Below are 56,179 nucleotides of genomic sequence, written 5' to 3'. Positions count from 1 at the left end.
GCTGATCGGCGCGAACGGTGCGGGCAAATCGTCAATCCTGCGCGCCATTACCGGCCTGAAAAAAGTCCGTAGCGGCGAGATTCATTTCCAGGGCCGCCGCATCGACCAAACGCGGCCTGACGAGCTGGTCAGGATGGGCATCGCTATGGTGCCGGAGGGCCGGCGCGTCTTTTCCTACATGACCGTGCGCGACAATCTGATGATGGGCGCATTCACCCGCACCAACAAGGCCGACATCGCCACGACGCTGGAGATGGTGCTCGGGCGTTTTCCGCGCCTGAAGGAACGCTATTCGCAGACCGCGGGCACGATGAGCGGCGGCGAACAGCAGATGCTGGTGATCGGGCGGGCGCTGATGGCCAAGCCGAAGCTGCTCTTGCTCGACGAACCCTCGCTCGGCGTCGCGCCGAAGCTCGTGCAGGACATCGCCCGCTCGATCGTCGCGATCAACCGCGACGAAAAGGTCAGCGTGCTGCTGGTCGAGCAGAATTCGCGCATGGCGCTGCGCATCTCGCAGCGCGCCTACGCACTGACGACCGGAACGATCGCGCTGGCCGGAGATTCGGCTGAGCTGCTTGCCGACGATCGGGTCAAGAAACTCTATCTCGGCGGCGAAATATGAAGGGGCAAATGGACATACTCGTCGTCAATCCCAACACCACTGCGTCCATGACCGAGAAGATCGGCGAGGCGGCACGCGGCGCGGCTTCGGCCGGCACCAGGATCATCGCGACCAATCCGAAGGATGGGCCGCCGAGCATCGAAGGCTATTTCGACGAGGTCTTCGCCATCCCGGGAATGATCGGCGAGATCCAGAGACATCCGGCGTCGAGCGCCTGCGTCATCGCTTGCTTCGACGACACCGGCCTCGACGCAGTACGCTGCGTTGGCGAGATGCCGGTGATCGGCATCGGCGAAGCGGCGTTTCACATGGCGAGCCTGATTGCCGGCAAGTTCAGCGTGGTGACGACGCTGTCGCGTTCGGTGCCGGCGATCGAGCACAATCTGGTGCGCTACGGCCTCGCCAGCCGCTGCGCCAGGGTACGAGCCAGCGACGTTCCCGTTCTGGAGCTCGAAATGCCCGGCTCCAACGCCCGCCATCGAATTTCGGAGGAGATCGAGCGCGCCATCCGCGACGACCGGGCCGAAGCGATTGTGCTGGGATGCGCCGGCATGGCCGACCTCGCTGCCGCGCTCAGCCGCGAACATAGCCTTCCCGTGATCGACGGCGTCGCCTGCGCAGTAAAACTCTGCGAGAGCCTCGTCGGCCTTGGCCTGTCGACCTCAAAGCGCGGCGGCTACCAGGTTCCACTCGAAAAATCCTTCGCCGGAATCTTTGCGCCCTTTTCGCCCACCGGCCGTGCATCCTGATGCGTGCAAAATTGTTGACATTCCCACACAGGATGTTTGATGTGCGGCCGGAAACGCGGTGTTCGCGCCGCTATGCGATCCGGCCGCCGGGACAATGAGACGATGGACCTGCTTGGGCCAAAGCCACGGGATGGCGACAAGCCGACGATGCGCTGGTTTCCGGTCTATGCCGGCCTGCGCGACGCCATCGTCAGCCACCGCATCGCACCGGGCACAAAACTGCCCGAGGACGAACTCGCCTCGATCTATTCGGTGAGCCGCGCGGTAATACGCGCGGCGCTGCAGGCGCTGTCGCATGACCGCTTGGCTCGGCTCGAGCCGAACCGCGGCGCGTTCGTCGCCCAGCCGACCAAGCAGGAAGCGCGCGAGGTGTTCGAAGCGCGGGCGCTGATCGAGCCAAAAGTCGCGGCGCTTGCCGCCGAAGTGGCAAAGCCGGCCGAGGTCGCGCAACTGCGGCTTCATCTCGAAAAAGAGCACGAGGCCCTGCATGCCGGCCGCGACAGCGACGCTATTATGCTGTCGGCAAAATTCCATATCGGCATCGCCGAAATCGCCGGCCATTCTATCCTGACCGGCTTCGTCAAAGACCTGCTGTCGCGGTCGTCGCTGATCATCGCGCTCTACTGGCGCCGCCGCGACACCACCTGCGAAAGCCACGCCCATCACGCCCTCGTCGATGCCATCGAAAAGCACGACGCACAAAACGCGTCCGACCTGATGCGAAGCCATCTCGTCGAACTACTGTCGGGCCTTGATCTGTCGCTTGGCGAGAAGAAGCCCGAGAGCCTGTCGGACATCTTGCGCTGATCTGCGCTGTCAAACTCTTCGCCAAGCTTCGCATTCGGTGCGCGTGCTCGGCAAGCTGTTCGCCGCCTGTTCCTCTCCCGGTTGGTCGCGCTGCACGACGTTAGCCGGCTCGCCTTCTTCGGCGCAATTGCTCATCTCGCGGAACGGCGGGCATTCCTGCGCCACCTGTCGCCGGTCCGGAAGAAGCGCTGGGTGGTTTACGCCAAGGCGCCATCCGCCGGCCCGGAGGCGGTGCTCGCCTAGCCTCTATAACCAAAGTGGCGGAACTCGGGGGCGGCTATGGGATCGAGTTCCGTGGACCGGCCCAAGTGGGGCCGATTGAGCCGGAAGTTCCCATGAGAAGGTAGCGCAGTGTTCCCGCGCCGCTTCTTCATGCGGCTCCGGAGGGGCGCTCGATATTTCGCAACTGCTTGAAATCGGCGGCCGATGCCCTGGTCACCTGGTGCCCTCATGAAGCAACTCTGACGTTTGATCCTTATCATTGTGCGATGCCAAAGCCGCTGCGTGAGCCAATGCGGGCGACGCTAGCAAGGTGGAACAATCCGACAGCCGGCGAGTTTCTAAGACGAAGGGCGATCTGTTTCGGAGGAAACGGGATGAAACGCGTCCTTGCCCAAAATGCGGTTCGACTGATGCTGAGCGGCGTAGCCGCCTGTCTACTCACGGTCGTCGAGATTCCAAACCCGATTACGCCATTGTTGCTTGTGTCCGAGGCAAGGGCTGCCACCGTTTCGATCAGCACATTCTACCAAGACTTGTCTTCCTATGGTGATTGGGTTTCGTACCACGGTGCGACCGTTTTCGTGCCGGTTCATGTACGTGACGATTGGCGTCCGTATACCCTTGGACACTGGGTCTATACCGAGCAGTATGGCTGGCTCTGGGTATCCGACGAGCCATTCGGTTGGGCGACGTACCATTACGGCCGGTGGGGCTATGCCGACGATATCGGTTGGTACTGGGTTCCGGGGACTCGTTGGGCGCCAGCATGGGTGAGTTGGCGTCGTGAAAGGGAGCACATCATTTGGGCTCCGCTGCCGCCGCGCCGCGATCCGGATCTGATTTCAATCGAGGTGACCTTCGACGCGACGCCGGATTTTTACTGGGTTGTGGTCCCTACCCGCGAATTCCTTGCTGCGGACATTTCTGTCGTCGTTATCCGTGATGAGCCGGAATTTGTGCGCATTGTCGAGGCGGCCGAGCCGGCCGGCGACGTGACGATCCAGAACAACGTGGTGATCAACAAAGTCGTTGATGTTGATGTGATCGAAAAGGAGACGAACCAGAAGGTGACTGCCGTCAAGGTCAGCAAGACCGAAGCACCCGAGCAGTCCGGCAAATTGGAAAACGATACGGTCGCGGTCTTTGAAGGTGAGGTGAAAGCCGACCCCAAGGCCAAACCAGCCAAGCTCAAAGACATCGAGGAGGTGAAGCAGGTTCAGGCTAGCCGGAAATCGAAGCCGACCGAAGGCGCAGCAAAGACCGAACAGGCCCAGCCGGAACAGGCGGCCAAGCCTGAGAAGCCGACAACCCAGGAGCAGCCCGCGGCCGAGCAGCAGGCCGAGCCCGGCAAGGCGGCCAAGCCTGAGAAGCCGAAGGCCAAGAAGCAGCCCGCCGCCGAGCCGCAGCAGGCCGAGCCAGAGCAAGCGGCCAAGCCTGAGAAGCCGAAGGGCAAGAAGCAGCCCGCCGCCGAGCAGCAGCAGGCCGAGCCAGAGCAGGCGGCCAAGCCTGAGAAGCCGAAGGCCAAGAAGCAGCCGGCCGCCGAGCCGCAGCAGGCCGAGCCAGAGCAAGCGGCCAAGCCTGAGAAGCCGAAGGCCAAGAAGCAGCCCGCCGCCGAGCAGCAGCAGGCCGAGCCAGAGCAAGCGGCCAAGCCTGAGAAGCCGAAGGTCAAGAAGCAGCCCGCCGCCGAGCAGCAGCAGGCCCAGCCGGAACAGCCGGCCAAGCCTCAGAAGCCGAAGGCCAAGGAGCAGCCCGCTGCCGAGCAGAAGCAAGCCGAGCCCGAGCAGGCGGCCAAGCCCAAGCCACAGAAGCAAAAAAACAAGGCGTGCGATCCGCAGACTGACGCGAACTGCTAGCTCTGCGCGGCACCGCGATTATTCCATCGCGGTGCCGCTGAATGCGCGAAAAGCCGCGATCCTCGCCACTTTCCTTCGCTGCCGCCTGCTCTCCTCTATATCGGCTGGAAGCGCGGAACGCCCGTCAACGAACACAGGGTAAGCATGCAAGCCGAAGAGGGTGAGACGTCACCTCGCGCCCGAGGCTATTTCGAAAGGCCTGACATTGTCTGTTACCCATCCTAGGTTTGTATCGGCAGAGGTCCTTATCCAGAAACGGCCATGAGCACCCGCGGTGCCGACTTTCTATACAAATGGATTTCCGAACATATGCCGGAAGGGCCAACCGACGACCCGGGCCGGCTTGTGACCGATATGGCCGACCAGGCCCTGCGGGCGGCCGCCATCGAAGGCATCCCAATTCAGGAGATCGATGAAGAGATCGGGAGCGTTTATGAAGCGATCATTCATGCCGTTGAACATCGCGACGGCGGTCTCGCGGATTAAAGATTTTGTGGTTGCCTCAGGCGGTTCGCGGTCGCGACGAGGCTGCAGATATCGACTATTGAGTTTTGAGCAGGTCGCAGCAACGCGCCTGTCTTTCCCCCCGACTCGCCATATCTAAAATTTTCTAAATTAGCTAAGCCTTATGGAACTTTGGTGCGGGCGTTTCATTTTCATCCGCATGCGAGCCTCTGTGATCCAAAGCGTCGGGACGGGAGTGAACGCGTCGCCGCGCTACTCGCTGGTCCTGCCGATATATAATGAAGAACAAGTGCTGCCGCGACTGATCGAACGGATCAGGTCACTGATCAGTCGGCTGGACGGAGAGACCGAGGCGATTTTTGTCGATGACGGTAGCCATGACGGCAGCGTCAAATACCTTCGGCAGGTGGTCACCGCCGAACCTCGCTTCCGGCTTATCGAACTTTCCCGTAATTTCGGACACCAGATTGCGATCACGGCTGGCATGGATGCTGCTGCGGGGGATGCCGTCATCGTCATGGATGCCGACCTGCAAGATCCACCGGAGGTCGTTCTTGATCTCGTGGCAAAGTGGAAGGAAGGTTTCGAGATCGTCTACGCCCGCCGTGTCAAGCGCGAGGGCGAATCCTGGTTCAAGCGGCTTAGCGCCGATCTTTTCTACCGTTTCCTGGAGAAGATGACGCCGGTCAACATCCCGCGCAACGTCGGGGACTTCCGCCTGGTCGGCCGCCATGCGCTGGATGTCTTCAGACACATGCCTGAACACGATCGCTTCGTCAGGGGCATGTTCGGCTGGATGGGATTCAAACAAGCGGGGGTGCCATTCGAACGCCCCCCGAGGACCATCGGCCAGACCAAATACCCTTTCTGGAAGATGATGCACCTTGCCATCCACGCCGTTGTCAGCTTCTCGGAAAAGCCGCTTCACTTTGCGCTTTGGGGCGGATCGGCCATTTCTGCACTTGCGCTGGCCTTTGGCGCTTATGCCGTCTTCGCCTGGATTTTTGAAACCGGCGTCATTGCCGGCTGGACGTCCACCGTTGTGATCGTATCGTTCCTGTGCGGCATCAATCTTTTCATGACCGGCGTGGTCGGCCTCTATGTCGGTAGCATCCACGCCGAAGTGAAACGCCGCCCTCTTTACGTGATCGATCGGCTTACCGGTTTCGACGAGCCGGTGCGTGCCATCGCTGGTGGGAGCCGGAGATCGTTTCGCAAGCCTAAGAACGGAGCCGCTCCCAGTGTCCGAACTCTTCGACAGCTATAGATCCAGTTATGGAGAGACGATCGATGCGTCGATCCGCTTTTCCGGACTCAAGCACGCATTCTTTTTGGTCGCTAAGGCCGACCTGCTGCGACGCCTAGTCGCCGAGCGAGGACTTCGTCGACGGGGAGCCATGCTGCGGGCGCTTGATGTGGGCTGCGGTGTCGGTTCGCTCCATCCTTATCTAGACGGCGCTTTCGAGCGCCTGGATGGCTGCGACGTCTCGCAAGAGTCGATCCAGCGCGCCAGCGAGGACAATCCGGGCGTCGTCTATAGGACATGCACCACGACGGCCCTGCCTTATGACGACTGCGTGTTCGACCTGGCTTTTGCCAGTTGTGTTGTTCATCATGTTTCGCCCGCATCCTGGCTCGATTTTTTTCGCGAGATGCGACGCGTCGTGCGGCAAGGCGGCGTCGCCTGCATCATCGAGCACAATCCCTATAATCCGCTGACGCGCCTGGCGGTGCTCCGATGTCCGTTTGACCAAGACGCGGTCCTGCTCAACGCGGTCAAAGCAGCGGCCCTCTTTCGACAGGCAGGCTTCAGGGAGGTTCGATCGGAGCATTTCCTGCTGCTCCCGTCGGCCGGCAGATTCGCCAGAAAGGTTGAGCGTGCCCTCGCGCCGCTGCCGCTTGGCGCCCAGTATGCGTGTAGTGCCCGTGTCTGAATTTCGGCCTGCCGCTGGCACCGTCCTGAAGCTTCTGGCGCGCTTCGGCCTGGTCGGCGTCGCCGCCACAATCCTGTATGCCGCCTTGGCGGATGTCTTAGTCAAATCGGAACGGTTCGGCTTCAGCCCCGTTCAAGCGTCCCTTGCAGCATACGCAGCCGCAGCCTTGTTTTCCTATCTCGCGCACAGGTCAGTAACCTTCATGTCGCGCGGTTTGCATAGATCAGAGGCTCCGCGTTTTCTCTTGCTGGCGGCGATCGGCTTGGCCATCGCCTATGGCGCGCCGGCGCTCTTGACGGCGAAGCTGGGCCTGCCGCTCATCTTTCCCATCACGATTACCTGCTTGCTTGTGCCCGCGATCAATTTCGTCGTGCTCCACCGATGGGTCTTTGCAGAACACATTCCCGATCAGTCCGGCGATGGTTGACGCGTGATCGGCCAGAAAGATTCGTTCCAAAACAGTTCACCGTTTCACGGAAACGATGAACTGCTCCAAAGCCGCTTGCTGAAGCACGGCTTCCACTTACGATTGGATGATGCCGGGCTCCGTTCAACCGTCGATCGCTTTGCCTTCAAGCCGTTGCTGGCAGCACATGTTGAAGAACCATCCAAATCGCAGGATCGGTCGAGCGCCATGCCCGGGAGGGCCTGGCTGGTGTCACCACGCAGGAAGAGAGGCAATGAAGGCGGCACTTGAAACCTGCGGGTGCTCACATTGACCAGCATCTGGACGATGAGCTGGCCTTGGCGCGCTTCGTACCGGCTCGCCGACATGGACGCCCACAGCGTCACGGACATAGCCATGGATGCAGGTTACGATGCGCCCGATCTGTTCGCCCGCGCCTCTCGGCGACGGTTCGGGCAATCGCCTTCGTCGCTCCGAATATCTCCCAGCTGTGGGTCGTGGCTTATGGCTTTCGGGGCCCCTCGACAACGCAAGCAACGAGCCCATGCAGATAATCTTTGACCACGACGATCCGTGATGTGCCGCCTACGCCGGTGGTGGTGGTCGAGTATCGCGGGGACCGGGTGACGCCCGAAGACACCTTCCGGCGGTTCAGGGCCTGGCCCAAAGCGAATGGCTCGTCGCCGCTGACAAGCTCTACTTTCATGGTCTTCCGTTCCGAAAGGGAGCCGCCGTCCCAGACCGATCAGTCGATCGAGGCGAATGACGCGCTAATGAAAGCTGGCGTGATCCCGCCGGATGCTGCGCGGTGCTGCGCTAAAAAACGATCTCGAGCCCGCCGCGCTCTACCTCTATCGCTTGACTATTGGCCAACTGCGGGGAGGCACGCGACTTCCCGATCTATTGCCAACGCCGGCTCTCCTCCATCCCGGAGGTGCAGGCACATGAGGCGAGCACGGAACTGTTGCTGCCGCTGAACTAGGGCAACTCCAGAAAGTTGTGAAGCGGCTTTCCGTCCGGAATTGCGTCAATACAAAGAGCTAGGGCACTTCGCCGTTTCAGCGGAAAAGTGAAGTGCTCTAGCCGGCGTCCAGCCGGAACGACACCAATTTAATGGCGCGTTTGTAGATCTTGCTGGCGGCGGGGCTTGGCGGAATCCCGTCGCGATAGTCGAAAGTCACTTCGAGTACCTTTGCGCTGGCAAATGCTGCGTGCGGGATCGCGAACGAGATCGTCGTCGGGTCTTGGCTCGACAGTGTTACCTCGTGTACCCGAACTCCGTTCACCGAGATCATTACCCTTTGTATGGTTTGTGGTGGACGAATGACGGCAGACATTTGTAGCGTGGCTGTAAACCCGTCGCGAAGCGAAGGTATTTCCAGCCTCAGCCGAGAGGTCTCGCCGAGCGAATGGGTTCCGTCGGCTACCGGCTCCGACCAACCGCAGACCATCATGCCGGCTGCTTGTTTGGCACCGTCGGACCGGAAAGATACTGTCTGCCCAGGAGTGTAGCTGCCAACCGCATCGCGATTGAGGCACGTCGTCGTGCGATCAATGTAATAGGCCCGATAATCAGCGTTGACATCTGGATTGAGAGCGAGTGCGAGGATGATGATCTCGGACACGGCCAAAACCACCGCCAGCGCGTAGCCGCCAGTCGAGGCAGCACGGCCATAGGATGACAGGCCGTCAGACCAGGGCAAGATAGCCTCCAATCCATGCCACAGTCATGAAATAACATGCGCTCAGGAAAAGAGCCAAAGTCACGAGATAGGTCAGCTTCGATACGGACAGCAGCTCGGCAATCAACATCATCAGCGGCGCAAGCCCAATGACGTATCTGATCATGGAAGCCAGGTTGGTGATCAACGGCAGGATGATGCTGCTCGCACAGAAGAGCGCAGCGCCATATCGCCTGCGAGCCGCCAGAACGACCGATAGGGTCAGCCCTATAATCGCTGCGAGCGCGCTCCATTGCGGCGCCGTGGGCAGCCATCCTTTTGTCGGAACAGCAGAGAGACCGTCCCATAGAAAAAGGAGCGGATCGCCAGCAACCCGTCCAAACGCGCGCTGGACGTGCAAGAACGCAAACCCGTCCCCGACAGTGAGATACAAAAAGAGCATGTAAGCAAACAAGCCGGCGGGCGAGATGAAGATAGCTACGAGCATATCCGGGCGACCAAGCACCCATCGCGGGAAAGACACCGCCGACCCGCCCTGCTGGCGGTGCTGCTCGAACATTTGGATAACGGTTGCAAACACAGCAAGGACCCCGACCACCCTCGTTGCCGACAGCAAAGCGCATGAAACGCCAGCGGCCAGGTAGTTGGAGCGCTTGAGTGCCAAAAAGACGCACGAAGTCAGGAGCACGAAAAGAGGTTCGGTAAGGAACGTGGTGAAGTGGAAGGAGAACGGGCCGCTAAGCAGGAAAGCGCAATACAGTGTATAAGCGCGCATGTTCTTCTCCAGCAGTGGCCATGCCACAAGACAGGCGGCGTAGCTGCAGGCAATCGAGGTGATCGTCGCGATCAGAATCGTGGGAAAAGGGAAAGCAAACCGAAGAGTCGTCACGAGCATGGGATACAATGGAAAGAAGCCCCAGCGTCCGACGTTGCTTTGGCCTGGAATGGGAAAACGCTCGTAGCCGTGTTCGGAAATGTCCACATACCACGCGCAATCCCACCTGCAGAGCGCACGCGCATAAGCTTCGAAGCCTGGTACTGCCGAGACTGAATGGAATGCAGCATACCGAATGACAAGCCCGCTGATCATGAACAGGAGCGGAACCGCTACGGCGATGACACAAAGGCGACGGCCAGCGTTTGCGCGAGCCATGTCTCCAAGCGCCAGTTGTGTCTCCACAGGGGATGGCGCCAGAGTCTGCGATGGCGAGCCCGAGTTCGCCGGCTCGATGGCGCTGCCAGCCATAAAATCGGTCCATCGGAAGCATCAAGATCATCAACCGACTTGAAGCCCCGTCCGCGACTTGATCTTGAGGATCAACGATGCCGCGCCGCTTCGGTTCCTTCTGCAGCAGGAGTTCGTTGGGGTCAGGTCGATCGATCACACCAGCCGAAGCAGGGAGCGATATTGCGCTTCGACGGCACCGGTTCCTCGCAACGGGCGGCCTTCTCCATCGACGGTCTGGCCCGCATCTCCCAGTCGCGCTCGCGACAACGGGTTCTTCTCGCCATAGGCGGGCGCCGATGGCGGCCCCAGCCTCCAGCTCGAGCGCGCGCAGGTTCATCATGTCGTCAGTCATCGATGGTCCTTCGAATCAGGAAGGTGTCAGCAACCTGGCCTTGCCGGCGAATTGTCGATGACCACCGCAAAGCCGCTCGCTCGCTACAGCGCTATCGAGACCGCTCTCGCCAGCGGCTTCGCTGCCGCCAAGCTACACCACCTGCGGGCACGCGAAAAAACGGGAATAGCGTGGTTCAATCCTTGCCGCGGCGCGGGTCTTTGCCGGCCGCCTGGCTGCTTTTCTTCGGCTGTTCGTCGCGTTTGTCCTGATTGCCTGCACGGTTGCCTCCGTGCGCCCCTTGGGAAGATTTTGCGGTCTTGCCGTCTTTGAGATTCGTAGCCATGATTTCCTCCTGGGATCCTGATATTTCCAGAACCCTCTCGCCGCGTGAATGTTCCGCAGCATTTACTATCCACGCGCAACCGAGCGGCCGTGGAACGCAAGCTCGAATTCGGCCCGCAGTTCGTCCTCCCGTCCGAGATAGCGCGGCGAGAAATGCATCTGGTGAGCGAAGTCCACTGCCGCCAGGCGGGCGATCTCGCCCGCCTGCACTGCTGTCAGGTGCTTCTTTGAAGCGGCGAGTGCCCGATCCTCCTGCAAGAATCCACCTTCGATAAAGAGTTGATCGGCGCCGCACGCCAAGCTGCAAAGCCGGGTTATGTTCAAGGAATGGAAGGCCAGGTCAGTGGCATAGGCAATGCGCTGGCCCGGCGCGCAAACGAGCGCTTGGCTTTGCAGCAGTTCTCCCAGAACTACCTTCCTGTCCTTGGTGGGCATGAACTCGGTTGCAGGCCCGGCACCGCTGCGAACGGCCCGTTTGGCTTCGGCCAGCCAGGGACCAACTGGAAGGCGGAGCTCGTCGAGACGCGCCTTGTGAACGTTGACCCTGATTTTCTCCTGGAATGCGAAGGCCAGGCAAGGAATGCCATGATCAAGCGTGACCGCAACGACCTTGAATTCCGGGTCGTCGAGCGGAAGCCGCGCTTCCGACGGCTGCTGGTTTTCGCGAACAAAAGCGTTACGCGCCCTGAAGACGGCCTCGGTAATGAAGCCTCCCTCCGCCCAGTCGGAGGCGGCGATCTCCAAATCATGGGACCGCTCGTCCAGCAGGTTCCAGGTGTAAGCCCGCAACTTGGCCTCGACGGCGTCAGTCAGACCGGGCGGTCCGACGATATGGACGCGTCTGTCCCGGTAAAGCGACAGCCTGAGCAGGCGATCGAAACCGCTGAAGTGATCCATATGCATATGCGTCACGAAGACATGCGAGATCCGCAGGATTTCACGCGGCGAAAGGGTCGAAAGATCTCCGAGATCGAACAGCAAGGCCCTGTTGCCGAAGCGAAAATCCAGTAGCACGCCCGGATCGGAAAAGGGTTCGTTTAGCAAGCGTGGCTGGACGAAGAGCGTCACTGCGAGAAGACCGCCGCCAGCGATGCAGGCTTCATCCGTTCAGCTTCTCTTTGCCCGGCCGGCATATTGGTCGACCGCTCCGGCCATCTGGAGCATGAGTGTCGCCATAGAGATGGAATTCCCGCCATAGGGGTAGAAGTCGGATTTATCGCCTTTGTTCCATTTCTCCCGCAGCTCGGGTTCGGTGATGTCCCAGTCGCGGTAGGTTCTTCGCGCCAGTTCGCGCAGCTCTATGTGCAATTCGGCGGTGGAGGGGCGGCCCCAGTAGTAATAACCGTTGTAGACCTTGAAGACTTCGAGCTCTCGCCCCAGCACGATGGTGTGCGGGACCATCACGTCGTGCGTGGTGTCGGTGTATTCCTTGATGTCCAGGTCCTTCTGCACGAGCCGTTCCTCGTCATACAGAAAGGGCCAAGGCGCCGAGGTCTGCTGGCGGTAATTGTTGGTTGTATGCCAATCGTCCGTGGTGATCGTGACGAGCTGGGTGTAGCCGACGACCAATTGCGGGTGAAACCGCACCAGTTCGAGCACTTGCTGCCGGTCTTTCGGGCAGAAGAATCCACGCGTCAGCATCACGATCATCAGCTGGTCGCCCTGCAGGTCCGACAGCCGCCGTGGCGTCTTGGTGTGGTCGGGTAGAACGTAGTCGGGGAACTTCGCGCCAGCCACAATATCTTGTCTCATTTTCAGTCGCTCCATCAATTCGGTTCCTGTAACTCCCGAACAAAAGACTCCTCCCCATGTTCCTTGATTCCAGGCAAGCCGAATGAGACGACCAGGTCTAAGGGCCGCCTGCCGTAGCACCGACGACCACCAGCCCATCCAACTCGACTTCGCCATCGATGATCGTCTTGCCGCCCTTTTTTCGAACCTTGAGCTTCGACGGGTTTTCGGCGGCCTGTCTTTCGAGTTCGTCAATCACTCCCGTGATCGTCGCTAAGCGGTCTTCCGTGATATCCGCGTAACCGCCGTGTAGCGCGTGATGGCACCCTCATCGGGATCCTCTCCTTGAAAATGCACGGTAGCGTTGGCCGGCGGCTGACACTTCATGCCAAAAGCTTTGACCGCCGAAGCGCATACGAACTCGACATCGGGGTGCTGTTGCATGACATTCATGGCCGCAAGTTCGGCGGTGCTACTGCCGCCGATCCGCCAGCAGGCTTCGAGCACTCCCGACTTCCACTTCCCAGACCAGTCGGTCCCTTGGCCGATGTCATAGTTGCGCCGCGATGCGAAAAATCCGGGACACTCGGTCATCGCTGCGTCGTATGTTCTCGCCTGCGCGACCGCCAGCGCTGAAGTAGATGAAAGACTGAGGCCTGCGAGTGCCTCCCATCCCCCGCGTACGGCGATGATATCGGACCCGCCATAAACGGGTTGTCCCGCATTATCCGCCGTTATTCTCTGCGTGCCGACGTACGCAATGGCGATCTCGCCTACATCCGCGATTCCAACGCTTAGCGTGGCGATGTCAGCTAGATTCGTCTCTAGAACGAGTCCGTTTTTTTCTAGATTTGAGGCTTGATAGCGTTCCAGGAAAGCTTCGACTTCCGACACGGAAGAAGCGATCTGTTGTTCGCGTCCGCGCGATGCAAGCGGAGGCTTAAGACGAACTGGTCCTTGCCGCAGGAGCCGATCCGCCGCTTGCAAAGTGTCCGTTCGGGAGAATGTGCTGTAACCCGGCAAAACCGCACCGCTGACCCGTTCAGGGAATTCCGCTGGCCAGTCATCAGGCCGAAATGCGGACGCGCCGATCACGTCATGCGTGATGACTTTGGTCATTGCCAGCCGCGACGGAAGCACGCCGCCAAAAAAGTCTTTTGGTCCTGCGATCCCCATTCGACTCGCATCGGCGAGAAGCAGGCTGTCGTCCGGGACGTAGTACAAGTATTCTCCGTCCAACTTGAACGCGCTAAGATCGCCCTCGAATGCAAACCCTTTGAGTACAGCGATCTGGCGGGCGACCGCATTGATCGCGTGCCGTTCATGGGCGAAGAGAGCTTCGCTGCCTGGCGCGGAGCATGCGATCACAATTCCTTTTGGCCCGTCCGGGCATGTATTGCTTGTCATCCTCAATCCACAATCCTGTTTACGTCCGTGCGGCCGCACGTCTCCAACTGCGAAAACGGCGGGGCGGAGAAAACGTTCTGTTCCGGTTTCAGTTAGCGAGCTTCCCTGGAAAGGGAGCGTGTCGGAACCCGCGCAATTGCCCGCGTCGAGGGGATTTGGAAACTGATCGAGAGATCGGTTATTGCGTGCTCGCCGCCGGGCAGGGGTCGGCACATTCGGGCGTGCCGAAATGTGCCGACGATCCCAGCCTCTGCGAAGATGTGCGGCTTGGCTTTCAATTCGCGGACGGCCGGTTTTTGCCCTTCTTTTGCGGCTCGCGCGCCTGTGTCTTGCGGACCCGCTCCATCTGATCCTTATCGGTGAACGGGTTACGAACTGCCATTGGGCAAACCTATCGAGGCATCTCGCGGGCCGTCGTTTGCGCCAGTGGTAATCTTTCTGTTCCTGGCCATGGTCGCCTCCATGGAAGTTTGGAGAGAAATGGCTAAGACCGTATCAGAGTTGTAGTGGCGCCAAAAAATCGACGGGCGGCGCTTTTGGCTGGAGCGTTCACAGAGCTCAGTGTCGGTCACCATCTCCCGGCAGAGCGCCAAGCCGAACGGTCCGCCGTGTCACCGGCCATTCTTCTTCAATACAGAAGCGAGCATCTGATCGAACTGCGACCGTTTGGGATAAGACGCCTGCGTGCCCTTCCGACCAACCGAGAAGGTTGAAGCCGCAACGCCCCAGCAGGCGGCTTCATATGCCGATTTGTCCTCCAGGGTCGCGGCAGCGAACGCGGCAATAAAGGCATCGCCGGCCCCCGTCTTGTCCACGACATCGACAGCGGGCGCTCGTATTGCGGTCGTCTCATTCCTCTCACCGAGGATGCAGCCACCGTCGGAGAGCTTAACGCATGCAATTTCAACCCCCAGGGCGTTGAATTCGGTTGCCGCCTGGCTGGCCTGACTTTCATTGGCCACTTTAATTCCTAAAACATCCGCTGCTTCCTTTTGGTTGGGCGACACCGCATAGAAGCGTTTTAGATCGGTCTTCTCGATTTGATCGGCAAATGTTGGGTCGACGATGATCCTGAAGCCGCGCCTTTCCGCAGCTTTAAATGCGGCCTCAAGCACAATGCGAGGAACCTCGAAATCGGCGATCAGGACGGAGGATGCTGGGGCGTTGTCGATTGCCTGCACTACTTTTTCGACAGCGGGAGTTTGCCAGTTCATATTGGCGTTTGCGACTGAAAGGATTGACTTGTTGCCATCTGCTGGAACGACGACGACCGCTATGCCTGTCATCGAATTTGGAGCGACAAAGACAGCCTCCAAATCGAGATTCTCTTGCATGAACGGACCAATGGCCACCGTCGCGAGATCGTCGTCTCCGACTTGGCCGAGAAGCTTTGTTGGAAATCCGAGCCGCTGCGTAAAATAAGCCACATTGGCAGCCTTTCCGCCGCTCTTTCGAGAAAATCCGGATGCTCTGACGGTCGCGTCACTGCTGAACGGCTTGTCGACCTCGAACCTCAGGTCGGCATTAATGCTACCCAGAGATAGAACCGCCGGCTGTGCCAAACTTCAAACTCCGCTTTTCGGATTATTCGCTGGTGTGATCTGCAACCCAGCTTGCTTGGTCCCATACGCCTTGCTTCGCGGTCCGCGAGCCTCCGGGGCAATCGTCGACCGAACGCCGCAGTTTCGGACGCGTTGAACACGATAGTCGTTGCCAAAACTGGTCCGGGCAAGAATGGTTCCGGGACAAGGCTCTCGGAGATCGCTTCACATCCCAGGCGACCGTCTTATGGCCGGATTCTGGACGAGTTCGTTAGCGGGTTCAGCAGAAAGTGCTGGGGAATACGGCAGAGGCGACGAGCAAATAAACGACCATCTTCAGCATTCAAGTGGACGCAAGCGCGTCCGCGACCTGCCGATCAGGATCGAGCAGTTGCTCGTTTGAAATCTATTCCTTCAATCCGGCTACGCGCTCGAGCAGAGGCTTTTGCAGAATGGGGAAGGAACCGATCGTCAACATGACGAGATTCCTGCATGTCTGGACGAAGCTGTTGGTCGACTGCGCCGTGGACAGAATACGTTCGCTCAAATCGATCCAGCGACCTCCCACCGGTCGACGCTCGTCCGTGTAGCCTGCAAGCGTGCCATCGTTGAAACGCCGGGCGAAGCAAGCTGTATCCTCAATACCGAGATTCATACCGCGCGCGCCAAGCGCGAGTGCGCATGCGCGGCATCGCCGCCGAGGAAGACGCGGGCGGTTTGATAGCGGGACGCCTGTTTTGCCGGAATGTGGAAATGATCGGTCCGCAGCAGCTGCGACACGCTATACCTGCCCGGCACATGCGCCAGCGCGTCAGGTGTGTTTGAGACCGCGCGAAAGCGGTTGCCGCCGATCGGTATGATGAAGCCGACGTCCCCGTCTCGATGCAGGAAAGCCTGTGCCGCGTCCACCTCGTAGGGCGGACGCGATCTCCGCATCGGTGATGCTCCATCGCCGCCTCGATTGTGACGAGCTCACGGGTTCCTGCATGGAAATGCGCGTGACGCACCTTGAGCCCCTCTGCGAGCAGCTTGCTGCTCACCCCCGCCGCTTCGAGAACATCCAGGCTATGTGAACTGATGCCGACGGCCTTGCTGAGCGGCGTAGGTCCGTCCTTCTTGTCTATGACGCGGGGATGGGCGCCTCTTCGCGCAAGCTCCAGCGCCGCTGTCAGCCCCGTTGGGCCCGCGCCGACGATCAGGATCGAAGCTTCTTTTCCGGGCACGACCGCCGCCTTCTCCTAGCCTGTCCGCACCGTTCGGCACTTTGTCGTAATGGAGCGCATCCCAGGAACAGAGGTTGCGCGCCAATTGAGCCACCCAACGTCAGCTCGTGCCCTCCGGTTTTCACGCACTGAGCGACATGGCCGGCACGACAGGCTCCTCATCGTCGGCCGTTTCCTCCAAGTCGCAATCGGCTTGCCGAATGGATAAGCCGACAGGCGGACAGATCGCAGCAGCTCGAACCTTGGCTGGGTTCACCCAACCAGAACTAGCCGAGCGATCGAAAGTCTCGGTGCCGACCATCAAACGAATGGAAGGCAGCGACGGTCCTGCAGTCGGGATGGTCAATAACGTCGAGGCCGTGTGCCGCGCCCTCGAATCTGCCAGCATCGAGTTCATCGCCGAGAATGGCGGCGGAGCCGGGGGTGAGGCTGTGGAAGAAACGACGCTGAGGATGCCCAACGGTCGTCGGGCCCGCTGGCCGCCCACATGGTCACGCCGCAGGCGTAGCAATCCCTTCTAACGCAATGATCCTGGTATTTGCGGAACGTTTGCGGATCTCGATCAGCCGGGCATATTCAGGAGAATTGTACCAGCCCATCAATGACGCCATGTCGGGGAATTCAACAATGACCAGTCGGTGTGGATCCCAATCACCTTCCAGAACCTTGGTCGCACCACCACGACCCAGGTATCGCCCACCGTAGCGCTCTTCGGTGGCCGGAACGTCCCGCCGATATTCCTCGAATAAGGCAGCGTCTTTTATGTCTACATCCGCGATCAGATAGGCGGCCATTTGTGTTCCTCCCTTTGACCTAGCTCGCGCTCCTCGGCTCCGGCGTGATTTCCACGACCCGCACTTTCTCGCCGTTGTCTCTGTGCACGCAAAGCCCGCGCCACTTGCGGGAGGCGCGGGCCGATCAGGAGCCGGTGAAGGTCGTCCCGATCATCAGCAGCGATGGGGTGAGCATCGTCTGCCACTGCACAAATAGTTAGAGGTCGCTAATGTTCCGTCAAGCCGGTTTGCCCGGTGTTGGCTGCACCGGTCCTGTACCGTGCCACCTAATGAACGACGCATCCTTGCCGGTGATATCCTTGACCGTCTTCAACAGCGCCTCATGCGTGTTTTGCAGCGAGCGGTAATGCTCGCTGCTTGGCGACAGACGCAGCTGGACGATGCTCTTATGCAGCCGTTCTGCCTCGGCCAAAAAGTGGTCAATCTCGGCTTGTGAAAGGTGCTTGGATAATTTGGTCCCGGCCATTGGCGATCTCCGTTGAATGGGCGCCGCAACTGGAGGATTATATTCCTGTATCCAGCGAACCGCCAAGACCGTTTTTAGGACTCTTCCCTGAAATTCTGCACCGACGCATGGCGCAGCTTGCGCTCACCGCGTAGCGTCCTGACGCTCGCCTTGATGGGCTTGACCCATTCGACGTCCGGAGTGACTACCGCACTCGGCAGGCCCTCCTGCTGGGCTGCTGCGGGCCTGCTGCACACGTTTCCGTAGCCGGTCCTTGATTGTTTGGTCGTGGCGATCACAGCCTTGCCAACATACTTCCCGTCCCGTGCAAACAGCCCCTCGGTCCACTTGCCGGCCTGTCGCTTCACGCCAATCAAATCAAACTCGGCGATGTCCCAGCACTTGATTTTCAGCCAGGCCTCATTCTTGGCGCCGCTGCGGTAGGAGCTTTCCCGTCGCTTCGACACCATACCTTCGAGGCCCATTTTCTCGGCTGCCTCGAAGAACTCGGCACCGCCACCCTCAACATGTTGGCTGTACTGAATGATGCCTTGTGCCGGCTTGATCAAATCCCACAGGATCGCCTTGCGCTCTCGCCGTCGAGGATGAAGGATTTCGCCTTTAGCTTCTCGGCAGCCGCGACAAATCGGCCAGTAGCGCTTGGACCAATCGATCCCGGCGCGGGTGAATGCCCGAGCGCCAGCCCAGTCGAGAATGATCTGGGTGCGAAAGCCGTCTATCTCGTGCAGCCAGTCGTCGCTGACCGGCGGCGTCTCGACCAGGATCGGTTCCTGCGGCTTGATGAACTTCAGCCGGTCTGCGGCGTTACGGATGCACTCGATCCTCCAACTGCCAGACAAGGCGCCCGGGCTGATTTGGTTGCATTTTAGCGAAATTGAATGTGAGAACCGTCGATGAAGGAAACAACACGTGATAAGGTGTCATCGGGACATTGCCTATGCGGGGGAGTGCGCTACGACATCGCAGGCGAGCTTGCCCCGCTGATAGCCTGTCACTGCTCCCAGTGCGCGCGAACAAGTGGCAATTTTGCGGCCATGGCGGCCTGCCGCTCGGCCGATCTCATGCTGATGACCTCGTCCACGCTCAGGTGGTACCGCTCGTCGCGTTACGTCGAACGCGGCTTCTGCTCGCGCTGCGGCGGCAACCTGTTCTGGAAGGCGGCGCCTGGCCTGCAGACCTTCGTCGCGGCTGGTACTCTCGACCCGCCGACCGGCCTTCGGCTTAGCAAACATATTTTCGTCGGCTCGAAATCCGACTTCTATGATCTGACTGACGGCCTTCCAAAGGAGCAGGCAGGTTAGAGGGGTTAGAGAACGCACGATGGCCCGGCCACGCTGCCGGTATGATAGCTAGGAGCGCCAGGGATCGATGCGCCTCTTTCGGGTTGTTGGCCTGGTTATCGACCACGGATCCCCCGCGATCTTGCCGGCAAGCTGTTCCCCGGCCTCGCATGTTGGCTTGGGCGTAGGGCTTGGGATGGCAATCGCAGGTCAGTGAGGGGGTAGCTTCTATCCGACGGGCAATCCGCGCCGTACGAGCCGTGTTCCCGCATCTGCGCGACTTCCGCATCCCCTAGTCGCCCTATCACCAACCCGGCATCTCGTATGTAACCAGACGAGATAAAATATTCCTCGCACCAAATCAGATTTTTCCGCTTCTAGGGTCTCTAGGGCAAAGCGCGTTGGCTTGTGCAGCCCGCACCGTTTGAAAGCCTCCGGTCCCTGAGAACCAAATCATCCTGGCACTGCTGCTCTGTAAACTGGCCAAACCCATAGCCAACTTCATCGAGATCGGAGCTGGCGTTGGCAAGACAACGCCGTGCGACAAGAGATAGTCAGCGACTTCGCGTTGCCCCGTGAATTTTGCCAGATGGAGCGGTGTCTTGCCATCCTTTGTCGCCGCATTCACGTCCGCGCCGGCCTCGACCAGTGCCTTCACGCAATCGAGACAACCGGATCTGACAGCGATGTGGAGGGCGTTTCGCGGGTGCGCTGCGAATTTGGATTTGCGCCCCCATTCAGCAACAGATTGACCAAATCGATCCTGCGTTTTGCCAAAGCCGGCATGAGGGCAGGACCCAAACGCGAGTCCGTGACGGCGTTGACGTCGGCACCGCGCGCCATAAGCAGTTTTGCCGCCGCAAAATGCCCGTCCCTATCCGCAAGATAAAGTGGTGTCGCGTGCCCATCGCTCTCATCGACGCTGGCCCCTGCATCGAGCGCCGCCGCGATCGCCGTGACATCGCCCTTCATGGCGGCGTCGTGGATGGCAGCGGCATGCGACACAACCGGGATGTGTGCAAGCAGTAGTGAAATGAACAGCAAGGACATGCGCATTTGGCATCTCCCAAGGCAAAACGCGTGGGCGCTACGCTTTCGAGGGAGTCAATGCCACGAATGCCTGATCGCAGCCACTCCCACCGTGCCTAACAACAAGGTCGTAAGGTCCCCATCATCCGGGTCATGAGACTTGTTGCGCTAGAGGTCCGCTTTGAGGCCGCTAACTTTCTTGCTTTCATCAAGGTCGTGGCCATCCGGCTCGGCTCTGGCTTCGGGTAATCCACGAGCTAGGTGGTGAAAGCCTGACGCTTGGTCCCCGACGCGTAGGGCATCTCAGGGTGGAAGTTACCGTTCGACCCGTCAGTTGGAACGAGCAAGTAGCGCCATTTGCTACCCTTCATGGCGCTTCTCCAGACCTGCCGTTCGCGGTGCGGCTGATGCGACTCGATGGTGCCATTCCCGGGGATCGCGGCGGGGCCACCCTTCCCGCCGCTATCGGTCTATCTGCTGCCAGCAACCGGGCTGGAACCGAAGAATGCCTATTTTGCAGGATTGTCGTTCCAGATGTCGCGATAAAGCTCCCAGTTGCCGTTCTGTGCTTTCTTCCAGACGACTATAGACTTGCCAGCCCCGTCCACCTGTTTGGAGTCTTTGCCGGGGATCTTGAACGAAACGGCGCCCTGCTCAAACGCGAAATCTCCGCTCTCCACCACCTCAACAGTTGTGATTTTAAGATCGGAAACGCCATAATCAATTACGCCCTGCCAAAACTTCTGAATATTGTTTCGCCCGTCGACTCGCATCGCATTCGGCGGCAATACCATCGCGTCCTCAGCATAATGCGATGCCACGCCAGCGGCATCCTTGCTGTTAAGCGATTTCGCGAACGCGGCATTGCTGGCTTCAATGGCGTCTTTGGCCGACTGGGCATTGGCTGGTCCGAGACATAGCGCGGTGATGGCAACGACCAGCATGCAGTGCTTCAATGTCATTTTATCCTCCCTTGCTTTGTTCTAATTGCCCCCACCGAGGTTATTTTCAGCGTACTGCGGCGGCCGCGCGCCCGACAGGGCGCATTGAGGCATGCCGGTTCATCAAATATGATACTGTCGATCCTTGTCGGATGAGTCGTTCTTCTGAACGGTCTGTCGCTCGGTGGTCGACAGATCTGCCCACCAGCTGACGTACTCAAGGAACTCTGCGACGGTCATCTCATCGAAGTTGGCAGGCACGCGGACGCCCACAACCTGACCCCCGGACCGAACGACTGGTCTCGGTCTTCGATGATTCAACTTCCCTCGCTCGTATGCCCACTTGGAATGTCGGTCCCACGCGATCGTGAGCCCGAAGCCAACCGCCGGTTCCGGTAAACGTCGGCTATCGGGGCGGCGAAATGGGCTGATGAAGGTCGGCTTCGCGTCATGAGTGTGAATTCAACCGAAGGCGAGTGAACTTCCGCTTAGGGTTCGGATCTTGTCGGTCATCGCGGGGTACCAAGCGTCAGGCTTTCACCACTAGGAAGCTGGAGCATTGATCAATACTCCACGACGTCGAACTGCGAGCCGATCTGGTTGGTGAGACGAGCATGGCCGCCTGCGCCCCGTCCTGGCCCGAGCAAGGGCTGGGACGGGTTGCTGTTGGTGTTGCTTAGGTGGAGTGGGCGGTGGCGCGGAGCGTGGCCAACGCAGGTGCTGGGGCACCACCCACCACCTCCCGCGTCGGCCACTGCGGCGTTTTGAGGGGGTTGCCGCAAGAACGGAGTTAGAGCGTGCCAACCAGCCGGCAATTCCGCTATTGCCTTTAGTTAAAAACGTACCGGAGAAACCCGTTGTGGTCAGGCAGGATGCGATTAAGAATTAAAGGCGTCACCGGCTCGGCTGTTAGGACGTCGGTGTTTGAGAGTTCTGTGTGCTCCCGCCCTTGATCGGATTTGGCGTTGACGGCTGGGTATCGGCTTTTGACTGCGACATCCTGCGCAGCGCCTTCATAAAGTGCGTCATCGAAGAGAACATTCCCGAAGATCAGTGGCGCGCGCTTGCTGCGAACCTGATAAGCGACTTCACGGATAGTGATGATATCGATCCTAAGTTGCTGGAATGGATCGTGAGGAAGTAGCGGCGGTATCAGAACCCGCTCGCGCGGCGGCGGATCTCGGCCTGGACCTGGGGCTCGAATTGGCCCGAATCCTCGTCCTCAATCTCGTTCGCGAGCAGCATTTGGACCGCCTCGGCGATCTCAGCCATTTCGCGATCGGTGAAGGCCAGTGGGTCGCGCGGGTCACGCCAAGGGGTGGTGGGCACGTCGTCGTACTTGAACCTACGCTCTAGGATCACCCTATAGTGGAACGGGTCGATGCACCGGGGTTCGTCGCAGACCGTATCGTCGCGCCGGATCTGGTAGTCGGGGTGGTTCGTGAGGCCGAGCTTCACACGGGCCGGGTTGCCGGTCGGGAAGAGGTGGGGGCGACCGCCACGCATCTGGCCGTGCCAGATGAGGTGGCATTCCCAAACATCGAAATGGTCAACTTTCATCGGCTTTAGTAGAACATGGTACTATGAGTACAATATTTTGCAGTGAGCTTCGAATGAGAACCTGATTGATGTTTTGGAACCTTTTTCCCTCTACGCAAAGGGGAAGAAAGAAAAAAGAGAGATATTCAGATGTGGAAAACCGTCACCATAACGGTTTCTGCATCACTAAGTAGAATGCGCTAGCTGCTTGGCTCTTCACGCGAGTCAGGGACAAGTACCGAGACTGGTACAACTGGCGAACTAAAAAGGTCTATGGCGCACCCAAGCTGGCGCTGTACGTCTACACCTTAGAAAACCCAAATGGTCAGGCTCATGCCAACTGGGTGGTCTACGTCCCTCCGGCGCTGAGGGCCGAGTTTCTGCATAAGCTGCCGGGGTGGGTGAGAAAGGCGCAAGGCCGTACCCCAGGCCAGTTCGACGTTCATGCACAAGATGTCGACGAGTCGACTTACAAAAGCCTCGGTAAGTACATCAACAAGGGCATTCGCGAGAGGTGTGGGCGATATCTTCACATCATCCCCAGCGATCAGGGCCGCATCTTTGGGCGACGAGCCTGCTCAAGTGCGGCCATCAACAAAGCCGCGCGCTCGGCTGCTGGTTTTGTCCCTAAAAGAGACCGCATCCAGTGGCCCAACGCCGAGAACAGGAACTCGACGGAAGATGTCGCCTAGACGAGGGTCCGGCTGATGTAAGCGATCAGCTTGCCGGCCTTGGTTGAGGAGAGATCGGTGAATCCGCACCAGTAGCAGGGCCCGATCTGGAAATAGGTGGCGGCGATCTCGCCGGTGAGGCGCTCGCACGAAGTGGAGCGTGCGGTCGTCACGGGCGCTAGGACGTGTACCCATAAACAACGATCAGTCGATCAACGTTTTCGATCAACCTCGGACATTGATCTGCCGAGCGGGCAGTGGGATCGGCTTGTCACTGAGTGTACGCAAGTAGGCGATCACGTTGACCCGTTCGGTCTCGTCCGGGACACCAGGCGTCTCCATCTTTACGCCCGGCGTGGTGAGCATGGGCGCGAAAAGATATCTGTTCAGATCCTCGTACGTCCATTCACCCTGCCAGCCTAGCAAGGCGTCGGAGTAACGCATATTTGTCATAGATGCCTCGTCGCGGCCGACGACACCCCATAAGTTCGGTCCCGTTTTGTTTGCTCCCTGTGGCTCGGCATTGAGGCAGCCGTGACACACATGTGTGAAGTAGGTTCGGCCTTTCTCGACATCGGCAGCAGGCGATGACTTCATCGCCGACCTTCGTCTCCATGAAATGACCCCTCCTGGCGCGATGACGATGTATTGCTTGCCGTCGACTCATTGGTCATCGGCGTCGTCTGGCCGCCGGCCGGAAGGTCGTCCTGCCAGACCTGCCTTCCGGTCTTGATGTCGAGCGCGCGCAGCTTGTTGTCGGTGCTCGCGGCGATAAAGATCAAGCCGCCGGCCGTCACCAGCGGACCGCCATTATTCGGTATTCCGATGGTTGTTAGCGGGCTGCATGGACGGGATGCCGAACGGGCCGTTGTTGTTAGCGCTGCCGAGCAGCTTGTCCCACAGGGTCCTGCCTGTCTTGAGGTCGATGACGGAACCGGCGCAGGTCGTCGGTGGTCGCTGTGTCCGGCGAGCGCCCGAGAAACGTCGCCAGGGCGCCGATGTCGCGGAGATAGTTGCGCTGCGTTTCCCCTGAGAAACGCCGTCTGTACATGTCGTCGATCAGCCGCTGACGAAGTGGACTTCAGTCTCCCGCCCGCTTTTGCGTAACAGCGGAGAGCAATTCGTCATCTTGCGGCGGGTTGACAATCCGGCCTCGGCCGCCATGCTGCACTGCAACATTTCTATCTCGGAGTCCGCAATGACAGATATCAGGTCATCGCGCATCGAATGCCTGGACGGGCTTCGCGCGCTCGCGGCGATCTGGGTGCTTGTCGGGCATTGCCTGCTTCTGACTGGCTGGCGTGTTCCCATCGTCGGCGAGCCGGATCTCGGCGTCGATCTCTTCATCATGCTGTCGGGCTTCCTGATGGTGTTCCATTATCAGTTGCGCCAGGACAAGGAGCCTTGGCAAAGACCGGGAACATGGCTGAAATTCTGGACGCGCCGCTACTTCAGGATCGCGCCGCTGTTCTACGTCATGCTTTTGCTGGCACTCGTGCTTGGCCCCTATCTCTACGACTGCAGGATGATCATCGACGATTTCCTGTCGAGATCGCATCAGGCGCCCGAGCGCTATCTCGACAGCGGCCTGAAGAACATCGTCGCACATCTGACGTTCCTGTTCGGCCTGGTGCCAGATTTCGCTTACCGCACGCCGCTCCCCGACTGGAGCCTGGGGCTGGAGATGCAGTTTTACGCAGCCTTCCCGGCCATCATGCTGTTGGTGCGCAGGTTCGACTGGATAAGAAGCGCCGGGCTGGTCGCCGCGGTTGGCTGCATCATCGTGTTTGCGCTGGATCGATTGTCGGTCCATTTTCCGATGCCGTCGTTCCTGGCGCTGAAGATGCAGATATTCCTGTGCGGCATGCTGCTGGCGGGCGTCGTGCACCAGAGCCAGCCACGGCCGATCCTGTACCTGGCCTTGGCGCTGCTGCTGGCGGCGCTGCCCTTCGGCGGCGACTACGGATTGGAAAAGCTGCTGGTGCGTGAAGTGCTGGTGGCGGGGTTCTTTGCCCTGGTTCTTTACCGCATGCTGCCAGGGGCGGCGGGAACGCTGGCGAGGGCGATAGCCATGACGCTCAGCAACCGGTTCTTTCATCTCATGGGCGAGCTTTCCTTCAGCATCTACCTGATCCACCTGCTGGTGTTGCAGCCTGTCGCGGCATTCGTCATCAGCGAATACGGCCACGGGCTGGCGGCGCCGCTGCGTTTCGCGATCGTCGTTGCCGTCGTCCTGCCGACGGTGACTCTTTTGTCCTGGGTCACCTACAATCTGATCGAGGTTCCCGGCCAGAAGGCGGGTCGCTTCGTCGTCCGGCGCTTTGGCCGCAAGGGCGGCGCGCCGGCGCTGGAGAGCGTCAAGCGTAGCGCGTGATCGTGCGCCGCCGATCGCAATCGCGTCGGCCAAATCGGCACGCTGCCATCACACGACCGGCGGCGAACCAAATCCAGCTAAAACTGTGTCACGCCCTCTCGTGCGCGCCAAAGTGAAAGCCACTGCCGCAGCAATGTCCGGATGTTCTTGTCGTAGACATAATGCGCGAATGCAGAGATCGCGATGATGACGAGGGATGTTCCCAGAATGAACGGCAAGCCGTGCTCGTTCCACGAGGTCCCGGTCACGGATTCGACCACGGCGTTCGAAAGGCGGATGAGCGGAGTGTGAAGAACATAGAGGGCATAAGAGATATTGCCGGAGAAGAGCGCAATCCAGCGCCAAAACCCGGATAGCCGCAAACGGGAGGCGACGAGAACGAGCCAGGGCCAGACCAGGGCTATGATTGCCAGACTGTACAATTGCACATGTTCGACGGGTCTGAAGATCATGAGCAGGCCGCATAGCGTCAGGAGAAACGGCATATAGAGATTGCCATCCCGACTCTTTCCGGTCGCATATCGGTTGAGAAAGACCCCGAGAAAGAACGAGAACGCGATCCGGGCGGGAGCCGCGATCGTGTCGTCCCAATGGGCGCCGCCCCCAAGGACGAAACCCTGCCAAGCCAGAAGCACCAAGGCCAGGAAGGCAGCACCGACAATGAGCTGAAGTGACCGAGCAGCCAGCCTTACGGCCAGCGCGGCAAAAACGGCGTTGGCGACGAGTTCATAAAATAGCGACCACGCTGGGCCATTCAGCGGGAAAAGCACGTCGGGAAATGTCGAGAGCGACGGCGGCGTGGGTAAGAAAAGAACGGAAAACCCAAGACTTGCGAGCAAATCCAGCCGCGAATTCGAACTGAGCCCATGCGCTGCGACGATTGCACCCACGCCGATCACGGCCAGGCCGACCGCGGCAAAATATAGCGGATAGAGCCTGAGAAGACGGATTTCCGCGAACTCCCAAAACGACATGCCTTTTCGGAACTTGTCGTCGTAGGCATGGGCGATCACGAAGCCGCTCAACAGGAAAAACAGGTCGACGGCGAGGAACCCGGACGGCGCCAGATCATATCGCCGGCCCGTGAATTCGGTGAAGTGGCCTAGCATCACCACAACAGCAGCGATGCCCCGGAGACCATGCAAAGCGTCGAAGTGGGCCGTTTCCGCCCTTGGTTCTGGCGTTTTGGTCATTCCGTATCCGCGTTACTTCGTCCATCTACGCATGGATTGCTGCAACGCACAAGAACGTTTTGCGACGCACACTCAACCCACATCCAGGAGCCACACATGGCCATTGCAGAAGACTCGATCAGCCGCGCCCGCGACTCCTTGTCCGCCACCCGGGGAAGCTTCTGGTGCATGAAGCGCTGGCGGCGGGGTTCTTTGCGCTGGTGCTGTACCGCATGCTGCCGGAAGCGGCGGGAACACTGGCGAGGGCGATGGCCATGACGCTCAGCACCCCGGTCTTTCATCTGACGGGCGAGCCTTCCTTCAGCGTTTACCTGATTCATCTCCGGGTCTTGCAGCCCTGTCGCGGTGTTCGTCATCAGCCAATACGGCCATGGTGCGGCGGCGCCGCTGCGGTTCGCGACCGTCGTTGCCGTCGTCCTGCCGACGGTGACCCTGCTGTCCTGGATCACCTACAATCTGATCGAGCTTCCCGGCCAGAAGGCGGGCCGCTTTGTCATCCAGCGCTTTGGCCACACGGGCGGCGGGCCGGCGCCGGAGAGCGTCAAGCGCAGCGCGTGATCGTGCGCTGCCGATCGCAATCGCGTCGGCCAAATGGGCACGCTGCCATGACGCAACCGGCGGGCAACCAAATCAGCTAAAACTGTGTCACGCCCTCTCGTGCACGCCAAAGTGGGCGGCGTCTGGAGCTATGAGGAGCTGCTGGCCATTCTGGCCAATCTCACCCAGCCCGAACACGCCGAACGGATCGACTGGATCGGCCAGGAGTTCAACCCGGACGACTTCGATCTGCAACACGGCCAACACCGTGCTCGCCGCCCGGTTCACCAAAAATAGCTGCCGCCCGTTAAGCCGTCCCCGGCACCAAACGTTGGGACGTGAGCAATTACGCACGCTGAGGACAACGCTTACCGCTCCGCAAGGAATCGTGCATCGCATGGCGCATAATGCACCTATCGGAAATGAAATCAAAATCGGAATGTGAATTGGCGCATGAAGCTACCGCTCGGCGAATGCCCGCGCAAACGAGTCCATCATCGGCCGTGCGAGATACTCGAAGAAAGTCCGGTCGCCGGTATTGATGAAGGCTTCGACCGGCGTTCCGGGATAAAGCTGCTCGGCCTTCACGCCGGGCGGCAGGGCGTCGGCAATCTTGAGCTTGGCGCGGAAATAGGGTTCATGCGTGACTTGGTCGACCAGCCGGTCGGCGGAGATCTGTGTGACTGTGGCTGAAACCTCGGGCGTCAGGCGCATGTTGAGCGCCGACAATCTGAGTTTCGCTCGCTGGCCGACACGCACCTGATCGACATCCTTCGGCCGCAGCTTCGCATCGACGTTGAGACCCGATGCCGTGGGCAGAATCTCCATGATCTTTTCGCCGGGCGCGATCACGCTGCCCTTGGAATTATAGATCGACGACACCACGATTCCGGCTACCGGCGCCTTGATCGTCGTGCGCTGAAGCACCGCTTCGGCCGCCCTGATCTGTTCCCCGATATCGGCGAGGTTGGTGCGGACCTCGTTGAGCTTGGTCAGCGCCTCTTCCACGCGTTGCGAGGTCAGGCGCTCGACCTGCACCTGGGCTTCGACGATCTGGCTGTTGGCCGCGGCAAGATTTGCCTCCAGCGCGCCGGCCTGGCCGACGAGATCGGCTTCGCTGCGCAGCAGCTGCGAATATTCGGTGCGGTTGGTGAGGCCCTTGTCGAGCAGGCCAGTCTTGATGCCGAGCTCCTTTTTTACCACCTCGGACTGCTGCTCGATGGCAAGCTTCTGGGCGTCCAGGCCCACGACCGACTCGCGATCCATGGCGACCCGCTGCGCCATGATCGACTGTTCCGACCGGAACCGAGCGAGCCTTGCATCGAACTCCTTTTGCTGTTCACGGATCAGCTTTTGGAAATCCTGCTGGAACGACGCCGGCGCTGCCTCGTTGATCGGCGCCAGCCTGTCCATCCCGTCGCGTTCGGCCTCCAGCCGCGCCATGCTCGCCTCGAGCGCGATCGACTGTCTGGTCAGCCGGTTGAGCTCGGCCTGTGCGGCTGTCTTGTCGAGGATGACAAGGTCCTGGCCCTGCTGCACGCGATCGCCCTCGTGGATCAGCAGTTGCTGGACGATGCCGCCTTCGGGCTGCTGGATGTGGATGTTGCCGCCCGTTGCGGAGATCGTGCCCTGCGTGATCACCGCGCCGGAGAGCGGCGCGGTGGCCGCCCAATAGCCGAAGCTGCCCGCCAGCAGCCCTATGGCAACGTAGCCGGTGAGGGCCACGCGCCTTATGTCGGTGCGCGGCTGGCCGTTCCTGGCAAGGCTCTCGGCCGTCATCGTGTGGGACCGAAGCGGATGTCGTGCGTGCGAATCGTCGGCGCGAAGGACCCGGTCACCACCGTGCTCGGCCGGGCCGGAACACCCTTGGCGACGCCATTGCTGACCACAGGCTGCCGCAGCACCTCGGCGCTCGGGCCGAAGGCCTCGATGATGCCGCCGCGCAAAACCATCACGCGATCGCAGGCCGTGGCGATGGACGGGCGATGCGTGATCACGATAGTCGTGACGCCCGCGGCTTTCGCCGCGACAAGCATCGCTTCGAGCGCCGTTTCGCCGCTGCCGTCGAGATTGGAGCTGGGCTCGTCGAGCACGAGGATCCGCGGGCCGCCATAGAAGGCGCGCGCCAGCCCGATCCGCTGGCGCTCGCCGCCCGAGAGCGTCCTGTCCGAAGGCCCGATAATCGTCTGGTAGCCGTCGCGCTGCGCCAGGATCAGCTCATGCGCCTCAGCGCGCCGCGCGGCCTCGACGATAGCGGCATCCGCCGCCTGCGGGTCGAAGCGGGCGACATTGTCGCCGATCGATCCGGGGAAGAGCTCCACCTCCTGGGCCAGGTAGCCGATCTGCTTTCCGAGCTGTCTTTGGTCCCAGTTCCGGAGATCGGCGCCGTCGATCCGGACCGAGCCGCCGGTCGGCTGCACAGCACCGATGAGCAATCGCGCCAGCGTCGATTTGCCGGCGCCACTCGGGCCGACGATCGCTATAGCTTCGCCGGCGCGAACCGCGAAGTTCAGCCGCTTGAGGATGGGTTCGGTGCCGGGCCGTGCATTCGGCGCCATGAAGAAAACGTCCTGCACCGAAAACGTCCCCGACGGGTCGGGCAGCGTCAGTTTGCGCGCTTCAGTCGGATGCGCCGCAAGTGCCGTCTCCAGCTGCTTCCAGGCTCGCCTGGCGTCGACGATCTGCCGCCAGGAGCCGATCAACTGGTCGAGCGGCTGCAGCGCGCGCGACGACACCAGCGAGGAGGCGAAGATCATGCCGGGCGTCATCTGCCCCTCGATCACCAGCCAGGCACCGGCGCCGAGGATCGCCAGCTGCAACATCATGCGCAGCGCCCGCGAGGCGGCGCTGAAGATCGCGTTGGCGCTCGAGGAGCGGTCATAAAGGGTGAGCGCTGCCCCGACATGCCTTCCCCAGACGCGAGCGGCATTCTCGACCATGCCCATGGCGCGCAGCGTCTCCGCATTGCGGGCAAAGACCTGCTCGGCGTGGCTGGCGAGCGCCGAACGCTCCGTGGACAGCGCATCCTTCCTGCCGATGGCAAGCTGGTTGGCCGCGACCAGCGCAACGAGCAGCGCCGTGCCGGCGAGCGTCAGCCAGAACAGGACGGGATGGATGAGATAGAGGAGCGCGAGGAACACGGGTGCAAAGGGCAGGTCAAACAGCACAGCCACACCGCGCGACCTGATGAAAGCGCAGACCGAGGCGAGGTCGCGCAGCGGCGATCGGCCGCTGGCATATTTGGGCGCCAGCGAAAGGGCGAATGTCCTCGCGCCGAGCTTCCTGTCGACGGCGGCCGCGACGCGCTGCGTGTAAACGGCACGCACTGCGTCGAGCAAGCCGAGGAAAGCAAGCGCGAGGACCGCGATGGCCGACAGATAGACAAGCGTCTCCACACTGGACGACGGCAGCACGCGGTCATAGACCTGCAGCAAATAGAGCGGGATAACCAGAACCAGGATGTTGATCAGCAGCGAGAAGACGCCGACATCGGCGATGGCGCGCAGGAACACCGCGCGCAGGCTCGACGATCCAGTCATTTCTGCCGCCGCTGCATGATCCCGAGACATCGAACCGGTCGCCTGATCTTACACGTGGCCACCAAATTCGGAACCACCGTGGTGCAGTGTGCTGTTGCCGAAGCTGTGCGTGGCAACGCTGTGCGTGGTGGTGCTGCTGCTGCTGCTGACGAGCAGGGGGTTGGCCTGCACAGCGTCCAGCGTATAGGCGTGGATGTAGTCGATCTTCATCTCGGCCGGCGTGGCGAGATGGTCCGGTGGCGCGCCGGCTTGCCCGCCGATAGCAAGATCGACCAGCATGTACATGGGCTTGTTCATGTCGGACGGTGTCGCCGCTTCCGCAACCTGCACGCCATCATACGTCCAGATAAGCTTGTCCGGTGTCCACAGCACGCCATAGGTGTGGAAGCCTGCGGTATCCATGACGTTCACCGTGGTCGAGACCTTGGTGTGCGTTCCCGTCTCGTTGGAGTGCGCGGTCATCACAAGCGAGTTGGGCTTCTGGCCGTACATTTCCACCGCGTCCAATTCCGGCGGCCACGAGCCGTCTTCCGGCAGCAGCCAGAAGGCCGGCCAGGCGCCGGCGTGCTCGGGCAGGTCGGCGCGCATTTCGAAATAGCCATAAGTCTGCGAGAAGGAGTCGTGCGTCGTCAGGATGCCGGATGTGTACTCGTAATTGTTGATCAGCGGCTTGATATCCGCCGGTGTCTGCGCGGCAGTGATGGTGAGCACGCCGTTGTTCACGCTAAACGGGTGGACGGAGCTCGTCGGGACATAACTGGCGTCGATATACCACTGCAACTCGCCATTGCCGGTCAAGGTACTGCCGTTGGGCGCCCCCCACCAGAAGTTGGTGTCCCACGTGCCGCCTTGGCTATTATGAAGGCTCAGTACGTTGAAATCGTCGTTGAAGGACAGGGTCATTCCGACCTTGTTGATCGGCAGCTCGAACTGGCTGGGCTGGAATTTGTCGATGGTCCTGTCTTTGAACTCGAGGATCTCGCCGGATCCGAGATTCAAGATCACATTCGGTCCAGCCTGAATCATGTTCGCGTGGATGACGTCGAAGGACATGAACCCATAGCCATCGAGACGGACGGTGTCGGTCGCGGCGAAATTGGCGATCAGGTCGCTTCCGTTGCCGTTCGCGATGATGAAAGTGTCGTAGCCGCCGCCACCGTCGATCAGAACATCATTGCCCTTGCCGCCGTCCAGCGTCTGGTGGCCGGCCTTGGCGGTGATGATGTTGTCCAATCCATTTCCGAATGCATAGTTGTTGGCGTTGGTTACGACCAGATTCTCGACGTTGCCCGGGAGCGTGTAGCTCATCCATGTGCTGATCGTGTCGATCCCCTGGCTGCCGGCCTCCGCCACCTTGTTGCCTGCCGCGTAGAGGTAGTAGATGTCGTCGCCATAGCCACCGTGCATGGTGACATTGACACCAGATGCTCCGTAGAAGGTGTCGTTTCCGGGGGTGCCGTACAAGTCCGATCCAGCCCCTGAGGCCGAGAACCAATGACTTGAAGATCCACTGTAGGGAAGAGGAACGCCTATAGCGTTGACGATCGTCGCCATAACCCAGACCCTCCTCGTAGTGCGTGACCTTGCCTGAAACCGTCGATGCGCGTTCGACCGATCACTGCCGAACCAACTTGTTATTCAAATGATAGTTTCACGGAATAACCATGTAGTACAGAGAAAAAATCTCCACGGATCGATTAACAGGTAGAATGAGGGAATTTGCCAATACAACTTAAGCGTGAAGCCATGCCAATTTTATACAATATTGCTGAATTTCTGCCTAACTGGTTCGGCAGGCCGTCGCGGGTGAACGCATTTGTTTCAATGTCGCCGCTCTGACCTGGGCGGCGGTTCGAATCGGCCAAGCCTTCGGAAGCACCCATAGCTTTGGAAGCGGCACCACGGTGAATGCCACAGGGGTCCGTGGCTGGGGAGCCAGTTCTCATCCATGTTGCCGTTGAGGTCGGCCGCGCCGAGCCACCGCTGTGAGCCGGAAACAGCCTTTCGCCTGTTCGACCTTTTTATTCATATGCCTCTCCCAGGTCATATTTAAAAAACGAATATGCCTCGAGCGTGCCGGCAGACCAATTAGACCGCACAGGCGAGGTGTCGGCGATCGGCGCATTGCCGCCTTTCATGTCACGATGACCGGCGCCGCTCACGCCTTGCCCGTCGCGATCGACTTCAGGAACGCCGCCAGTCCCCTTCGACACCGCCGCCTCGAAGCCCGCTTCGCACATGGTTTCGATCGCGGCCGCCGTCGTGCCGCGACTCGTGACCCTTGGCTACCATTCCTTCAGCGTCACCTGATCCACCTGCTGGTGTTGCAGCCTATCGCGGCATTCGTCATCAGCCATATGGCCACGACTGGCGGCGCCGCTCGCTTCGCGATCGTCGTTGCAATCGTCCTGCCGACTGTGACCCGTTGTCCTGGGGTCACCTATGATCTGAACGAGGTTCCCGGCCAGAAGGCGGGCTGCTTTGTCGGCCAGCGCTTTGGCCGCAAGACCTGGCCAGCGCCCGAGAGGACGCCAGCCGAGTAGGGGCGCTGCCAATCTCCCCTTGAGGCGGAGATGTTGCCGAAGGCGACAGAGGCGGTCGTAGCGCCGCGTTCCGGCGGCGATGAGAAAGAATGCGCGACCGCGGCTTCTCGGGCTGCTTTGCCGCGCGTCCTTAACTTCCGAACCGAGGACGACGACAATCAGATACCATCTCTGGTTAGTAGTCGCCGTTGTAGTACCGGTCGTCGCAAGGTGCCGTGTAGATGCGGCCGTAGCGATCCTGATAGCGGCACATCTGCTCGCCGCGGCGCTGCGGGGTGGTGGCTGAGCCGACGACCGCGCCGAGCAGGGCGCCGCTGGCCGCGCCGATGACCGTGCTCTTGGTGTTGCCGCCGATTGCCTGGCCGACGAGGGCGCCGCCGGCGCCGCCGATCAACGCGCCGGTTCCGGCCCGCTGCTGGCCCTCGGTCTGTGCGCAGCCTGCCAGTGCTGCGGTCATCAGCACGGCGGCTATGGTTTTGTGAAAGGTCATGTGAGGTCTCCCTTGAAGGCCTGAAATCCCTATGGCTCGTCCCGTGCGGCCGCATTGCGGCGGAACGGGGGCACGGGGCCTCACGAAACAAAACATGGTTTCTCGGGCGTTGATTGAGGCTCGCCTTCGAGCTTCAAGGATCGTGCCATAGCAACAAGGCGCCATTCGACACAATGTCGATGAAATTGTAACAAAATTCCAGCGCCAGTCCGTTAGGTTGGCAGGTTTAGGCAACGTTCAAACTGCCTTTTAGGCGCTGGATGATGGAACAGGCCCATACGGCCCGTCGAGCTGCAGATGGCGCGTATTCATCATAGATCCAACGCACTGTCGCAATTTCATCGGGTGGTCCAGGTGTATGATGTGTGCTTTTCGCTGGTCTTCCGGAGCGGTTTTGGCAACACCTCACCTCGGGGGCACGCACCGGCAGCCTGGCCCACAGGAAAGCGTTTTCCAGACCTGGACTTTCGATGAGCGAGTGCTCGAGGAAGCAGCAACGCAGATGATAACTCACGCAACGCGTCGTTAAATTGTTGCCTGAAAAAGGTGCGCGGCAGCAGGGTGCCCCTTGGTGTCTTGGTTTATGTAGCGATCCATGCGCTGTAGGCGGCTGGGCTTACTCCAGCGGCCATAGAGCTGGCCGAGTGTCTCAATTGAGGGACCAAGTGTCGGCCTATAACAGGCGGATGGGCCTGGATGACAGGTCGAACGAGTTGGGCCAAGTCTTTCTTTGCCAGGCATTCGGCGGCATGCTCGAAGAGTGTCAGAAGATCGGCCGCTGATCCCACGCCTCTCAGGGTGCCGGGTCGTCTATAGCCGTTCGATTGGCTTGTGACGCGGCGGGGCTGACAGTTTGCCCGACTGGCGCCGATCTGGCCATTTTCCCAACAGCGGGGCCGTTTCGTTTCCGCTTGCCGAGGTGCCTATGATCGGGATCAGCGATCCTTCCGTCTTGTTGGTGGTGCTCCGAGATTTCAGCTGCTCTATCTCGTCATCACGCCGTGCGATACGGCTTTCAAGATTGGCGATGCGTTCTGTCAAAAAGTAGCGGCCCACGGCGAACCCTCCGCTGCCAAAGAGCAAGGCCAAGATTGCAAAGGGTGCGGGATTGGCGATTACCAACGTCGCATTCGCCTGAAGGAAATCGATCAAGTCATGCATGTCCAAGTCTCTCAATTTCTCGGTAACTTGTGGAGTTCTAATCTCGCAGGACCGGCCCCGGTCGCCACTGGTGCAGAAAAGTGCAAGCTGAACAGAGCCGTTTTCCGTAGCGCTTGATGAGTCCGGCCGGCCTCTCACCTCAGGATCCTGTGAGCATTTTCTTGGTACGGGGCCTGCATAACCGTTTGCGGCAGCGCCACCGTCGGCTTGCCGGGTGTCGGGATCTTTTCCACGCCATGTCGGCCGTCGTAGGCAATCAACATCATCCCGGGCCGGCGTCGGACGACAGCGTGCAAGCGGCTGCTGACCATCGCATCCGGAGATCGGCCCCCGGTTTCGATGCGCGTTCCTCCCGGCCCTAACCTCCGGTCTGAAATGTCCTCGGCGGCGTCCACATTTAGCGACTAAACTTTGTGTCGGCCGCGCGAATTACCCGTTCTACAGGGCTATACGGTACAAAGCGAGTTGTCGCTGAAGCGCCTCATTGTTAGCAATGAGGGGCAGCAACGCGACAATGACGTCGCCGAGCCATATCAATAGTCCACCGAGCCCTGTTTCCAATTCAGGCATAGCCTCACCAGTCGGCGTGCCTCGGCGCTTCCGCATAGCCTTTTCTGCTCAGATACTGCCACGAATAAGGAACATATTCCTCTCTGGTCAAGGCTCTACCTGTTCACTTTTTGTTCATGTTTGCAGCGGCGATTGTCCCTTGGACCAACCGAGCCAAATCATAGGAATATAATCGTGACAGGCCGGCAGATCACCAAATCGAGGAACCGCTTACAATCGGCAACGTTGGGGCGAATGGAATACGCTTCAAAGGTCGCATGGCCTTGAACTGGCTCATAAGCAGGCGGTGCACGAGCCGAACGCGCCGCAGATGCGAAAGGTTATTGACGAAGGGATAGCCGGCCTAGCTACACAACTCGTAGGGAGCATGACCAGTGCGGCGCGGCTTGTGGAGAGGGCTGCCGCACTGGTCACTCTTTCACGGGGACAACCGCAATCTAAGGGCACGTCAGCGCCCGCGCAATTTCGCCAAAAGGATTACCCAGCCGTAGGGGAATGACTATTGCGGCAACAAAAACCACCCCGGAACATGCCGGGGCTCTTTGTGATCTGATCGCGATTTGGCGCCAGCTTGGGAGCCTTTACTACCTTTTTCAACGCGCGCTCATTCGGCTGGAATGATGTTTTGGTTCATACGAAATAGATTCGTGGGGTCATAACGGCGCTTCACATCTTGGAGCCGAGTGAGGTTCTTGCCGAAAGCTGCGGCAACCAGGTTGCCGGCATCCTCGCCAAGCCCGGGGAAGTTCAAGTAGACGCGGCCTGTCCCGTGCTTCTGCATCGTCGACCAGAACCGGCGCACCCAGCCGATGTTGCGTTCATCATCACTCCTGTTCGACCAGATGCCATCGATGCTCAGCATCCATGGCATGCCGCGGTTGCCGAAGGCGGTCGCCTCCGGAGCGACACGCGTCATAGCGCCGGCGAAGCGCCAGACGGACACGAACGTCATTTCGGAAGGGCGAGCTGCCACCTCGCTGAGGACGGTGTGCATCACCGCGTCATCGAAGGACCTCAGATAGAGTGACTTCCAGTAGCAGCGATCGCGGCCCTTCGGAAAAAGCGTGTCATAGAGACTCTGGATCGCCACGTAGGGCATCCGGCCGCTGAAATCGGCCAGACATTCGCCATAGCCGCGCAACGGCGCGAGCACGCGCTCACCCTCATCGGCCGGACCGTCAAAGACGGTCGCCAGCGCGATGACCCGCCGGCCCCTCGCCTCGACGCGCAGCGATGGATCGTCGGGCAAGGTCGAAAATTCGGCGAGGCCGCTCACTGCGTCGGGAGCGTCTTCCATGAACTGGCGCCAAAGCGGCAGGACTTCCGCGGCACGCTCCTCCGGATAGGCGGGCGCGCAGAACATCAGCTCCGGCTCGATCGCGTGCAGCGCGAACTCGAACTCAGTGACGACCCCGAAATTGCCGCCGCCACCGCGAAGCGCCCACAACAGATCCGGGTTCTCGGTTTCGCTCGCGCGAACCAGCCGGCCGTCTGCAGTCACGATTTCCACCGCCATCAGATTGTCGACACATAGTCCATGCCTGCCCCTTAGCCATCCGATCCCTCCTGACAGGGTAAGGCCGCCGATGCCGGTCTCGGAGATGAGGCCGCCAGGCGTCGCGAGACCGAACGGCGCGGTGGCCCTGTCGACATCAGCCCATCTCGCGCCGCCCTCAGCCCAGGCGCGCCGCCCGACCGGATCGACGCGCACTTCGCGCATCGCCGAAAGATCGAGCATCACGCCGGCGTCGCAGACCGCATAGCCGGCGACGTTGTGACCGCCGCAACGGATCGAGACCGGCAGGCTGCGCTCCGCCCCGATGGCGACGCCTGCGACCACGTCGGCCACATCGCGGCACAACACGATGCAGTCGGGCTTGCGGTCGATCATCCCGTTCCAGACCACGCGGGCATCGTCGTACCCCTCGTCGCTGGGCATGAGCAGGTTCAGAGGCCGCGATGGTTCGGTCGCGGCGCGGGCCGCATGGTCGATGAGGGTCATGCTGTTCTCCTGTCCGGCCAGGAAGCTACCCCCGCGCATTGCAACAGGCTAAAGTCATTTCAGCGCAAAAATGGTGTTTTCTGCCATGGCCGAAGACATTCGTCCGATTACGGTCGCCTTGCTTGCGGTGCCGGAGGTCACGGCTTCGACCCTATTCGGTATGGTCGATTTGCTGTCGTCGGCGGGACGCGACTGGGGTTTTCTGACGCGGGGCGAGGCCGGCGCGCAGCGCATGCAGACCCGCGTGGTGGCGCGGCAGAGCGAGGGGTTCCGCGCGTCCAACAACGTTTGGATTCGGCCGGACTGCATGCTCGACGAATGTCCGGATCCCGACATCGTCTGCATCCCCGACTTCTTCGTGACGCCGGGCAGCGGTATCGGTGGCCTGTTCGGCCCGGAGGTCGAATGGCTCAAGCGCTGCCACCAGCGCGGCGCCCTGATGGCAAGCGCCTGTTCGGGCGCTCTCCTGCTTGCAGAGGCCGGCCTGCTCGACGGGCTGGAGGCGACGATCCATTGGGGCTACATCCGTTCGCTCTCTGACTACTATCCGAAGGTCCGCGTCAACGCAGCGCGGGTGCTCATTACGGAGGGAGCGGGCCACCGCATCATCCTCGCGGGAGGTGGCACGAGCTGGCAGGACCTCGCGCTGTTTCTCATTGCAAGGTTCGTCGGGCTCAAGCAGGCGATGGAGGTGGCACGCATCTATCTCGTCACCTGGCATGACTTCGGCCAGTTACCGTTCGCCGCGCTCACATCGTCCCCCGCAGCGGAGGACGCGCTCGTAAGAAAGAGCCAGCAGTGGATCGCCGACAACTATTCGGTTCGTTCCCCGGTGGCTAAGATGGCCGAGGTCAGCGGCCTCCCGGAGCGCAGCTTCATCCGGCGCTTCCGAAAGGCGACCGGATATACGCCGATCAAATACGTTCATACCTTGCGGCTGGAAGAAGCAAAGCAGCATTTGGAGACCGGCGCCCTTCCTTTAGAAGCGGTGAGCAGCGAGATCGGCTACGAGGACGCCAGCTTTTTCAGCCGGCTATTCCGCCGCAGCGTCGGCATGACGCCCGCAGCATACCGCCGTCGATTTGGCGGTCTGAGAAAGGCGATAGCGAAATCGTCGTTGTAGAGACCTTTCACACAATCGGATGGCCGCACACATCGATTCTCCGAGGTTCCGGAATGGGATCCAACTGTGGCGTCTGGCCATGGAAATCCAATGTCCGCTGATGGCGCAACTCGCCCGGTGGCGTTGACATCAGCTATGTCCGCTTCCGGGGAACAACAGGGGCCGGCAGAATGGCCGAGAGTGTGAAGGGTTTCGGGTGCCGTCAGGCGTACGAAAGCCTCCCATGCAGGAACCCACGGGCCGCATGCTGTGCGCTATGGGGATTTGTGTGGCGGGGTGTGCCAGCGCCTGTCGCGAACGCTCACATTTCGTGCTGCGGGCGTGTCGAGGAAGTAACGTCCGGGCTTGGTCGGGGAGCTTGTTGCGGTGATTCTGACTGGGTTCGCATGCCTGATGACGGGCGCAACAGCAAAGCGCACATGCGTTTCCGTTGACCTGCGCCGGCGTAGCGCGGTCGTGGGGGCAAGCGGGCCATGCCGGATCATGGAGAGTTCTCCCGGCTCGCTGCGGTCGCGTTGGGCGGTCCGCGCGGCTGCCTCCACCGTTCGAACACCTCGATGACGATCATGCGTCCGCCGCAGCACGGGCATGACGGGCGGAAGTCTTCCGGCTCGTGCGGGGTGTCGTCATCGGGAGGTGTGGCAACGCTGAGCAGTTCGCGGGCGAGCGCGAGGCTGGCCTTGCGGGAGCCGCCGGCAAGCAGGCCGTAATGCCGGATGCGATGGAAGCCGTGCGGCAGGACATGGAGCAGGAAGCGGCGGATGAACTCATCAATCGCGAGCACCATGACCTGCTGGCGGTTGGCGCCTTCGCGACGATAGTCTTTGTAGCGGAAGGTGACGCTGTTCTTGTCGAAGGCGATCAGGCGGCTGTTCGAGATCGCAACCCGGTGGGTGTAGCGCGACAGGTAGGCAAGCACGGCTTCCGGCCCGGCGAAGGGCGCCTTGGCATAGACCACCCAGCGCTTCTTCCGGACTGGCGACAGGTGCCGCAGGAATGCCCGGCGGTCGCCCAGGTGCGCCATCGATCCGAAGAAGCTGAGCCGTCCGGCCTCGTGCAGCGTAACCAGCCGGGTGAGGAAGAGCCGGCGGAACAGTTTGCCGAGCACGCGCACTGGAAGGAGAAAAGCCGGACGCGACGATATCCACCGGCTTCCGTCTGGCGCGATGCCGCCGCCTGGTACGATCATGTGGACATGCGGATGATGCGTCATTGCCGAGCCCCAGGTGTGGAGGACGGCGGTGATGCCGATCCTGGCGCCGAGGTGCCTGCTGTCGGCCGCGATCGTCAGCATCGTCTCCGATGCCGCCTTGAACAGCAGATCATAGATCAGCGCCTTGTTATGGAACGCGATCTCGGCGACTTCGGCCGGCAGCGTGAAGACGATGTGGAAGTATCCGACCGGGAGCAGATCGGCTTCGCGCTCGGCGAGCCATGTACGCGCGGCCGCGCCCTGGCACTTGGAACAATGCCGGTTGCGGCAGGAATTGTAGGCGATGCGCCGCTCGCCGCAGTCCTCGCAGGCTTCGACATGCCCGCCGAGGGCCGCGGTGCGACATTGTTCGATCGCCGACATGACCTTGAGTTGCTGCAGGCTCAGATGACCTGCATAGACGGCCCGATAGGCCGGCGCGGCGGCACGGAAGACGTCGGCGACCTCGATCGAGGCGCGCACGGATCAGCCGGGCGGCGACTTGCCTTCCATCAGCGCCATCAGCCGGTCGAGCGGCCCGGCGACCGCGTGGATTGTCCGGGTCGAGACCTTGGTGTAGAGCGCGGTCGTATCGAGCTTGCTGTGGCCTAGCAGCACCTGGATGACGCGGATGTCGACATCCTGTTCGAGCAGATGGGTGGCAAAGCTGTGCCGCAGCGTGTGCGGGCTGACGCGCTTGCGGATGCCTGCGACTTCAGCAGACTCGTGGACGGCGCGGTGCAGTTGCCGCGACGAGATCGGATCGGTGCAACCGCGCCCCGGGAACAGCCAGCCATGCGGCAGCATGACCCCGCGCCGCTTGCCTTCGCGCCACCACAACCGCAGCAGTTCCAGAAGTTGCGGCGAGAGCATGGCGTTGCGGTCCCTGCGTCCCTTGCCCTGTTCGACGCGGATCAGCATGCGCGTACTGTCGATATCATCGACCTTCAGGTGCGCGACCTCGGACACACGCAGGCCCGCGCCATAGGCGACGCCGAGCGCAGCCTTGTACTTGATGCCAGGTGCTGCTTCGAGGAGCCGCGCCGCTTCCTCCACGCTCAGCACATCGGGCAGCTTGCGCGGATAGCGCATGATCACCAGCGCACGCGCCAGATCCCGCCTCATCAGTGTCACCATGAACAGGAAGCGCAACGCCGAGACCGCGCCGTTGATCGTCGCGGGGCCGACACCGTTCTCATGCTGGTGCAACTGGAAGCGCCGGATATCCTGGGGCGTCGCAGTGTCGGGAGCGCGCCCAAGGAATGCGGTGAAGCGCCGGACGTGACGCACGTAATCCTGCTGTGTATGCGGTCCCAGACCTCGCATCAGCATGTCTTGCTGCATGCGCTGACGAAGCGGTGATATCGGTGCATTGGTCGGCAGGGTAGCCATGGCGAGTTCCTCTCGTTGAAGGGAACTCCATGGTCTGGTCAGGCAGTTAGGCACTCAAAGCCGAAGATTACCATACTGCATTGCCAACCGCGCCTTCCCGCGAAGCGGGTTCGTGCATGGGGCGCATTGAGGTCGGCAGCGGCCGATCCCGCCACACTGGCTGCGGATCGGCGGAATGGGCTTCGGCTGGGATCACCCATTCGCACAGCCCTGCCGCGACTTCATTTCAGATGCGCAGCGATGAATGCCTCTGCTTGTTCCGCGGCTTGCTTTGTTGCCGCTTCGTCGTAAGCAAGATGGTGCCCTGCGAGGTCGAAGGGCTGTTCAAACGGCATGGTGAAGGAGTGAGTAACGCCCGGATAAACGAGTACCTCAAAATTGGTCTTGCCCTCGAGGGCTTGGCAGGCGGCCACAGGGCCTGTCCAGTCGTCTTTATCCCCGATCAGGATCAGAGTCGGAGCGGACGCTTTGGCGTTCTCGTAGCATAACGGATAGTACGCCACAACGCCGGCAATACTAGTATCGTGTGCCCCCGGTGCATTGGGATCGGTGGCATATAGGGCGGCCGTCGCGCCGGCCGAAAATCCCATCAGAAAGACCTTCTTGGGGTCGATGTCGGGCATTGCCTTGACGACCTTCACCGCCGCTACGGCGTCTACGCCGCCTTGCGTGATCAACTGAAGAACAGCTTGGTTTCTATTCTGGACATCCGCTAGCACAGTAACGAACTTGGCACAGTTATCGTTTTCCCCGCGCGGCGTATGCGTATCGACTATGAAGATCGCAACGCCCTTCGACAGCAGTCTTTCGGTCACGAACTTCTCCTGCTGAAACTCAGGGGGAAAGTTCGGCCCGCCACAGGGGGGCATGTAGACTACTACCGGGAACGGTCCCGTGCCCTGGGGCTTGAAAAGCGCGCCCGCAATTTCCTTGACCGCCGGATCATTGACCGGGATCGGAATGACATTGGTGTAGCCACCACCCATCGGCGGTGCCGCCGCCGACCATGACGGCCGAACAAGCATCACACCGGCCGCACCAAAAACCACAGCGGCCGTAATCAAGGCAGCATGCTTCGTCGCGCTAGCTAAAGTCATCGAGCACTCCCATTGCTTGCCGTTTGTTCCTATTTTCCCAAGCTTGGGGTGAGAGAGGATAGCACAACTTGCGACGGAGCGCCTCTGACCGACCCCTAGATCGTGCGACCCGCAGAGAACTCAAGGGTGCCGTTTTTTGACCGGGGGTGTCCCTCCTGCTGGTCGTTGGTGCACGCGGCACAGCTGAAGGTCAAGCGGCGCTACCCCAGAGGCAGCCTCCCTTGCCACTTCTATAGGCCTCTTCTCGCAGCTAACCTGGTTTGATCACGCCGATGGAGACAGGGCGGGGCGCTGCCGGTCCGGCCGGTCCGGGCCCGCGGTAATTCTTGCTCTTACCTGTCTCTCGACCGACTCTGCCTCGCGTTTAGAATAAGAAATGATCGGACCCAGCGGACCGGTCGTATCCTCGGGCGCTGGGCTCAAGTTTCTGGTCGGGCGGGCATTGGCCAACGGACGAGCTGCAAACGCCGAGAAACGCGACGCGGCTCCCCCAGCGCTCCCCGAGCGAACCAGGAGCGACGCCGGCCCGAGGCTCGGCACGGGATGGGAGGCCCGGACCCTAACCTTGGCTGCGCAGGAGTATGCTGTTCGTATCCGTCCCAAAGATACGCCTCAAAGGCCCCGCCGCGCGGTCCGGTCGCTAGACAATTCTTCCTGCCTTCTAATCTCGCAGCGGTGTTTGAGGCTTCTCCCCTAACGCCCTCTCGCGGCCGACGGCCGCATCCACGCCGTGGACTTGAAAAACGGACTTCGCAATATCCAGACCGATTGTCGGTAACGTTGCTCACTATAGCGCCCCTCCAGCTCTAATCCCGCGATCATGCCGTAGGAGGGAGGAGAGCCGTCCACCGCATCAGAAGCGGACTTGCGGCTTGGAATGTGAGAAGCGGACGTTCACGCGCCCCCATGCATCGACGCGATCTGACCCGAAGCCGGTCATTCCCCGCTCAACATGGACGTCGCGGAACCGCGGGAAGCCTTCATTCAGTTAGTTCAGCTAGCGATGGCTTCGGCAGCATCACTTCGGCCAGTGCCGTGGACCGGCACGCTTTTGAGTACGAGCGGTGCTGAGCGCTTGAGCACCCATTCGTTCGCATCAGTGCTAATCTGTTGCAGCAATAAACCCGGTCCAGATGGGGATGAACTCGTTTCCAATCGACCGATTGTGCCCTGACCGCTAACGACGAAATTTTGCCGGTCCGCATCTCTCCCACCGGAGCGCGCGTGATGGTACTCAATCACGGAACCGCAGAGCGAGACTAAGCGCTGTTTGATGCACGAGGTGGCAGGATCACTCGGCGCGCAGGGCTTCGATAGGCTGAAGCCGTGCAGCCTTGCGGGCGGGATAATAACCGAAGAAGACGCCCACGCAGGCGGCGAAGCTGACGGCAAGCAGCACCGCGCTGAGATCGATGACGACCGGCCATTGAGCGAATGTGCCAATGGCAGCCGCCGCGATGATCCCGATGGATACACCGAGGATGCCACCCATCAAAGCAAGGGTGATGGCCTCGACGAGAAACTGAGCAAGGATATCTCTTTGGCGCGCGCCCACCGCGAGCCGCAGCCCGATCTCGCGGGTGCGCTCCGTAACCGTCACAAGCATGATGTTCATGATACCGATGCCGCCGACCACCAGAGATACCGACGCGACCGTGAAAAGAAGCAGTGATACGGCGTTCGTTGCCGTTTTCTCAACCTCCGCCGCCTCGGCCAGATTGCTCACCATGATGGTTTCTTCCTGGCCCGGCTGCAGCCGGTGCCGCTGACGCAACAGGTCGTGAATGGCCGCCATAGTGTCCTCGGCCGACACGCCCTCTGCGAACTTGACCGTGATATTGTGGACCTGCCAAGGATTGGCACGGCTGGTGCCAACGAATTGACGCCGAGCTGCCGTTATTGGAACCAGCGCAACATCATCCTGGTCGTCGCCCCACACGCTCTGGCCCTTGCGCTCGAGCACACCGATGACGGTGAACGGCACATCGCGTATGCGCAACGGGGCACCAACGGGGTCGGCCTGGCCGAACAGCTTCTCCCGCATTGTGGTCCCAAGAAGCACCACATTGGTGGCGCGCCTGTCATCTTCCCATATCATTTCACGCCCAGCCATGACGGCCCATTCGCGCGCGATGAAATAGCTTGGAGTGACACCGCGAAGAACACCCTGCCAGTTCGAGTTCCCGACCGTAAACTGAGCCCGGCTGTAAAGGAGCGGCACCGCAACAATGACGCCCGGGATCTCCGATTCGATCGCCACCGCATCGCCTTCGCTCAGGCGCGGAGCGGCACCACTGCCAAGCTGAACGCTGCCCATGCGTGCGCTGCCTGGAGTGACGCTGATAAGGTTGGTGCCGAGACTGCGAATCTGAGCCGCGATGCGTTCGCGAGCGCCATTGCCGATGGACATCATTACCACCACAGCGGCGACACCGATGATGATGCCCAGCATGGTAAGGGCGCTGCGCAGGCGGTGGGCGCGCATCGATCGCAAAGCCGCTCTCGCGCTACTGGGCATTGTTGTAGACCAGCGACAGACGGCCTTGGGAGCCCGAATGCCATGCGTGCTGCGGAGCGGGATGGTCGGCCACCATGCGCCCGTCGCGGAAGGTCACGATGCGACCGGCATTGGCAGCAACCTCCGGCTCGTGTGTCACCAGCACAATGGTGAGCCCTTCACCATTGAGACGGCGGAAAATCGCCATGATCTCTTGCCCGGTCTGACTGTCGAGCGCTCCGGTTGGCTCGTCGGCAAGCAGGACCAAAGGCTCGGTGACCAGAGCGCGGGCAATGGCAACGCGCTGCTGCTGTCCGCCTGACAACTCCGCTGGTGTATGGCTCGCTCGGTCGGCCAGGCCGAGCTTTTCGAGCAACGAGAGAGCGCGGCGACGGCGCTCGGCGGCGCGCATGCGACGATAGACGAGCGGCAGTTCAACATTTTCCAGCGCACTGGTGCGCGGCAGCAGGTTGAAAGACTGAAATACGAAACCAATGCTGCGGTTGCGGATTGTCGCGAGCGCATCCTGGCGGAGGCGGCCGACATCAATGCCGTCAAGCCGATAACTGCCTTCGGCTGGCCTGTCGAGGCACCCCAAAATGTTCATGAACGTGGACTTGCCGGAACCTGAAGCTCCCATCACGGCGACGAAATCGCCCTGTTCAATGTTCAGGCTAATGCCGTCGAGCGCCCACACCAGTCCGCCGCCGATGCGGTAGCTGTGACGCAGAGCCTCGACCGCGATCAGGACCATCCCCGGTGCCTCACTGCAGCCGGAAGCGAACCAGGACCGAAGAGGCCTCGGCATCCCGTCCTGGTGACGCGGCGAACCCGGTAATGACCGGCTGCCCCTCGGCCAGCTCTCCAGCCAGAATCTCGCTCATTCGGCCGTCGCTGATCCCGATTCGAAGCGCAACCGGTGCCGGCCTGCCGTCCCGTCCCAGTACAAAGACTTGCCCAATCGATCCCGACTCCACGCCGTTCTCAACCGATTTTAATAGGGGAGTCTCATTCAGACGGGCCTCCTCTAGGGTGCCGCCCCGTGGCCGGAAGCGCAGAGCGGCGTTTGGCACTTTCAAGGTATCTTTCTGCTGTGCCACCACCACCTGCAAATTGGCAGTCATACCGGGCAGCAGCAGCTCGTCGGGATTTTCGGCAGCGATCACCACTACGTAGGTGACGACGTTCTGCACGATCTGCGGTGCTTTGCGGATCTGCTTTACGGTGCCGGCGAAGACGCGCTCGGGATAGGCATCGACTGTAAAGGTGACCGGCTGCCCTATCGAGAAGCGGCTGATATCAGCCTCCACCACTGAGGCTTCGACCTGCATCTGCGCGAGGTTCTGTGCGATTGTGAACAGGACCGGGCTTTGGAGGCTGGCCGCCAAAGTCTGGCCACCGCTGACGGCTCGGTTGACTACCGTGCCGGTGACTGGCGAACGGATATAGGTACGCTCAAGATCGATCTGCACCTGACGCAGGATTGCCTGCTTCTGCTTCACCTGCGCCAAAGTGTTCGCAAGCTGCCCCTCTGCCATGTGGAGCGCCGCCTGAGCCGCGCGGACCGACGCTTCCCGCGACAGCTCATCCGCACGGGCCGCAGTTGCCTGCGCCTCGGCCGATCTGTAGGCGTTCTCAGCATGCTCCAATTCGCCGGATGCGATGACCTTGCGTTGAGCGAGGGGGCGCTTGCGTTCCATATCCTGTGCCGCACCGTCAAGCCCAACTTGGGCGCGCAGGCTTTCAGCCTTCGCGGAGGTGCGCCTTGCCTCGGCAGTTTCCACCTCAGCCAGTGCCTGCTCAACCTGCGCTCGCTGCACCAGCACAAGCGACTCGGCCATCTCAAGCTCGGCCTGGGCCTGCGCCACCTTTGCCTCGTATATTTCTGGCTCCACCCGAGCGATGACCTGGCCCTCCCTCACGCTGGAGTTGAAATCGACATAAAGCTCTTTGACCAGGCCGGATACTTGCGAGCCCACCTCGACCAGGACCAGCGCGTTCAGCGTGCCAGCTGCCTGCACGGTTGTGACAATGTCGCCCCGCTCCACGGCTGCTGTGCGGTAGGAGTGTGCGTTCACATCGCCGGAGGAGGAAGACAAAAAAGCTGCCAGCCGATCAAGCCCTGATGGCAACTGGCCGAGCACCGAGGACGGCGACGGCGACGCTTGGCTCGATGGTATCGCGGCCGCGCCCAAGAACGCCGTTGCTAGCAACACAATGCGCATCATTGTCAGAACCAATTGGAGACGCAGAGTTGATCGGCCAACAGGCGAAAGCGTGGGTCGATGCTCCCGCCTCATCCCATATGTGATCATTGAGGTGCCGCCCGGGGGCGGCACCTCAAAGGGGCCCGTTACTACTTGCAATGCCCCGGGTTGCCCGTGCACGTGGTGACGGGATCGTTGCCGAGATTGCCTTGGCCGGTGGTCGTATCCTGCGTTGCGGTTCCGTTGGCGTTGCCATTCACATCCTTAGTGGTTTCAGGGTAAACGCAGATAGAGTTCGGGCCGTCTTTAGTGTACGTTCCGCCGGCGGCTTCGCAGTCCGCTGACGACCCAGAGGCGAAAGCGGCACCCGTCCCGAGCACAAGTGCACTGCCCATGAATGCGGCCGCAGCCGCCAAGATCAACCAATGTCTGGACATTTGATCCTCCCTTCGTTTTGCCAGAGCCAAAGTTACACAACGCGCTGCACAGACCACCTCTGGCACCAGCCCGCAGCGCAAGTTAAGGATTGCCCGCCGATCTTTGATCAGCCGGTCAGTGGAAGCTGGATCTTTTAGATTAACGAATGCGAGGCAGCCGGCAGCGGTACTCTGCCACGGCGCTGCCGAAGACTCTTGTGCATGTGTCTGTTTCTCGGCAGCGCTGCAACCGACAGCAATGCGACCCGACGTAACCGTCGACGTTGCTAAATTCCGCATTGCCAACCGAACTGGCAAGTCGGTCGTTAGAACCAAGCCTCTCACTAAAGATAAGCGTTAACGATTTATCGCGCCATTGCAACCGATATTTCCACTTTAGACCGAACTGTATTTTGATATTATCATATAGATGTTGAGTCTACTCCTTATGCGTAGACTTGTAGGCTAAAGAACTAGTTACGCCCCCTTTTCCCTGCGCAGGACGCAAGCCGTCATCTCCGTTGGCACGCGAGTGCCATGTACCTGGGCCGTCAAAGTCGATGCGCGTAGCCCCTAACTTGGCTTGCTATATCGTCCGGGAGCGCAAGCGATTGAAGTGAGATGAGCTTGTCCATCTCACCGACATCCACAAGGAGCGTCGCCGGTCCCTCGCCGCAGGTAAGGTTGAGCGAAGGGCTCTCCGCGCTATCGAGCCCGGCGATCTGCTCGGATACAGGGCCGGGCCTTAGCAGCGAACCTCCTCAGCAGACAATGTCCTCGATGCGGATCGGAAAGCGGCGCGCCCTTACACCCGTCGCGTGCCAGATGGCGTTGGCGATGGCGCCGACCGTGCCGGTGATGCCGATCTCGCCGACGCCCTTGATGCCGAGCGGGTTCACATATGGGTCGTCCTCGTCGATCAGCAGCGCTTGCATATCGGGAATGTCGGCATGGACCGGGATGTGATAGCTGGCAAGGTCGGCGTTCATCGGCCGACCGCTGCGGCGGTCGTGGACCGCCTCTTCATGCAGTGCGAAGGAAAGGCCCCAGATCATGCCGCCATAGAGCTGGCTTTTCGCCAGCTTCGGGTTGATGATGCGCCCGGCGGCAAAGGCACCGACAAGCCGCGTCACCTTCACCTGGCCGAGATCGGCGTCGACCTTGACCTCGGCGAACACCGCGCCGTGCGAGAACATCGCCCGCGCCTCTGCGTCCGCTGAATCACGCCCGCCGGCGCCCATGCCTTCCAGGGTTTTCAGGCCGGCCCGCGCCAGAATGTCGGCATAGCTTTCGCTGCGGGTTTCGTCGGCGCGATGATGGAGCCGCCCGCCGCGCGCCTCGACGCCGGCATTGCCGGCACCGAACAAAGGCGAATCAGGGGCGTTGACGGCAAGTTCCGCCAGCTTGGCGATGGCGTCGGTGCCGGCGTTGTGGAGCGCGGTGCCCGCCGTGGCGGTATGACCCGAGCCGCCGGCGACGCCGCCGTCGGGAAGCTCCGAATTGCCTGAGCGGAATTCGATTTGATCGATAGTCAGGCCGAGCCCGTCGGCGGCGATCTGGGCCAGCGCCGTCCACGCGCCCTGGCCCATGTCGGCCCCGGCGGTCTCGACCAGCGCTGTGCCGTCGGCGCGCAGCGTGGCGCGCGCTTCTGCCTGAAACATCGGTGCGTGGAACAGCGCCGTGCCCATGCCCCAGCCGACAAGGTTTCCGCCCTTGTCGCGCATCCGCCTGGGCTCAATCGGACGCCCGGCCCAGCCGAATTTCTCCGCGCCCCGCGCATAGCATTCGCGCAGCGACTTGGCCGAGAACGGCTTGCCGGAGGCCGGATCGGTCTCGGCATAGTTGCGCAGACGGAATTCCAGCGGGTCGAGCCCGCAGGCAAGTGCTGCCTCGTCGATGGCGCATTCCAGCGCCGCCGAGCCGGTGGCCTCGCCCGGCGCCCGCATCGGCCCCGGCGTGCCGATATCGACGCGCACCGCCGAATGCCGGGTCGAGATTGCCGGGCTGGCATAAAGGTTCAGCGAGGCGTTGGACGCCGGTTCGATAAAGTCGTCGAAGCTGCTGGTCATTGCCACCGTGCGGTGTTCCAGCGCGGCCAGACGCCCTTGCGCATCCATGCCAAGGCGGAGCTGTTGACGCGTCGCGCCGCGATGCCCGACCGGCCCGAACATCTGGTCGCGTGGCAGCGCCAGCTTGACCGGGCGCCCGAGCATGCGCGCGGCCAGGATGGCCAGAATGTAGTGGCCGTTCATGATCGCCTTGGAGCCGAAGCCGCCGCCGAGGAAGGGGCTGCGCAGCAACACGTTCTCGACCGGGATGCCGAAATAGCCGGCAAAAGCCGCGCGCGACATGACGATGGCCTGATTCGGCGTGTCAATGGTCAGCCGGTCGCCATTCCATTCGGCGACGATGGCGTGCGGTTCCATGGCGTTGTGATATTGCGGCGGCGTCTCAAAATCAGTGTCGATCCTGTGGGCCGCCGCGGCATGACCGGCGGCGATATCGCCCTTGTCGAAGTTCGGCGGGCTGCCAATTCCCACCGCCGGCGGATCGTAGGGCTCACCGTCGTCGAAGCCGACATGCGCGGTCTCAGCCTCATAGGTCGGCGCGAGCAGCCGCGCGCCTTCGGCCGCGGCCTCCAGCGTCCCGGCGACGACCAGCGCGATCGGCTGCTTGGCATAGCGCACGCGGTCGTTCTGCAAGGCGTCGAAGCGGAAGTCGAACAGCGAGTGTTTGTCTTCCGGGTCAAGCGCCAGCGGCGGGCAATTGGCCGGCGTGATCACCTCGACGACGCCGGGATGGGCTTTCGCCGCCGCCACGTCGAGCGAGGCGACGCGGCCGCGCGCGATGGTGCTGACCGCGACCACGGCATGCAGCAGGTTTTCAGGATGGTTGTCGGCGGCGAAGGTCGCGGCGCCAGTGACCTTGAGCACGCCGTCGCGGCGGCTTAGCGGCTGGCCGCTCGAAGACCCCATGCGGACATGGGGGGCGGAAAAGGGAATGGTCTCAGGCATGGAAGGCAACTCCGGTGTCGGAAGCAAAGACGGATCCGGGCAGCGCCGGCATGCGGACCGGCGTTCCGGCCGCCGCAAGCAGCAGTGCGCGTTTGACCACCCCCTTCGCCAGTTCGATCTTGTAGGCGTTGTCGCCTGAAGGTCTTGCGTCGGCCAGCGCGGCCGCAGCCGCCTTTGCAAAGGCGTCACCGTCCGGCGCGGCCCCCACCAGCAGCGCCTCCGCCGCGCGGGCGCGCCACGGTTTCGCAGCAACGCCGCCGAGCGCCAGGCGGGCCTCGCTGATCCTGCCATTCTCGATCCGCAAGGCTGCGGCGGCCGAGACCAGCGCGAAGGCAAACGAAGTGCGCTCGCGCAGTTTCAGATAGCGTGAGTAGGCACGGAAACCGGCTGCCCTGGCTGGCAGGCGCAGCGCGGTGACCAGTTCGCCCGCCGCAAGGTTGGTTTCGCGCTCGGGCGTCGCGCCCGGAAGCAAATGGAAATCCTCCAAAAGCGCCTCGCGGCGGCCGTCCCGTCCCTCGATCTCGACCACGGCGTCGAGGGCGACCAGCGGCACGCAGAAATCCGACGGGTGGGTGGCGATGCAGGCGTCGGACCAGCCGAGCACGGCATGGCTGCGGTTTTCGCCGCCCAGCGCGTCGCAGCCGGCGCCGGGGTCGCGTCGATTGCAGGCGCTGGCCGCGTCATGGAAATAGGCGCAGCGCGTGCGCTGCATCACATTGCCGCCGACGGTGGCGGCATTGCGCAATTGCGGCGAGGCGCCTGAGAGAAGCGCCTCGGCAGCGGCCGGATAGGTGGCGGCGAAGGCCGGATCGCGGGCGAGATCGGCATTACGCACCATGGCACCGATGCGCAGCGATCCGTCGGCAAGCCGCTCGATGCGGTCGAGGCCGGGCAGCCTTGTGACATCGACGAGCTTTCCGGGACGCAACGCGCCGCCCTTCATCAGGTCAAGCAGATTCGTGCCGGCGGCGAGATAGGCGGCACCGGGTTCGGCGGCGGCGGCGACGGCTTCGGCCACTGAAGCCGGGCGAACGTAATCAAACAGGTTCATGCGACACTCCGTTCTTCGGTGGACAGGCGCTGCTGTGCGTCGAGCACGGCCTCGATGATGCCGGTATGGGCGCCGCAGCGGCACAGATTGCCGCTCATGCTCTCGCGGATGCGCTGCGGGTCGTTGCCGGCGTCGCCCTCGCCGATGAGGCCCACAGCGCTCATGATTTGGCCCGGCGTGCAGAAGCCGCACTGGAAGCCGTCATGTTCGATGAAAGCGGCTTGCACCGGGTCGAGCCGGTCGCCTTCGGCGAGACCTTCGATAGTCTGCACATCGGCGCCGTCGAGGCTGACCGCCAGCGCAAGACAGGCGTTGATCCGACGCCCGTCGACCAGCACCGTGCAGGCGCCGCATTGGCCGCGGTCGCAGCCTTTCTTCGTTCCGGTAAGATGAAGCCGCTCGCGCAGAAGGTCGAGCAGTGTCACTCGCGGGTCTTCCAGCGCAACGTCCTTGCGGGCGCCGTTGACAGTTAACGTGACGGACAAAGTCATGTTCGCTCCGATGGATTATGTCTCAGAAATTTATCGACGTGGCGGGTCGGCTGTGCGACGCAGACAGCAAGCCTTTCGGGAGGCAGGGCGCGAGGCTACAATCAACAATCCACACCGGCTGCCCGAGATGTGTTATACGGAGGGTGCCTCCGTTTTGCAAGCAAAAAATTGGGAATGAAAGGTAGATGGGCGAGAAAACCGAAAAGGCAAGCCGGAAACCGCGCGCCGATTCTGTCCGCAACCGGGACCGCCTGCTCGTCGCGGCGCATGACGTGTTCAGCGCCGGCGGCCCGGACGCCAGCCTGGAGGCTGTGGCCCGAACCGCCGGCGTCGGCATCGGTACGCTCTATCGCCATTTTCCGACGCGCGAGGCGCTGTTTCAGGCGGTCTACCGGCGCGAGGTCGACCAACTCGTCGATCTGGCCGTGACGCTCGCCGCCGAGGCGCCGCCGCTGGAGGCGCTGCGCCGCTGGCTGCATGCCAATGTCGGCATGGTCGCCACCAAGAAGGGCATGCTCGCCGCTCTTGCCCCGGCCGCCGGCAGTTCGACCGAGCTCTACGCTCATTCCGCCGCGCAGTCGGCCCGCTCCGTCGGCAATCTGATGGCGGCGGCCGTCGCCGCCGGCGAAATCCGCGACGACATCGCGCCGGAGGACGTCATGCGCGCCCTGATCGGCATGTGCTACACGCGCGACCAGCCCGGCTGGCAGGCCACCGTCATCCGCCTCGTCGATGTCTTCGTCGACGGCCTGCGCGTGCGCCGCGACGAAGCCGGGTGAGGGGCAGGGACGGCAATCGCATACGAGGTGGAGCGCTGCGTAGACGACCTCCCTCCTTCTTGTGGGAGGAGCGCCAGCGAAGTGGCCGGATGAGGGCGGCAGAAGCCCTCATCGAAGCCAATGCCTGAACGACCGGCCTTGGGGCCGCAACCTGATCGTCCGCGATTGGGAGCCACATGGGGTAAAGCAGCTGTTCCGCTATTGATCCTTGAGTATCTCAGCTCACGGTTTTCCGCGGCTAATGCAGGCCTCCTTAATAGCGTTGTTGTCGCAGCCCGCTCCGCGCCAGCTTTGTCGGTACGGATCTTCCGGAGTATTACAGTCGTCATTGCGGCCTTGCTGTCGGTTGTGTGCTTCAATTTTATGACAACTTGCATGTCCTTTCCGACGCGAGTGGACCTTCGATGCCAGAGCAAAAAGATGCCGCCGAGCCTTGCGGCACGGCAGCGTCTTTTTGCTTTTCGCGATGTTGTCCCGATCAGGCCTCCAGGATAGCCACGATCTCGTAGGTATCCGGATCGACGATGACGATGCGTCCGTCGGCCAGCACGAAATACTCGTAGCGTTCATAAGCCGGGACGATCTCGACGATACGCGGTGGCAGCCGATGCAGGCGGATCTTATGCCGGGGCACCTGGACGCCGACCGAGATGTCGAAGCCGACATCGCGAACCGGCTGGACGTGGGTCTCGTGGATGATCTGCGTGATCTGCGTCTTCTGCTCGACCGTCACGTTGTTGATCGAGGCCGTCTTGTTCTGGTCGGTCTGGACGTTGGCGTTGCCCTGGGCGTTCTGCTCGGTGGTCGTACCGGTCTTACCCTGGGCATTCTGCTGGGTCGGCATCTTGGTCGTACCCTGGGCGTTCTGCTCAGTGGTGGCGCCGGTCTTGCTCTGGGCGTTCTGCTCAGTGGTTGTACCGGTCTTGCCCTGGGCGTTCTGCTGGGTTTGCATCTTGGTCGTACCCTGGGCGTTCTGCTCAGTGGTGGTGCCGGTCTTGCCCTGAGCATTCTGCTCAGTGGTCTTCATCTTGGTCTTGCCTTGGGCCTGCTCATTCGTTTTCGAACCCTTCGGGCAGTTGGCCATGCCGGTCTGGCACTTGGCCGTACCCTGAGCCTGCTCCTCGGTGTTGGTGCCGGCTTTGCCTTGGGCCTGCTCATCGGTCTTCACCTTGGCCGTACCCTGAGCCTGCTCCTCGGTTTTAGTGCCGGCCTTGCCCTGGGCCTGCTCATCGGTCTTCACCTTGGCCTTACCCTGGGCCTGCTCCTCGGTGTTGGCGCCGGCCTTCCCCTGGGCATTCTGCTCGGTCTGCGACTTCATCTTGCTTTGGGGCTGCTCGCCCGCCTTGCCGCCCTTCTGGCAGTCGGCCTGGCCGGCGGCGCAATTGTCGCCTCCGCTCGGCTGCGCGGATTCGGTCTGCGCCATCGCGGCGCCGCACCCGACGCCGAGCGCGATCATGCTCGTGATCAGAAGATGTTTCATCTGATTTCTCCTTCGGAACTCGGTCCCTTCCTCCCATAAACCGCAGGCGAAAGGCATAGTTCCGAAATTTGCCCGCAAAACCGGGTGAGGTGAAAAACGCAAACAGCAATCTTGTCAGGAACAAGGCTCGGCCGTGCTCGATGAAGCCTGGCCACGAACGCCGGCTTCGGCGAGTACTACACGCTCGGCGGCGTTGGCGAGCGCCCGAGTGGCAAGAGGTGACGGCAAAGCGCCTGCCCTATCCGGTCGGCGATCTGCCGCGCGAAGTCATTGGATCACATGCGGCGTGGACGTGCAGAAGCGCTCGGTCTTCTATGTCGTCCGTGGCTTAGGCGTGCGGGACTCGTCCAATCCTATACGCCGCATTCGTGATCGCGCTGCTACGCTACTGCCAGGAAAATAACCGGCCGCCTCGCATTGGCCCCGCGATCTTGCCGCCCCTCCGGTCAGTCGATTGAAATTGCGGGCGCAAATTTGGTCGAAAATCGTCACATCGAAGCGATTGCGCAAACGTTTCGACAGCGCTATCTTAGTCCCAAATCCGCCAGAAACCAATAAGAGCGGACCGGAAACGCATCATCAGGGAGGAGCGCTTGCCAGCACTCCAATTGAGCCGCCATGCCGACAATGGCTGAGGTCGCGCGCCGCGCCGGCGTGTCGGTTTCGACCGTCTCGCATGTCATCAACCGGACCCGCTTTGTCTCGCCGGAGAAGGCGCGGCTGATCAATGACGCGATTGCCGCGATGGGCTATCAGCCCAACGAGCTGGCCCGATCGCTGAAGATGGCCTCGACCAACAGCGTCGGCCTGGCGATCTCGGCGATTTCCAACCCCTATTTCACCGACATCATCTGCGCGGTGGAAGCCGAATGCGCGCGTCTTGGCCTCATGGTGTTCCTCTCCGACACGCAGGAGGATCCCGATCGCGAGCTGTCGGTGGTGCGCGCCTTCCACCAGCGGCGGGTCGACGGCGTTATCCTGGCACCGTCGGGCGCGCCGCAGCGCGCCATCGACTATTTGGCCGAGAAGAAGCTGCCCTGCGTGCTTATCGACCGCTTCGCCGATCAGCGCTTTGACCAGATCGGTGTCGACAACGAAACGGCTATGCGGGCGCTCATCGACCACGTCGCCTCCTTCGGTCACAAGCGCATCGGCTATCTCGCTGGCCAGCCGGGCTTGGCGACGACGCGTGAGCGCATCGAGGCTTTTCGCGCCTCGCTTGCCGCCAATGGACTTGAATGCCTGCCGCAGTGTGTCTCGCGCGAGAACGTCGACACGGTGAGCGCCACCGCGTCAACCCACGCCATTCTGTCCCTGCCGTCGTCGCCCACGGCATTGATCACCGGCAACAATATGACGACCATCGGAGCGGTACGGGCAATCCGCGAAAGGGGTCTCTCGATACCAGGGGATATCTCGCTTGCCGGTTTCGACGATTTCGAATGGGCCGATTGCTTCGAGCCGCGACTGACACTCGTCGCGCAGCCCTGCACCGAGATCGGCCGGCAGGCCGCGGCCTTGCTCTGCGCCCGCATTGCATCGAGCGGCCTGGAGCCGCAGGCGGTCCGGCTGCAGGCGACGCTGCAGGCCCGGCAATCCTGTGCGAGGCCGGCATGAGCGCGCCGCTGCTTTCCGTCACCGGTGCGGTCAAGCGCTTCGGCGGTGTCCAGGCGCTGCGCGGCGTCGACTTCGACCTCAAGGCCGGCGAAATCCACGCACTGCTCGGCGAGAACGGCGCCGGCAAGTCGACGCTCATGAATCTCTT

58 protein-coding genes and 3 pseudogenes (1 of these 61 cut by a window edge) are annotated in these 56,179 nt (G+C 61.3%); 21 read left to right on the top strand and 40 right to left on the bottom strand.

The annotated features are described in order from the left end of the window. The 11 genes and pseudogenes from NKI20_RS19105 to NKI20_RS19055 all read left to right on the top strand — a co-directional run. Positions 1-622: the 3' portion of an ABC transporter ATP-binding protein gene (locus tag NKI20_RS19105; protein WP_352833045.1), read on the top strand. It extends 101 nt beyond the left edge of the window; 622 of the gene's 723 nt are visible here — the last part of the coding sequence; the start codon falls outside the window, past its left edge; its stop codon occupies positions 620-622. Between the two features lie 8 nt (positions 623-630). After that, on the top strand, positions 631-1,371 hold the full coding sequence (locus NKI20_RS19100; RefSeq protein WP_352833043.1) for an aspartate/glutamate racemase family protein: 741 nt from the start codon (positions 631-633) through the stop codon (positions 1,369-1,371). A gap of 102 nt (positions 1,372-1,473) precedes the next feature. Continuing rightward, positions 1,474-2,178 (top strand): GntR family transcriptional regulator, encoded by a 705-nt coding sequence (locus NKI20_RS19095; RefSeq protein ID WP_023759958.1) that lies wholly within the window; start codon positions 1,474-1,476, stop codon positions 2,176-2,178. 37 nt (positions 2,179-2,215) lie between these two features. Further along, positions 2,216-2,418, top strand: a pseudogene (locus NKI20_RS19090) (IS91 family transposase); the annotation flags it as partial. Positions 2,419-2,774: 356 nt separating this feature from the next. Next, positions 2,775-4,253 carry a DUF6600 domain-containing protein gene (locus NKI20_RS19085; protein ID WP_352833040.1) on the top strand — a complete coding sequence of 493 codons (1,479 nt, stop codon included), beginning with the start codon at positions 2,775-2,777 and terminating at the stop codon, positions 4,251-4,253. A gap of 261 nt (positions 4,254-4,514) precedes the next feature. After that, positions 4,515-4,739, top strand: coding sequence for a DUF768 domain-containing protein (locus NKI20_RS19080; RefSeq protein ID WP_352833038.1), 225 nt, complete (start codon positions 4,515-4,517; stop codon positions 4,737-4,739). A gap of 178 nt (positions 4,740-4,917) precedes the next feature. Beyond that, positions 4,918-5,985: a glycosyltransferase family 2 protein gene (locus NKI20_RS19075; protein ID WP_352833065.1), complete on the top strand. Its 1,068-nt coding sequence runs from the start codon at positions 4,918-4,920 to the stop codon at positions 5,983-5,985. Then, the gene (locus NKI20_RS19070) at positions 5,960-6,652 is read left to right on the top strand and encodes a class I SAM-dependent methyltransferase (RefSeq protein ID WP_352833035.1); all 693 of its coding nucleotides are present in this window, start codon (positions 5,960-5,962) and stop codon (positions 6,650-6,652) included. The genes NKI20_RS19075 and NKI20_RS19070 overlap by 26 nt, the downstream gene beginning before the upstream one ends. After that, the gene (locus tag NKI20_RS19065) at positions 6,618-7,079 is read left to right on the top strand and encodes a GtrA family protein (RefSeq protein ID WP_352833033.1); all 462 of its coding nucleotides are present in this window, start codon (positions 6,618-6,620) and stop codon (positions 7,077-7,079) included. The genes NKI20_RS19070 and NKI20_RS19065 overlap by 35 nt, the downstream gene beginning before the upstream one ends. Before the next feature lie 3 nt (positions 7,080-7,082). Next, positions 7,083-7,349 (top strand): hypothetical protein, encoded by a 267-nt coding sequence (locus NKI20_RS19060; protein ID WP_352731551.1) that lies wholly within the window; start codon positions 7,083-7,085, stop codon positions 7,347-7,349. A gap of 51 nt (positions 7,350-7,400) precedes the next feature. Beyond that, positions 7,401-8,040: pseudogene (locus NKI20_RS19055) on the top strand (AraC family transcriptional regulator); the annotation flags it as partial. Positions 8,041-8,137: 97 nt separating this feature from the next. On the opposite strand, the gene NKI20_RS19050 reads toward NKI20_RS19055, so the two are convergent. From NKI20_RS19050 to NKI20_RS18980, 14 genes and pseudogenes are all read right to left on the bottom strand, one after another. Continuing rightward, the gene (locus NKI20_RS19050; protein WP_352833029.1) at positions 8,138-8,761 is read right to left on the bottom strand and encodes a hypothetical protein; all 624 of its coding nucleotides are present in this window, start codon (positions 8,759-8,761) and stop codon (positions 8,138-8,140) included. Then, the gene (locus NKI20_RS19045; protein ID WP_352833026.1) at positions 8,748-9,986 is read right to left on the bottom strand and encodes a putative hexosyltransferase; all 1,239 of its coding nucleotides are present in this window, start codon (positions 9,984-9,986) and stop codon (positions 8,748-8,750) included. Before NKI20_RS19045 ends, NKI20_RS19050 begins: the two co-directional genes overlap by 14 nt. Before the next feature lie 509 nt (positions 9,987-10,495). Further along, positions 10,496-10,645 carry a hypothetical protein gene (locus NKI20_RS19040; protein WP_352486220.1) on the bottom strand — a complete coding sequence of 50 codons (150 nt, stop codon included), beginning with the start codon at positions 10,643-10,645 and terminating at the stop codon, positions 10,496-10,498. Positions 10,646-10,710: 65 nt separating this feature from the next. Then, positions 10,711-11,712, bottom strand: a complete 1,002-nt coding sequence (locus NKI20_RS19035; protein ID WP_352833024.1) for a ribonuclease Z — start codon at positions 11,710-11,712, stop codon at positions 10,711-10,713. Between the two features lie 39 nt (positions 11,713-11,751). Further along, positions 11,752-12,411, bottom strand: a complete 660-nt coding sequence (locus NKI20_RS19030; protein ID WP_352833021.1) for a redoxin domain-containing protein — start codon at positions 12,409-12,411, stop codon at positions 11,752-11,754. Between the two features lie 82 nt (positions 12,412-12,493). After that, complete coding sequence (locus tag NKI20_RS19025) at positions 12,494-12,634, bottom strand: hypothetical protein (RefSeq protein ID WP_352604605.1); 141 nt, start codon at positions 12,632-12,634, stop codon at positions 12,494-12,496. Between the two features lie 14 nt (positions 12,635-12,648). Further along, a complete protein-coding gene (locus tag NKI20_RS19020) occupies positions 12,649-13,782 on the bottom strand; it encodes a DUF3182 family protein (RefSeq protein ID WP_352833018.1) in 1,134 nt (377 codons plus the stop codon). A gap of 611 nt (positions 13,783-14,393) precedes the next feature. After that, positions 14,394-15,344 (bottom strand): PfkB family carbohydrate kinase, encoded by a 951-nt coding sequence (locus NKI20_RS19015; RefSeq protein ID WP_352833016.1) that lies wholly within the window; start codon positions 15,342-15,344, stop codon positions 14,394-14,396. 385 nt (positions 15,345-15,729) lie between these two features. Beyond that, on the bottom strand, positions 15,730-15,978 hold the full coding sequence (locus tag NKI20_RS19010) for an FAD-dependent monooxygenase family protein (RefSeq protein WP_352833013.1): 249 nt from the start codon (positions 15,976-15,978) through the stop codon (positions 15,730-15,732). After that, on the bottom strand, positions 15,975-16,259 hold the full coding sequence (locus NKI20_RS19005) for an FAD-dependent monooxygenase (RefSeq protein WP_352833010.1): 285 nt from the start codon (positions 16,257-16,259) through the stop codon (positions 15,975-15,977). The genes NKI20_RS19010 and NKI20_RS19005 overlap by 4 nt, the downstream gene beginning before the upstream one ends. 80 nt (positions 16,260-16,339) lie before the next feature. Further along, positions 16,340-16,546: pseudogene (locus NKI20_RS19000) on the bottom strand (FAD-dependent oxidoreductase); the annotation flags it as partial. Positions 16,547-17,037: 491 nt separating this feature from the next. Further along, entirely contained in the window at positions 17,038-17,340 is a 303-nt protein-coding gene (locus tag NKI20_RS18990; protein ID WP_023759977.1) for a DUF1330 domain-containing protein, read from the bottom strand. Positions 17,341-17,557: 217 nt separating this feature from the next. Then, positions 17,558-17,806 (bottom strand): hypothetical protein, encoded by a 249-nt coding sequence (locus tag NKI20_RS18985; RefSeq protein ID WP_352731574.1) that lies wholly within the window; start codon positions 17,804-17,806, stop codon positions 17,558-17,560. 74 nt (positions 17,807-17,880) lie between these two features. After that, positions 17,881-18,645, bottom strand: coding sequence for an ATP-dependent DNA ligase (locus NKI20_RS18980; protein WP_352833005.1), 765 nt, complete (start codon positions 18,643-18,645; stop codon positions 17,881-17,883). A 54-nt stretch (positions 18,646-18,699) separates the two neighbouring features. Here NKI20_RS18980 and NKI20_RS18975 point away from each other — a divergent pair, with 54 nt between their 5' ends. Continuing rightward, on the top strand, positions 18,700-19,107 hold the full coding sequence (locus tag NKI20_RS18975; RefSeq protein WP_352833002.1) for a GFA family protein: 408 nt from the start codon (positions 18,700-18,702) through the stop codon (positions 19,105-19,107). Positions 19,108-19,447: 340 nt separating this feature from the next. On the opposite strand, the gene NKI20_RS18970 is transcribed toward NKI20_RS18975, so the two are convergent. The 3 genes from NKI20_RS18970 to NKI20_RS18960 form a co-directional block, all read right to left on the bottom strand. Continuing rightward, entirely contained in the window at positions 19,448-19,774 is a 327-nt protein-coding gene (locus tag NKI20_RS18970; protein ID WP_352833062.1) for an ankyrin repeat domain-containing protein, read from the bottom strand. Next, on the bottom strand, positions 19,741-20,136 hold the full coding sequence (locus NKI20_RS18965; protein ID WP_352832999.1) for an ankyrin repeat domain-containing protein: 396 nt from the start codon (positions 20,134-20,136) through the stop codon (positions 19,741-19,743). Before NKI20_RS18965 ends, NKI20_RS18970 begins: the two co-directional genes overlap by 34 nt. Positions 20,137-20,624: 488 nt before the next feature. Continuing rightward, the gene (locus NKI20_RS18960; protein ID WP_352832996.1) at positions 20,625-21,077 is read right to left on the bottom strand and encodes a YybH family protein; all 453 of its coding nucleotides are present in this window, start codon (positions 21,075-21,077) and stop codon (positions 20,625-20,627) included. Between the two features lie 928 nt (positions 21,078-22,005). Here NKI20_RS18960 and NKI20_RS18955 point away from each other — a divergent pair. After that, a complete protein-coding gene (locus NKI20_RS18955; protein WP_352832993.1) occupies positions 22,006-22,200 on the top strand; it encodes a hypothetical protein in 195 nt (64 codons plus the stop codon). 8 nt (positions 22,201-22,208) lie between these two features. Here the strand turns inward: NKI20_RS18955 and NKI20_RS18950 are convergent, their stop codons facing one another. The 5 genes from NKI20_RS18950 to NKI20_RS18930 all read right to left on the bottom strand — a co-directional run bounded on the left by NKI20_RS18950 (position 22,209) and on the right by NKI20_RS18930 (position 24,317). Then, on the bottom strand, positions 22,209-22,616 hold the full coding sequence (locus NKI20_RS18950; RefSeq protein WP_352832991.1) for a hypothetical protein: 408 nt from the start codon (positions 22,614-22,616) through the stop codon (positions 22,209-22,211). A gap of 667 nt (positions 22,617-23,283) precedes the next feature. Continuing rightward, positions 23,284-23,439, bottom strand: coding sequence for a hypothetical protein (locus tag NKI20_RS18945; RefSeq protein ID WP_352832988.1), 156 nt, complete (start codon positions 23,437-23,439; stop codon positions 23,284-23,286). Positions 23,440-23,491: 52 nt separating this feature from the next. Beyond that, positions 23,492-23,863 (bottom strand): c-type cytochrome, encoded by a 372-nt coding sequence (locus tag NKI20_RS18940; RefSeq protein ID WP_352832985.1) that lies wholly within the window; start codon positions 23,861-23,863, stop codon positions 23,492-23,494. Beyond that, positions 23,860-24,063 carry a hypothetical protein gene (locus tag NKI20_RS18935; RefSeq protein WP_352832982.1) on the bottom strand — a complete coding sequence of 68 codons (204 nt, stop codon included), beginning with the start codon at positions 24,061-24,063 and terminating at the stop codon, positions 23,860-23,862. The genes NKI20_RS18940 and NKI20_RS18935 overlap by 4 nt, the downstream gene beginning before the upstream one ends. Positions 24,064-24,140: 77 nt before the next feature. Then, positions 24,141-24,317 carry a hypothetical protein gene (locus NKI20_RS18930; protein WP_352832979.1) on the bottom strand — a complete coding sequence of 59 codons (177 nt, stop codon included), beginning with the start codon at positions 24,315-24,317 and terminating at the stop codon, positions 24,141-24,143. 147 nt (positions 24,318-24,464) lie between these two features. On the opposite strand from NKI20_RS18930, the gene NKI20_RS18925 reads away from it, so the two are divergent. After that, on the top strand, positions 24,465-25,640 hold the full coding sequence (locus tag NKI20_RS18925; RefSeq protein ID WP_352832976.1) for an acyltransferase family protein: 1,176 nt from the start codon (positions 24,465-24,467) through the stop codon (positions 25,638-25,640). A gap of 77 nt (positions 25,641-25,717) precedes the next feature. Here NKI20_RS18925 and NKI20_RS18920 read toward each other — a convergent pair whose 3' ends face one another. Beyond that, positions 25,718-26,833, bottom strand: coding sequence for an acyltransferase family protein (locus tag NKI20_RS18920; protein WP_352832973.1), 1,116 nt, complete (start codon positions 26,831-26,833; stop codon positions 25,718-25,720). A 345-nt stretch (positions 26,834-27,178) separates the two neighbouring features. Here NKI20_RS18920 and NKI20_RS18915 point away from each other — a divergent pair, with 345 nt between their 5' ends. Continuing rightward, a complete protein-coding gene (locus tag NKI20_RS18915) occupies positions 27,179-27,391 on the top strand; it encodes a hypothetical protein (RefSeq protein ID WP_352832970.1) in 213 nt (70 codons plus the stop codon). 111 nt (positions 27,392-27,502) lie between these two features. Next, positions 27,503-27,667, top strand: coding sequence for an IS1096 element passenger TnpR family protein (locus tag NKI20_RS18910; RefSeq protein WP_352731591.1), 165 nt, complete (start codon positions 27,503-27,505; stop codon positions 27,665-27,667). A 162-nt stretch (positions 27,668-27,829) separates the two neighbouring features. Here NKI20_RS18910 and NKI20_RS18905 read toward each other — a convergent pair whose 3' ends face one another. The 4 genes from NKI20_RS18905 to NKI20_RS18890 all read right to left on the bottom strand — a co-directional run bounded on the left by NKI20_RS18905 (position 27,830) and on the right by NKI20_RS18890 (position 33,149). Beyond that, positions 27,830-29,149 carry an HlyD family type I secretion periplasmic adaptor subunit gene (locus NKI20_RS18905; protein ID WP_352832967.1) on the bottom strand — a complete coding sequence of 440 codons (1,320 nt, stop codon included), beginning with the start codon at positions 29,147-29,149 and terminating at the stop codon, positions 27,830-27,832. Beyond that, positions 29,146-30,909 (bottom strand): type I secretion system permease/ATPase, encoded by a 1,764-nt coding sequence (locus NKI20_RS18900; RefSeq protein ID WP_352832964.1) that lies wholly within the window; start codon positions 30,907-30,909, stop codon positions 29,146-29,148. Before NKI20_RS18900 ends, NKI20_RS18905 begins: the two co-directional genes overlap by 4 nt. A gap of 48 nt (positions 30,910-30,957) precedes the next feature. Next, positions 30,958-32,463 carry an endo-1,3-1,4-beta-glycanase EglC gene (eglC, locus tag NKI20_RS18895; protein WP_352832961.1) on the bottom strand — a complete coding sequence of 502 codons (1,506 nt, stop codon included), beginning with the start codon at positions 32,461-32,463 and terminating at the stop codon, positions 30,958-30,960. 467 nt (positions 32,464-32,930) lie between these two features. Next, entirely contained in the window at positions 32,931-33,149 is a 219-nt protein-coding gene (locus tag NKI20_RS18890) for a hypothetical protein (RefSeq protein WP_352832958.1), read from the bottom strand. Positions 33,150-33,230: 81 nt separating this feature from the next. Here NKI20_RS18890 and NKI20_RS18885 point away from each other — a divergent pair, with 81 nt between their 5' ends. Further along, complete coding sequence (locus NKI20_RS18885; RefSeq protein WP_352832955.1) at positions 33,231-33,452, top strand: hypothetical protein; 222 nt, start codon at positions 33,231-33,233, stop codon at positions 33,450-33,452. A 175-nt stretch (positions 33,453-33,627) separates the two neighbouring features. On the opposite strand, the gene NKI20_RS18880 is transcribed toward NKI20_RS18885, so the two are convergent. From NKI20_RS18880 to NKI20_RS18870, 3 genes are all read right to left on the bottom strand, one after another. Next, complete coding sequence (locus NKI20_RS18880; protein WP_352832952.1) at positions 33,628-33,942, bottom strand: YMGG-like glycine zipper-containing protein; 315 nt, start codon at positions 33,940-33,942, stop codon at positions 33,628-33,630. An 810-nt stretch (positions 33,943-34,752) separates the two neighbouring features. After that, on the bottom strand, positions 34,753-35,103 hold the full coding sequence (locus tag NKI20_RS18875; RefSeq protein WP_352832949.1) for a hypothetical protein: 351 nt from the start codon (positions 35,101-35,103) through the stop codon (positions 34,753-34,755). A gap of 1,174 nt (positions 35,104-36,277) precedes the next feature. Beyond that, entirely contained in the window at positions 36,278-37,675 is a 1,398-nt protein-coding gene (locus NKI20_RS18870; protein WP_352832946.1) for an FAD-binding oxidoreductase, read from the bottom strand. A gap of 85 nt (positions 37,676-37,760) precedes the next feature. On the opposite strand from NKI20_RS18870, the gene NKI20_RS18865 reads away from it, so the two are divergent. Then, positions 37,761-38,798 (top strand): GlxA family transcriptional regulator, encoded by a 1,038-nt coding sequence (locus NKI20_RS18865; protein WP_352832943.1) that lies wholly within the window; start codon positions 37,761-37,763, stop codon positions 38,796-38,798. 481 nt (positions 38,799-39,279) lie between these two features. Here NKI20_RS18865 and NKI20_RS18860 read toward each other — a convergent pair whose 3' ends face one another. The 9 genes from NKI20_RS18860 to NKI20_RS18820 all read right to left on the bottom strand — a co-directional run bounded on the left by NKI20_RS18860 (position 39,280) and on the right by NKI20_RS18820 (position 52,155). Beyond that, positions 39,280-40,473: an IS91 family transposase gene (locus NKI20_RS18860; RefSeq protein ID WP_352832940.1), complete on the bottom strand. Its 1,194-nt coding sequence runs from the start codon at positions 40,471-40,473 to the stop codon at positions 39,280-39,282. Between the two features lie 3 nt (positions 40,474-40,476). Then, positions 40,477-41,382, bottom strand: coding sequence for a tyrosine-type recombinase/integrase (locus tag NKI20_RS18855; RefSeq protein WP_352832937.1), 906 nt, complete (start codon positions 41,380-41,382; stop codon positions 40,477-40,479). A 221-nt stretch (positions 41,383-41,603) separates the two neighbouring features. Then, on the bottom strand, positions 41,604-42,479 hold the full coding sequence (locus NKI20_RS18850) for a dienelactone hydrolase family protein (RefSeq protein WP_352832934.1): 876 nt from the start codon (positions 42,477-42,479) through the stop codon (positions 41,604-41,606). Between the two features lie 1,291 nt (positions 42,480-43,770). Beyond that, positions 43,771-44,931 carry an ABC transporter permease gene (locus NKI20_RS18845; RefSeq protein ID WP_352832931.1) on the bottom strand — a complete coding sequence of 387 codons (1,161 nt, stop codon included), beginning with the start codon at positions 44,929-44,931 and terminating at the stop codon, positions 43,771-43,773. 55 nt (positions 44,932-44,986) lie between these two features. Then, positions 44,987-45,730: an ABC transporter ATP-binding protein gene (locus NKI20_RS18840; RefSeq protein ID WP_352832928.1), complete on the bottom strand. Its 744-nt coding sequence runs from the start codon at positions 45,728-45,730 to the stop codon at positions 44,987-44,989. A gap of 10 nt (positions 45,731-45,740) precedes the next feature. Then, positions 45,741-47,204: an efflux RND transporter periplasmic adaptor subunit gene (locus NKI20_RS18835; RefSeq protein WP_352832926.1), complete on the bottom strand. Its 1,464-nt coding sequence runs from the start codon at positions 47,202-47,204 to the stop codon at positions 45,741-45,743. Positions 47,205-48,360: 1,156 nt separating this feature from the next. Then, entirely contained in the window at positions 48,361-50,613 is a 2,253-nt protein-coding gene (locus NKI20_RS18830; RefSeq protein ID WP_352832923.1) for a xanthine dehydrogenase family protein molybdopterin-binding subunit, read from the bottom strand. Beyond that, positions 50,606-51,664 carry an FAD binding domain-containing protein gene (locus NKI20_RS18825; protein ID WP_352832920.1) on the bottom strand — a complete coding sequence of 353 codons (1,059 nt, stop codon included), beginning with the start codon at positions 51,662-51,664 and terminating at the stop codon, positions 50,606-50,608. The genes NKI20_RS18830 and NKI20_RS18825 overlap by 8 nt, the downstream gene beginning before the upstream one ends. After that, the gene (locus NKI20_RS18820; RefSeq protein WP_352832918.1) at positions 51,661-52,155 is read right to left on the bottom strand and encodes a (2Fe-2S)-binding protein; all 495 of its coding nucleotides are present in this window, start codon (positions 52,153-52,155) and stop codon (positions 51,661-51,663) included. The genes NKI20_RS18825 and NKI20_RS18820 overlap by 4 nt, the downstream gene beginning before the upstream one ends. A 185-nt stretch (positions 52,156-52,340) precedes the next feature. On the opposite strand from NKI20_RS18820, the gene NKI20_RS18815 reads away from it, so the two are divergent. Continuing rightward, positions 52,341-52,934, top strand: coding sequence for a TetR/AcrR family transcriptional regulator (locus tag NKI20_RS18815; protein ID WP_352832915.1), 594 nt, complete (start codon positions 52,341-52,343; stop codon positions 52,932-52,934). Between the two features lie 478 nt (positions 52,935-53,412). On the opposite strand, the gene NKI20_RS18810 is transcribed toward NKI20_RS18815, so the two are convergent. Further along, positions 53,413-54,414 carry a DUF1236 domain-containing protein gene (locus tag NKI20_RS18810; RefSeq protein ID WP_352832912.1) on the bottom strand — a complete coding sequence of 334 codons (1,002 nt, stop codon included), beginning with the start codon at positions 54,412-54,414 and terminating at the stop codon, positions 53,413-53,415. Positions 54,415-55,032: 618 nt separating this feature from the next. On the opposite strand from NKI20_RS18810, the gene NKI20_RS18805 reads away from it, so the two are divergent. Both NKI20_RS18805 and NKI20_RS18800 read left to right on the top strand, forming a co-directional pair. Continuing rightward, the gene (locus NKI20_RS18805) at positions 55,033-56,031 is read left to right on the top strand and encodes a LacI family DNA-binding transcriptional regulator (protein ID WP_352832909.1); all 999 of its coding nucleotides are present in this window, start codon (positions 55,033-55,035) and stop codon (positions 56,029-56,031) included. Next, the coding region (locus tag NKI20_RS18800) for an ATP-binding cassette domain-containing protein (protein ID WP_352833060.1) at positions 56,028-56,179 on the top strand (152 nt) is incomplete at its 3' end. The genes NKI20_RS18805 and NKI20_RS18800, both read left to right, overlap by 4 nt.

It is taken from the genome of Mesorhizobium sp. M0830 (genome assembly GCF_040319965.1).
Classification (GTDB): domain Bacteria; phylum Pseudomonadota; class Alphaproteobacteria; order Rhizobiales; family Rhizobiaceae; genus Mesorhizobium.
This window is presented reverse-complemented; position numbering and strand designations above follow the sequence as displayed.

Excerpts from the sequence above, each read along its gene's own strand:
- NKI20_RS18960 (WP_352832996.1), bottom strand. The coding sequence starts at position 21,077 with ATGACATTGAAGCACTGCATGCTGGTCGTTGCCATCACCGCGCTATGT.
- NKI20_RS19010 (WP_352833013.1), bottom strand. The coding sequence starts at position 15,978 with ATGAATCTCGGTATTGAGGATACAGCTTGCTTCGCCCGGCGTTTCAAC.
- NKI20_RS19095 (WP_023759958.1), top strand. The coding sequence starts at position 1,474 with ATGGACCTGCTTGGGCCAAAGCCACGGGATGGCGACAAGCCGACGATG.
- NKI20_RS18805 (WP_352832909.1), top strand. The coding sequence starts at position 55,033 with ATGCCGACAATGGCTGAGGTCGCGCGCCGCGCCGGCGTGTCGGTTTCG.
- NKI20_RS18830 (WP_352832923.1), bottom strand. The coding sequence starts at position 50,613 with ATGCCTGAGACCATTCCCTTTTCCGCCCCCCATGTCCGCATGGGGTCT.
- NKI20_RS18870 (WP_352832946.1), bottom strand. The coding sequence starts at position 37,675 with ATGACCCTCATCGACCATGCGGCCCGCGCCGCGACCGAACCATCGCGG.
- NKI20_RS18925 (WP_352832976.1), top strand. The coding sequence starts at position 24,465 with ATGACAGATATCAGGTCATCGCGCATCGAATGCCTGGACGGGCTTCGC.
- NKI20_RS18845 (WP_352832931.1), bottom strand. The coding sequence starts at position 44,931 with ATGCTGGGCATCATCATCGGTGTCGCCGCTGTGGTGGTAATGATGTCC.
- NKI20_RS18990 (WP_023759977.1), bottom strand. The coding sequence starts at position 17,340 with ATGGCCGCCTATCTGATCGCGGATGTAGACATAAAAGACGCTGCCTTA.
- NKI20_RS19080 (WP_352833038.1), top strand. The coding sequence starts at position 4,515 with ATGAGCACCCGCGGTGCCGACTTTCTATACAAATGGATTTCCGAACAT.
- NKI20_RS18865 (WP_352832943.1), top strand. The coding sequence starts at position 37,761 with ATGGCCGAAGACATTCGTCCGATTACGGTCGCCTTGCTTGCGGTGCCG.
- NKI20_RS18875 (WP_352832949.1), bottom strand. The coding sequence starts at position 35,103 with ATGCATGACTTGATCGATTTCCTTCAGGCGAATGCGACGTTGGTAATC.
- NKI20_RS18985 (WP_352731574.1), bottom strand. The coding sequence starts at position 17,806 with ATGGCCGGGACCAAATTATCCAAGCACCTTTCACAAGCCGAGATTGAC.
- NKI20_RS18965 (WP_352832999.1), bottom strand. The coding sequence starts at position 20,136 with ATGTCCTTGCTGTTCATTTCACTACTGCTTGCACACATCCCGGTTGTG.
- NKI20_RS18905 (WP_352832967.1), bottom strand. The coding sequence starts at position 29,149 with ATGACGGCCGAGAGCCTTGCCAGGAACGGCCAGCCGCGCACCGACATA.
- NKI20_RS19005 (WP_352833010.1), bottom strand. The coding sequence starts at position 16,259 with ATGCGGAGATCGCGTCCGCCCTACGAGGTGGACGCGGCACAGGCTTTC.
- NKI20_RS18940 (WP_352832985.1), bottom strand. The coding sequence starts at position 23,863 with ATGAAGTCATCGCCTGCTGCCGATGTCGAGAAAGGCCGAACCTACTTC.
- NKI20_RS18815 (WP_352832915.1), top strand. The coding sequence starts at position 52,341 with ATGGGCGAGAAAACCGAAAAGGCAAGCCGGAAACCGCGCGCCGATTCT.
- NKI20_RS19075 (WP_352833065.1), top strand. The coding sequence starts at position 4,918 with ATGCGAGCCTCTGTGATCCAAAGCGTCGGGACGGGAGTGAACGCGTCG.
- NKI20_RS18850 (WP_352832934.1), bottom strand. The coding sequence starts at position 42,479 with ATGACTTTAGCTAGCGCGACGAAGCATGCTGCCTTGATTACGGCCGCT.
- NKI20_RS19085 (WP_352833040.1), top strand. The coding sequence starts at position 2,775 with ATGAAACGCGTCCTTGCCCAAAATGCGGTTCGACTGATGCTGAGCGGC.
- NKI20_RS19100 (WP_352833043.1), top strand. The coding sequence starts at position 631 with ATGGACATACTCGTCGTCAATCCCAACACCACTGCGTCCATGACCGAG.
- NKI20_RS19045 (WP_352833026.1), bottom strand. The coding sequence starts at position 9,986 with ATGGCTGGCAGCGCCATCGAGCCGGCGAACTCGGGCTCGCCATCGCAG.
- NKI20_RS19040 (WP_352486220.1), bottom strand. The coding sequence starts at position 10,645 with ATGGCTACGAATCTCAAAGACGGCAAGACCGCAAAATCTTCCCAAGGG.
- NKI20_RS19030 (WP_352833021.1), bottom strand. The coding sequence starts at position 12,411 with ATGGAGCGACTGAAAATGAGACAAGATATTGTGGCTGGCGCGAAGTTC.
- eglC (WP_352832961.1), bottom strand. The coding sequence starts at position 32,463 with ATGGCGACGATCGTCAACGCTATAGGCGTTCCTCTTCCCTACAGTGGA.
- NKI20_RS18975 (WP_352833002.1), top strand. The coding sequence starts at position 18,700 with ATGAAGGAAACAACACGTGATAAGGTGTCATCGGGACATTGCCTATGC.
- NKI20_RS18950 (WP_352832991.1), bottom strand. The coding sequence starts at position 22,616 with ATGAAAGTTGACCATTTCGATGTTTGGGAATGCCACCTCATCTGGCAC.
- NKI20_RS18920 (WP_352832973.1), bottom strand. The coding sequence starts at position 26,833 with ATGACCAAAACGCCAGAACCAAGGGCGGAAACGGCCCACTTCGACGCT.
- NKI20_RS18930 (WP_352832979.1), bottom strand. The coding sequence starts at position 24,317 with ATGTACAGACGGCGTTTCTCAGGGGAAACGCAGCGCAACTATCTCCGC.
- NKI20_RS19020 (WP_352833018.1), bottom strand. The coding sequence starts at position 13,782 with ATGACAAGCAATACATGCCCGGACGGGCCAAAAGGAATTGTGATCGCA.
- NKI20_RS18810 (WP_352832912.1), bottom strand. The coding sequence starts at position 54,414 with ATGAAACATCTTCTGATCACGAGCATGATCGCGCTCGGCGTCGGGTGC.
- NKI20_RS18820 (WP_352832918.1), bottom strand. The coding sequence starts at position 52,155 with ATGACTTTGTCCGTCACGTTAACTGTCAACGGCGCCCGCAAGGACGTT.
- NKI20_RS18880 (WP_352832952.1), bottom strand. The coding sequence starts at position 33,942 with ATGACCTTTCACAAAACCATAGCCGCCGTGCTGATGACCGCAGCACTG.
- NKI20_RS18825 (WP_352832920.1), bottom strand. The coding sequence starts at position 51,664 with ATGAACCTGTTTGATTACGTTCGCCCGGCTTCAGTGGCCGAAGCCGTC.
- NKI20_RS18890 (WP_352832958.1), bottom strand. The coding sequence starts at position 33,149 with ATGTGCGAAGCGGGCTTCGAGGCGGCGGTGTCGAAGGGGACTGGCGGC.
- NKI20_RS18840 (WP_352832928.1), bottom strand. The coding sequence starts at position 45,730 with ATGGTCCTGATCGCGGTCGAGGCTCTGCGTCACAGCTACCGCATCGGC.
- NKI20_RS18835 (WP_352832926.1), bottom strand. The coding sequence starts at position 47,204 with ATGATGCGCATTGTGTTGCTAGCAACGGCGTTCTTGGGCGCGGCCGCG.
- NKI20_RS18855 (WP_352832937.1), bottom strand. The coding sequence starts at position 41,382 with ATGGCTACCCTGCCGACCAATGCACCGATATCACCGCTTCGTCAGCGC.
- NKI20_RS18900 (WP_352832964.1), bottom strand. The coding sequence starts at position 30,909 with ATGACTGGATCGTCGAGCCTGCGCGCGGTGTTCCTGCGCGCCATCGCC.